Source organism: Paucibacter sp. KBW04 (genome assembly GCF_003852425.1).
GTDB lineage: Bacteria > Pseudomonadota > Gammaproteobacteria > Burkholderiales > Burkholderiaceae_C > Paucibacter_A.
Window position 1 is genome coordinate 232,063 of sequence record NZ_QAJN01000012.1, and the last position, 56,789, is coordinate 288,851.

Annotated in this window: 52 protein-coding genes (2 of these 52 only partly in view); 38 read left to right on the top strand and 14 right to left on the bottom strand. The window is 63.9% G+C overall.

Annotated elements, in window-relative coordinates:
• From glnL to dmpI, 4 genes are all read left to right on the top strand, one after another.
• Positions 1–927: the 3' portion of a nitrogen regulation protein NR(II) gene (gene glnL, locus DBR47_RS15855; RefSeq protein WP_124451760.1), read on the top strand. 204 nt of this gene lie to the left of the window's left edge; the window shows 927 of its 1,131 coding nt (coding positions 205–1,131); its start codon lies off the left edge, out of view; its stop codon occupies positions 925–927.
• Positions 928–953: 26 nt separating this feature from the next.
• Positions 954–2,447 carry a nitrogen regulation protein NR(I) gene (gene ntrC, locus DBR47_RS15860; RefSeq protein ID WP_124451762.1) on the top strand — a complete coding sequence of 498 codons (1,494 nt, stop codon included), beginning with the start codon at positions 954–956 and terminating at the stop codon, positions 2,445–2,447.
• A 142-nt stretch (positions 2,448–2,589) separates the two neighbouring features.
• Positions 2,590–3,876 (top strand): solute carrier family 23 protein, encoded by a 1,287-nt coding sequence (locus DBR47_RS15865; RefSeq protein WP_124451764.1) that lies wholly within the window; start codon positions 2,590–2,592, stop codon positions 3,874–3,876.
• 54 nt (positions 3,877–3,930) lie between these two features.
• Positions 3,931–4,155 carry a 4-oxalocrotonate tautomerase DmpI gene (dmpI, locus tag DBR47_RS15870; protein WP_124451766.1) on the top strand — a complete coding sequence of 75 codons (225 nt, stop codon included), beginning with the start codon at positions 3,931–3,933 and terminating at the stop codon, positions 4,153–4,155.
• Positions 4,156–4,231: 76 nt separating this feature from the next.
• Here the strand turns inward: dmpI and DBR47_RS15875 are convergent, their stop codons facing one another.
• Positions 4,232–5,206, bottom strand: coding sequence for an MBL fold metallo-hydrolase (locus DBR47_RS15875; RefSeq protein ID WP_124451768.1), 975 nt, complete (start codon positions 5,204–5,206; stop codon positions 4,232–4,234).
• Positions 5,207–5,263: 57 nt separating this feature from the next.
• On the opposite strand from DBR47_RS15875, the gene def reads away from it, so the two are divergent.
• Positions 5,264–5,800: a peptide deformylase gene (gene def, locus DBR47_RS15880; RefSeq protein WP_124451770.1), complete on the top strand. Its 537-nt coding sequence runs from the start codon at positions 5,264–5,266 to the stop codon at positions 5,798–5,800.
• Positions 5,801–5,883: 83 nt separating this feature from the next.
• Complete coding sequence (locus tag DBR47_RS15885) at positions 5,884–7,944, top strand: DUF6600 domain-containing protein (protein ID WP_124451772.1); 2,061 nt, start codon at positions 5,884–5,886, stop codon at positions 7,942–7,944.
• Positions 7,945–7,955: 11 nt separating this feature from the next.
• Here the strand turns inward: DBR47_RS15885 and DBR47_RS15890 are convergent, their stop codons facing one another.
• Positions 7,956–8,540: an arylesterase gene (locus DBR47_RS15890; protein ID WP_231512343.1), complete on the bottom strand. Its 585-nt coding sequence runs from the start codon at positions 8,538–8,540 to the stop codon at positions 7,956–7,958.
• 105 nt (positions 8,541–8,645) lie between these two features.
• Between DBR47_RS15890 and DBR47_RS15895 the strand changes: the two genes are divergently transcribed.
• Positions 8,646–9,359 (top strand): ABC transporter ATP-binding protein, encoded by a 714-nt coding sequence (locus tag DBR47_RS15895; RefSeq protein WP_124451776.1) that lies wholly within the window; start codon positions 8,646–8,648, stop codon positions 9,357–9,359.
• Here DBR47_RS15895 and DBR47_RS15900 read toward each other — a convergent pair.
• The 5 genes from DBR47_RS15900 to msrB all read right to left on the bottom strand — a co-directional run bounded on the left by DBR47_RS15900 (position 9,356) and on the right by msrB (position 12,384).
• The gene (locus DBR47_RS15900; RefSeq protein WP_197047101.1) at positions 9,356–9,922 is read right to left on the bottom strand and encodes a DUF2062 domain-containing protein; all 567 of its coding nucleotides are present in this window, start codon (positions 9,920–9,922) and stop codon (positions 9,356–9,358) included. The two genes, DBR47_RS15895 and DBR47_RS15900, sit on opposite strands and share 4 nt — an antisense overlap.
• Before the next feature lie 112 nt (positions 9,923–10,034).
• The gene (locus tag DBR47_RS15905; RefSeq protein WP_124451780.1) at positions 10,035–10,838 is read right to left on the bottom strand and encodes a peptidylprolyl isomerase; all 804 of its coding nucleotides are present in this window, start codon (positions 10,836–10,838) and stop codon (positions 10,035–10,037) included.
• A gap of 94 nt (positions 10,839–10,932) precedes the next feature.
• Positions 10,933–11,241, bottom strand: a complete 309-nt coding sequence (locus tag DBR47_RS15910) for a BolA family transcriptional regulator (RefSeq protein WP_124451783.1) — start codon at positions 11,239–11,241, stop codon at positions 10,933–10,935.
• Positions 11,238–11,918, bottom strand: a complete 681-nt coding sequence (locus DBR47_RS15915) for a septation protein A (RefSeq protein ID WP_124451785.1) — start codon at positions 11,916–11,918, stop codon at positions 11,238–11,240. The genes DBR47_RS15910 and DBR47_RS15915 overlap by 4 nt, the downstream gene beginning before the upstream one ends.
• A gap of 25 nt (positions 11,919–11,943) precedes the next feature.
• On the bottom strand, positions 11,944–12,384 hold the full coding sequence (msrB, locus tag DBR47_RS15920; protein WP_124451787.1) for a peptide-methionine (R)-S-oxide reductase MsrB: 441 nt from the start codon (positions 12,382–12,384) through the stop codon (positions 11,944–11,946).
• A gap of 297 nt (positions 12,385–12,681) precedes the next feature.
• Here msrB and DBR47_RS15925 point away from each other — a divergent pair, with 297 nt between their 5' ends.
• The 6 genes from DBR47_RS15925 to DBR47_RS15950 all read left to right on the top strand — a co-directional run bounded on the left by DBR47_RS15925 (position 12,682) and on the right by DBR47_RS15950 (position 19,555).
• On the top strand, positions 12,682–14,331 hold the full coding sequence (locus tag DBR47_RS15925; RefSeq protein ID WP_305037020.1) for a 3-(methylthio)propionyl-CoA ligase: 1,650 nt from the start codon (positions 12,682–12,684) through the stop codon (positions 14,329–14,331).
• Positions 14,332–14,468: 137 nt separating this feature from the next.
• On the top strand, positions 14,469–15,689 hold the full coding sequence (locus DBR47_RS15930) for a branched-chain amino acid ABC transporter substrate-binding protein (protein ID WP_370454928.1): 1,221 nt from the start codon (positions 14,469–14,471) through the stop codon (positions 15,687–15,689).
• A 114-nt stretch (positions 15,690–15,803) separates the two neighbouring features.
• A complete protein-coding gene (locus DBR47_RS15935) occupies positions 15,804–16,763 on the top strand; it encodes a branched-chain amino acid ABC transporter permease (RefSeq protein WP_231512344.1) in 960 nt (319 codons plus the stop codon).
• 4 nt (positions 16,764–16,767) lie between these two features.
• On the top strand, positions 16,768–18,066 hold the full coding sequence (locus DBR47_RS15940) for a branched-chain amino acid ABC transporter permease (protein ID WP_124451793.1): 1,299 nt from the start codon (positions 16,768–16,770) through the stop codon (positions 18,064–18,066).
• The gene (locus DBR47_RS15945) at positions 18,063–18,842 is read left to right on the top strand and encodes an ABC transporter ATP-binding protein (protein ID WP_124451795.1); all 780 of its coding nucleotides are present in this window, start codon (positions 18,063–18,065) and stop codon (positions 18,840–18,842) included. The genes DBR47_RS15940 and DBR47_RS15945 overlap by 4 nt, the downstream gene beginning before the upstream one ends.
• Positions 18,843–18,859: 17 nt before the next feature.
• On the top strand, positions 18,860–19,555 hold the full coding sequence (locus tag DBR47_RS15950; protein WP_124451990.1) for an ABC transporter ATP-binding protein: 696 nt from the start codon (positions 18,860–18,862) through the stop codon (positions 19,553–19,555).
• Positions 19,556–19,573: 18 nt separating this feature from the next.
• Here DBR47_RS15950 and DBR47_RS15955 read toward each other — a convergent pair whose 3' ends face one another.
• Positions 19,574–20,854 carry an alpha/beta hydrolase gene (locus DBR47_RS15955; protein WP_124451797.1) on the bottom strand — a complete coding sequence of 427 codons (1,281 nt, stop codon included), beginning with the start codon at positions 20,852–20,854 and terminating at the stop codon, positions 19,574–19,576.
• A 123-nt stretch (positions 20,855–20,977) separates the two neighbouring features.
• Here DBR47_RS15955 and DBR47_RS15960 point away from each other — a divergent pair, with 123 nt between their 5' ends.
• From DBR47_RS15960 to DBR47_RS15990, 7 genes are all read left to right on the top strand, one after another.
• Entirely contained in the window at positions 20,978–23,071 is a 2,094-nt protein-coding gene (locus DBR47_RS15960) for a 3-hydroxyacyl-CoA dehydrogenase NAD-binding domain-containing protein (RefSeq protein WP_124451799.1), read from the top strand.
• A 33-nt stretch (positions 23,072–23,104) separates the two neighbouring features.
• The gene (locus DBR47_RS15965) at positions 23,105–24,280 is read left to right on the top strand and encodes an acetyl-CoA C-acyltransferase (protein ID WP_124451801.1); all 1,176 of its coding nucleotides are present in this window, start codon (positions 23,105–23,107) and stop codon (positions 24,278–24,280) included.
• A gap of 85 nt (positions 24,281–24,365) precedes the next feature.
• On the top strand, positions 24,366–24,719 hold the full coding sequence (locus DBR47_RS15970; RefSeq protein WP_124451803.1) for a CZB domain-containing protein: 354 nt from the start codon (positions 24,366–24,368) through the stop codon (positions 24,717–24,719).
• Between the two features lie 69 nt (positions 24,720–24,788).
• Complete coding sequence (locus DBR47_RS15975; protein WP_124451805.1) at positions 24,789–26,585, top strand: acyl-CoA dehydrogenase; 1,797 nt, start codon at positions 24,789–24,791, stop codon at positions 26,583–26,585.
• A gap of 5 nt (positions 26,586–26,590) precedes the next feature.
• Positions 26,591–26,800: a hypothetical protein gene (locus DBR47_RS15980; RefSeq protein ID WP_231512336.1), complete on the top strand. Its 210-nt coding sequence runs from the start codon at positions 26,591–26,593 to the stop codon at positions 26,798–26,800.
• Positions 26,801–26,852: 52 nt separating this feature from the next.
• Positions 26,853–27,644, top strand: coding sequence for an SDR family oxidoreductase (locus tag DBR47_RS15985; protein WP_124451807.1), 792 nt, complete (start codon positions 26,853–26,855; stop codon positions 27,642–27,644).
• A 4-nt stretch (positions 27,645–27,648) separates the two neighbouring features.
• Complete coding sequence (locus DBR47_RS15990; protein WP_124451809.1) at positions 27,649–28,128, top strand: PaaI family thioesterase; 480 nt, start codon at positions 27,649–27,651, stop codon at positions 28,126–28,128.
• Between the two features lie 49 nt (positions 28,129–28,177).
• On the opposite strand, the gene DBR47_RS15995 is transcribed toward DBR47_RS15990, so the two are convergent.
• A complete protein-coding gene (locus DBR47_RS15995; RefSeq protein WP_124451811.1) occupies positions 28,178–29,536 on the bottom strand; it encodes a chloride channel protein in 1,359 nt (452 codons plus the stop codon).
• Positions 29,537–29,651: 115 nt separating this feature from the next.
• Between DBR47_RS15995 and DBR47_RS16000 the strand changes: the two genes are divergently transcribed.
• Positions 29,652–30,125 (top strand): MarR family winged helix-turn-helix transcriptional regulator, encoded by a 474-nt coding sequence (locus tag DBR47_RS16000; RefSeq protein WP_124451813.1) that lies wholly within the window; start codon positions 29,652–29,654, stop codon positions 30,123–30,125.
• A 37-nt stretch (positions 30,126–30,162) separates the two neighbouring features.
• Here DBR47_RS16000 and pal read toward each other — a convergent pair whose 3' ends face one another.
• Together pal and DBR47_RS25270 are read right to left on the bottom strand one after the other, a co-directional pair.
• Positions 30,163–30,561: a peptidoglycan-associated lipoprotein Pal gene (gene pal / locus DBR47_RS16005; protein ID WP_370454927.1), complete on the bottom strand. Its 399-nt coding sequence runs from the start codon at positions 30,559–30,561 to the stop codon at positions 30,163–30,165.
• A 494-nt stretch (positions 30,562–31,055) separates the two neighbouring features.
• Positions 31,056–32,612 (bottom strand): methyl-accepting chemotaxis protein, encoded by a 1,557-nt coding sequence (locus DBR47_RS25270; protein WP_124451817.1) that lies wholly within the window; start codon positions 32,610–32,612, stop codon positions 31,056–31,058.
• A 509-nt stretch (positions 32,613–33,121) separates the two neighbouring features.
• Here DBR47_RS25270 and DBR47_RS16015 point away from each other — a divergent pair.
• From DBR47_RS16015 to DBR47_RS16040, 6 genes are all read left to right on the top strand, one after another.
• Positions 33,122–34,666 carry a methyl-accepting chemotaxis protein gene (locus DBR47_RS16015; protein WP_124451819.1) on the top strand — a complete coding sequence of 515 codons (1,545 nt, stop codon included), beginning with the start codon at positions 33,122–33,124 and terminating at the stop codon, positions 34,664–34,666.
• Between the two features lie 118 nt (positions 34,667–34,784).
• Positions 34,785–35,822 carry an NADP-dependent oxidoreductase gene (locus DBR47_RS16020; protein WP_124451821.1) on the top strand — a complete coding sequence of 346 codons (1,038 nt, stop codon included), beginning with the start codon at positions 34,785–34,787 and terminating at the stop codon, positions 35,820–35,822.
• On the top strand, positions 35,822–36,298 hold the full coding sequence (locus DBR47_RS16025; RefSeq protein WP_124451823.1) for a GNAT family N-acetyltransferase: 477 nt from the start codon (positions 35,822–35,824) through the stop codon (positions 36,296–36,298). The genes DBR47_RS16020 and DBR47_RS16025 overlap by 1 nt, the downstream gene beginning before the upstream one ends.
• Positions 36,295–37,248 carry a glutathione S-transferase family protein gene (locus tag DBR47_RS16030; RefSeq protein ID WP_124451825.1) on the top strand — a complete coding sequence of 318 codons (954 nt, stop codon included), beginning with the start codon at positions 36,295–36,297 and terminating at the stop codon, positions 37,246–37,248. The genes DBR47_RS16025 and DBR47_RS16030 overlap by 4 nt, the downstream gene beginning before the upstream one ends.
• Positions 37,245–38,150 carry an SDR family oxidoreductase gene (locus DBR47_RS16035; protein WP_124451827.1) on the top strand — a complete coding sequence of 302 codons (906 nt, stop codon included), beginning with the start codon at positions 37,245–37,247 and terminating at the stop codon, positions 38,148–38,150. Before DBR47_RS16030 ends, DBR47_RS16035 begins: the two co-directional genes overlap by 4 nt.
• Before the next feature lie 52 nt (positions 38,151–38,202).
• Positions 38,203–39,486 (top strand): TIGR03862 family flavoprotein, encoded by a 1,284-nt coding sequence (locus DBR47_RS16040; protein ID WP_124451829.1) that lies wholly within the window; start codon positions 38,203–38,205, stop codon positions 39,484–39,486.
• 7 nt (positions 39,487–39,493) lie between these two features.
• Here DBR47_RS16040 and DBR47_RS16045 read toward each other — a convergent pair whose 3' ends face one another.
• Positions 39,494–40,675, bottom strand: a complete 1,182-nt coding sequence (locus tag DBR47_RS16045) for a hypothetical protein (RefSeq protein ID WP_124451831.1) — start codon at positions 40,673–40,675, stop codon at positions 39,494–39,496.
• A 3-nt stretch (positions 40,676–40,678) separates the two neighbouring features.
• A complete protein-coding gene (locus DBR47_RS16050; RefSeq protein ID WP_197047103.1) occupies positions 40,679–41,569 on the bottom strand; it encodes a hypothetical protein in 891 nt (296 codons plus the stop codon).
• Positions 41,570–41,711: 142 nt separating this feature from the next.
• On the opposite strand from DBR47_RS16050, the gene DBR47_RS16055 reads away from it, so the two are divergent.
• Positions 41,712–43,379: an isovaleryl-CoA dehydrogenase gene (locus DBR47_RS16055; RefSeq protein ID WP_124451833.1), complete on the top strand. Its 1,668-nt coding sequence runs from the start codon at positions 41,712–41,714 to the stop codon at positions 43,377–43,379.
• On the opposite strand, the gene DBR47_RS16060 is transcribed toward DBR47_RS16055, so the two are convergent.
• Positions 43,376–44,863 (bottom strand): RNB domain-containing ribonuclease, encoded by a 1,488-nt coding sequence (locus DBR47_RS16060; RefSeq protein WP_124451835.1) that lies wholly within the window; start codon positions 44,861–44,863, stop codon positions 43,376–43,378. The two genes, DBR47_RS16055 and DBR47_RS16060, sit on opposite strands and share 4 nt — an antisense overlap.
• 118 nt (positions 44,864–44,981) lie before the next feature.
• On the opposite strand from DBR47_RS16060, the gene DBR47_RS16065 reads away from it, so the two are divergent.
• From DBR47_RS16065 to pheT, 10 genes are all read left to right on the top strand, one after another.
• Complete coding sequence (locus DBR47_RS16065; RefSeq protein WP_124451996.1) at positions 44,982–47,333, top strand: Tex family protein; 2,352 nt, start codon at positions 44,982–44,984, stop codon at positions 47,331–47,333.
• Positions 47,334–47,527: 194 nt separating this feature from the next.
• Positions 47,528–49,747 carry a TonB-dependent siderophore receptor gene (locus DBR47_RS16070; protein WP_197047104.1) on the top strand — a complete coding sequence of 740 codons (2,220 nt, stop codon included), beginning with the start codon at positions 47,528–47,530 and terminating at the stop codon, positions 49,745–49,747.
• Positions 49,748–49,760: 13 nt separating this feature from the next.
• Positions 49,761–50,882: a phospholipase gene (locus DBR47_RS16075; protein ID WP_124451839.1), complete on the top strand. Its 1,122-nt coding sequence runs from the start codon at positions 49,761–49,763 to the stop codon at positions 50,880–50,882.
• Positions 50,883–50,985: 103 nt separating this feature from the next.
• Positions 50,986–51,327, top strand: coding sequence for a glycine zipper 2TM domain-containing protein (locus DBR47_RS25365; protein ID WP_124451841.1), 342 nt, complete (start codon positions 50,986–50,988; stop codon positions 51,325–51,327).
• A 274-nt stretch (positions 51,328–51,601) separates the two neighbouring features.
• Complete coding sequence (thrS, locus tag DBR47_RS16085; protein ID WP_124451843.1) at positions 51,602–53,509, top strand: threonine--tRNA ligase; 1,908 nt, start codon at positions 51,602–51,604, stop codon at positions 53,507–53,509.
• Between the two features lie 92 nt (positions 53,510–53,601).
• Positions 53,602–54,147, top strand: a complete 546-nt coding sequence (infC, locus tag DBR47_RS16090; RefSeq protein ID WP_082679750.1) for a translation initiation factor IF-3 — start codon at positions 53,602–53,604, stop codon at positions 54,145–54,147.
• 149 nt (positions 54,148–54,296) lie between these two features.
• The gene (gene rpmI / locus DBR47_RS16095; RefSeq protein WP_124451845.1) at positions 54,297–54,500 is read left to right on the top strand and encodes a 50S ribosomal protein L35; all 204 of its coding nucleotides are present in this window, start codon (positions 54,297–54,299) and stop codon (positions 54,498–54,500) included.
• Positions 54,501–54,525: 25 nt separating this feature from the next.
• Complete coding sequence (gene rplT / locus DBR47_RS16100; RefSeq protein ID WP_102766472.1) at positions 54,526–54,882, top strand: 50S ribosomal protein L20; 357 nt, start codon at positions 54,526–54,528, stop codon at positions 54,880–54,882.
• Between the two features lie 131 nt (positions 54,883–55,013).
• The gene (locus DBR47_RS16105; RefSeq protein WP_124451847.1) at positions 55,014–56,051 is read left to right on the top strand and encodes a phenylalanine--tRNA ligase subunit alpha; all 1,038 of its coding nucleotides are present in this window, start codon (positions 55,014–55,016) and stop codon (positions 56,049–56,051) included.
• A gap of 42 nt (positions 56,052–56,093) precedes the next feature.
• Positions 56,094–56,789, top strand: partial view of a phenylalanine--tRNA ligase subunit beta gene (gene pheT, locus DBR47_RS16110; protein ID WP_124451849.1) — the beginning only. Its footprint extends 1,719 nt past the window's final position; the window shows 696 of its 2,415 coding nt (coding positions 1–696); the start codon lies at positions 56,094–56,096; its stop codon lies off the right edge, out of view.

A 56,789-nucleotide genomic window follows, 5' to 3' on the forward strand; every position in this document is an offset into this window, starting at 1 on the left:
CAGGGCGTGGCCCGCAATGCCTATTCCAGCAGCCGTTTCGACGCCGTCTTGCGCCGCGGTGCCCGCCAGGCGGCGCCGGGTCAGCTGGCCGACGAACTCTCCGTCCATGTGATCGTCTCGCAGACCGAGTTCGAGGATTTGGTCTTGGTCGAGTTGATTGAGAACGCTCAGCAGACTCGCCAAGACCGCGAGGAGCGCACCTTCGATCAGGTGCAGGCCACCAAGGAGCTGACTCGCAATCTGGCGCACGAGATCAAGAACCCGCTGGGCGGCATCCGTGGCGCGGCGCAGCTGCTGGCCATGGAGCTGCAGCCCGATTTGCAGGAATACACCCAGGTCATCATCCACGAGGTGGATCGCCTGCAGTCCCTGGTCGATCGCCTGCTCGCGCCGCATCGCCATGCCCCCGTGGTGGGCGATGTGAACATCCATGAAATCTGCGAGCGGGTACGCAGCCTGATCCTGGTCGAGTACCCGCGTGGCCTCAAGATCGTGCGCGACTACGACACCTCCTTGCCCGACTTCCGTGGCGACCGCGAACAGCTGATTCAAGCGGTATTGAACATCGTGCAGAACGCCGCCCTGGCCTTGCTGCCGCAGATGCAAGAGCGTTCGCCGGGCGCGGATGATGGGGTGGCGGGGGAGGGTGGCGCCTGCATCACCCTGCGTACCCGGGTGGCCCGCCAGGTCACGATTGGCAAGCAGCGTTGGCGCTTGGCATTGGAATTGCATGTGGAAGACAACGGCCCCGGTGTACCGGCCGAGATTCGTGAGCGCATCTTCTTTCCCCTGGTCTCGGGGCGAGAGGGCGGCACCGGTCTTGGCCTGACGCTCGCGCAAACCATCGCCCAGCAACACCAGGGCATGATCGATTGCGAGAGCGAGCCGGGTCGGACCGATTTTCGAATGACCTTGCCATTGCCCTGACCTGAATCAGCCGCACAGGAAACTGCATGAAATCCATCTGGGTAGTTGACGACGACCACTCCATCCGCTTTGTGCTCGAAAAAGCGCTGAGCCGCGAGGGCCTGCCGGTACGCACCTTCAGCAATGCGCGTGATCTGCTCGCAGCCTTGGAAACCGAGAGCCCGCAGGTGCTGGTGTCCGACATCCGCATGCCGGGCGGCTCAGGGCTCGATCTGCTGGCCAAGGTCAAGACCAAGCTGCCGCATCTGCCCGTCATCATCATGACGGCTTACTCCGATCTGGACAGCGCCGTCTCGGCCTTCCAGGGCGGGGCCTTTGAGTACCTGCCCAAGCCTTTTGATCTGCCCCGCGCGGTCGAGTTGATCCGTCGCGCGCAAGAGGAAAGCCAGCGCGAGGCCGTGGCCGAGGAGGCCGCCGCCCAGCTGCCCGAGATGCTGGGCCAGGCCCCGGCCATGCAGGATGTGTTCCGAGCTATTGGTCGGCTGAGTCAGAGCAACGTCACGGTCTTGATCACCGGCGAATCCGGCTCCGGCAAGGAGTTGGTGGCGCGGGCTCTGCACAAGCACAGCCCGCGTGGCGACGCTGGCACGAACGGGCCTTTCGTGGCTATTAACACGGCGGCCATCCCCAAGGATTTGCTGGAATCCGAACTCTTCGGCCATGAGCGCGGCGCCTTCACCGGCGCCCAAGCCAGCCGCCGGGGCCGCTTCGAGCAGGCCGATGGCGGCACCTTGTTCCTGGATGAAATCGGCGATATGCCGCTGGATCTGCAAACGCGCTTGCTGCGGGTTTTGTCTGACGGTCAGTTCTACCGCGTCGGCGGCCACAGCCCCTTGCGCAGCAATGTGCGGGTCATCGCCGCCACCCACCAGAACCTGGAGGAGCGGGTGCGCCAGGGCGCATTCCGGGAAGACTTGTTCCACCGCCTCAACGTCATCCGCCTGCGCCTGCCCGCCTTGCGCGAGCGCAGCGAAGACGTGCCGGTGCTGGCCCGCTTTTTCCTGCAGCGTAGTGCCACCGAGTTGGGCGTGGAGCCCAAGCGCCTCAGCGACGCCGCCCTGGCGCGCCTGAGCAGCTTTGACTACCCCGGCAATGTGCGCCAGCTGGAGAACATCTGCCACTGGCTCAGCGTGATGGCCCCCAGCCAGCTGATCGAGGCCAAGGATCTGCCGCCCGAGCTGCTGGGCGTGCCGGCCGCTACTGCCGTCCCAGCGCTGGCGCCTTCCTCGCCTGCCCAGTTGCCTAGCGAAGGAGGTTCCGCCGCCGCCTTGCCCCTGATGCCAGCTGCAGCCACTGCCGGCACCGAAGCCTGGGTGGCCGAGATGGCCCGTGAGGCGCGCCGTCTGCTGGCTGCAGGGGAGACCGATGTCTGGGATGTGCTGACCCGCCGCTTCGAGGCCAGCCTAATCTTGACCGCCCTCGACATGACCCGTGGCCGCCGCATCGAGGCAGCGCAAAAACTGGGCATAGGCCGCAACACCATCACCCGCAAGATTCAGGAGTTGAATCTGGACGTGTGAGCAGCGGTCGAGCGTCCGAAGCTAAAAAAACTGCCCCCAGATCAGCGGCGATGCCTCAGAACGCCCATTTCCAGGGACTGTCCTGGGTTCGGGGGGCCGCCCACTCACTACACTCCTGCCCAACAGTTTCAGGAGTTTGAAGATGAGTTACTTTCCCAAATGGCGTGAGGTCTCGGCCGCTGATGGCCGTGCCGTGGCCACCGACGAGCGCCTGCCCTGGCCGCAAACCTTGGCCATGGGCTTGCAGCATGTGATCGCCATGTTTGGCGCGACCGTGCTGGCCCCGCTGCTGATGGGCTTTGACCCGAATGTGGCGATTCTGATGAGCGGCATCGGCACACTGATCTTTTTCGCCGTGGTGGGCGGCCGCGTGCCCAGCTATCTGGGCTCCAGCTTCGCCTTCATCGGCGTGGTCATCGCCGCCACCGGCTATGCCGGCAGCGGGCCCAACCCCAATATCGGCCTGGCCCTGGGCGGCATCATCGCCTGCGGCGCGGTTTATCTGGGCGTGGGCCTTCTGGTCAGCCTGCTGGGCACGCGCTGGATCGAGAGCCTGATGCCGCCGGTGGTGACCGGCGCGGTGGTGGCGGTGATCGGCCTCAACCTGGCCGGCATCCCCATCAAGAATATGGCGCCCACCGGCTTTGACGCCTGGATGCAGGGCCTGACCTTCATCAGCGTGGCCCTGGTGGCCGTTTACACCCGTGGCATGGCCCAGCGCCTGCTGATCCTGATCGGCCTTGTCGCCGCCACCCTGATTTACGCCTTGCTGACCAATGGCTTGGGTCTGGGCAAGCCGATTGATCTTTCGGGCGTGGCCGGGGCCGCCTGGTTCGGTCTGCCCAAATTCGCTGCGCCCCAGTTTGATGCAGGCGCCATGCTGCTGATCGTGCCGGTGGTCGTCATTCTGGTGGCCGAGAACCTGGGTCATATCAAGGCCGTCAGCGCCATGACCGGGCAGGACCTGGACCGCTATATGGGCCGCGCCTTTGTGGGCGACGGCCTGGCCACCATGGTCAGCGGTGCGGCCGGTGGCACCGGCGTGACCACCTATGCCGAGAACATCGGCGTGATGGCGGCCACCCGCATCTACTCCACCCTCATCTTTGTGATCGCTGCTTTATTGGGCGTGCTTTTGGGTTTCTCGCCCAAGTTTGGTGCCTTGATCCAAGCCATCCCGCTGGCGGTGATGGGCGGCGTCAGCATCGTCGTCTTCGGCCTGATCACCGTGGCCGGCGCCAAGATCTGGGTGGACAACAAGGTCGACTTCTCCGACAGCCGCAATCTGATGGTCGTCGCCATCACCTTGGTCTTGGGTACCGGCGACTACACGCTCAAATTCGGCGGCATGGCCCTGGGCGGTATCGGCACCGCGACCTTTGGCGCGATCTTGCTCTACGCTTTGTTGTCGATTGGGAAGAAACGCTGACCGCAACTCGGCCGGATCGAAATCTTCCCTCACCCACCCTCATCAGGAATCAAGATGCCTTACATCAGTTTTGAAGCCGGAGCCTTGAGCGCGGAGGTGAAGCGAGAGCTGATCCGCAGACTGACCGAAGTGTCGGCGGAGATCATGAATATTCCTAAGGACTACTTCTTCGTGTCCATTCATGAACTGCCCAATGAAAACGTGGCGATTGCCGGTAAAGATGTGAACGAGTTGAGGGCTGAACTCGCGGCGCGCAAAGCTTCGTCCTCGCCGAGCTAAGTTGAGCACAAAGGCGCGGACCTCAGGGCCGCCCTTTGCGCAAGGATAGAGCTTGCTTTGCGCTGCGAATGCGTTCTCAAGACTTCGGCGTCTGCGCGTCGGCCAGCTTGTCCAACCACACCCCCACGCCCTGGGCATTGAGCTCAATGTCCATCTGCAGCAAATCCAGTTGCGCGTCCGGGCTGAGCTTGGCGCCGCAGCCATGGGCATCCAGGCTGTCGAGGTAGAGCGTGCTCAAGCCTTGCTTGAGCAGGGCGTGGCGATCGGGCGAACGGGCCACGCGGTGAGCCAAGGCCACGGTGGCCTCCAGCAATCGCAAGAGCCCCAGGCTCAAGGCCTTGGGTGAACCCACGCGACCGAAGTGCGTCAGATACATGGACTCGGGCTCATAGCTCAGCAAGCGGGCGATGGAGGCGCGCAGCGCCTCGGGCTCGAACTGCACGGGTGTGCTGGTGGGCATCAGCCAAGCGCCCTTGTCGCTATCGAACTCGCGGTAGCTGAGGCCAAAGGTGTCGCCGGTGAACCAGCCCCGGCTGCGGGCGTCCCAGATGCAGTGGTGGTGGCGGGCGTGGCCGGGCGTGTCGAGCAGCAGCAAGGGTCGACCGCCCAGCTCAATCTGCATCTCATCATGGCTGGCCAGGGTGCGAGACTCGGCGACCGGCAAGAGCTGACCGTAGGAGCGCAGCATTTCTTCCTCGCCGTAGACGGCCAGCGCACCGGCCCACAGTGCGCTGGGGTCGATCATGTGACGCTGGCCGCGCGGGTGGACGAGCAGGCGGGCTTGGGGCAGCTGCTGCATCAAGAGGCCCACGCCGCCGGCATGATCCAGATGCACATGGGTGGGGATGACCCAGTCCACCGCGGCGGGCGACAAGCCCAGGGCCTGGAGTGCTGCCAGCAGGCGTGGCACGGCGTGATTGGTGCCGGTGTCGATGAAGGCGGCGCGGCCGTTTTCCACCAGCAGGTAGGCCGCATCGAAACGCGGGCGCTGAAAGCCGGTGTCGATGGCGTAAATGCCCTGGCCCAAATCCTCTACAAAGTCGGGTGTCATGCGGTCGGCCTCCTAGAATTGCCTCAACAACGATAACCCAAGGACGAAAGACAGCCCATGGCCGTGCACGAGATTTTGAAGATGGGCGACCCGCGTCTGCTGCGAGTGGCCAAGCCGGTGACGAACTTCGGCACGCCCGAGTTGCGCAGCCTGATTGCCGATATGTTTGACACCATGAAGGCCGCCAACGGTGCCGGCCTGGCCGCGCCGCAGATCGGTGTGGATTTGCAGCTGGTGATCTTTGGCTACCAGAGCAATGTGCGCTACCCCGATGCGCCGCCGGTGCCGCCCACGGTCTTGATCAATCCGGTCATCACACCCTTGAGCGACCAGATGGAAGAGGGCTGGGAGGGCTGCCTCTCGGTGCCGGGCCTGCGCGGCGTGGTGCAGCGTTTTGCCCGCCTGCGCTACAACGGCTTCGATGCCGAGGGCCAGGCTTTTGAGCGCGAGGCCGAGGGCTTCCATGCCCGCGTGGTTCAGCATGAGTGCGACCATCTGCAAGGCATGCTCTACCCCATGCGGGTCAAGGACTTCAGCCGCTTCGGCTACACCTCGGTGCTGTTCCCTGAGCTGGACCCGACGGACGACGATTGATGGGACAGGATTGAAATAGTTTGTAAGCCCTGTCCTCGACCCAGCCTGCTCAAACGTTCAGCAGCAAGAACAAGGAGCAAAGCATGTCGCGATCCATTGCTGCCAGTTGGCCCGGGACGGCCAATTCACAGGGAATCAATGTTTTTCAGCGCCTGTGCCTGGGCCTGCTGCTGGGCCTGGCCCTGCTGGCGGCCAAGCCGGCCAAGGCCGACCCGCCCACGCGCGCGGGCCGGGTGGCTGAGGTGGTGGGGGATGCTTGGCTCTTTGATGCCGAGAGCAAGGAATGGGTGCGATTGCTGCGCAACCAGACCGTGGCCGAGGGCGACCGCCTGCGCACGGACGAGCGCTCGCGGGTAAGCCTGCGCGTGGGCTCCACCAGCTTGTGGGTGGACGAGCGCAGCGATCTTGAATTCACCCAGCTCGATGAGGGCCGCGTGCTGCTGCAATTGGCCCGGGGCGATTTGGGCCTGCGCCTGCGTTCGCAAGAGGCCGTCAGCGAGTACAAGGTGCAGACCCGCGAGGGCATGAGCTTTGCCGAGCGCGAGGGCTTGTACCGTGTGGAGCAGTTGGATCGCGGCAGCAAGGTCTACGCCTTGCAGGGTCGGCTGCGCTTTGAATCGGGCCGGGGTGGCGATGTGCAGCCCGTCTGGCTGGAAAGCGGTGAGCAGGCCGAGCTGTGGTGGGCCAATGGCCCGCGCACCGAGAGGCAGCGCCTGGAAGGCGATAGCTTCTCCGATTGGGTGTTGGCGCAAAGCCGGGCCGAGGGCGATAGCCTGCCGGCCGTGGCCCAACGCTATGTCTCGCCCGAGATGACGGGTGTCGAGGACCTGGATCGCAATGGCCGCTGGGAGCAGTCGAGCGAGTTCGGCGCGGTCTGGATCCCCACGGTGGTGGTGGCCGACTGGGCGCCATACCGCTATGGCCGCTGGGTCTGGACCCGCCACTGGGGCTGGAGCTGGGTGGACGATGCGCCCTGGGGCTTCGCGCCTTTCCATTACGGCCGCTGGGTGCACTGGGGCAATCGCTGGTGCTGGGCACCGGGCCGTTATGCGGTGCGCCCGGTTTATGCCCCAGCCTTGGTGGCCTGGGTGGGTGGTGGCGGCTTGAGCGTCGGCGTGACGATTGGCAGCAACCGCCCACCACCGCCGCGCTACGGCTGGTACCCGCTGGCGCCGCGTGAAGTCTATGTGCCGGGCTATCGTCACAGCCCCGGCTACGAACACCGCCTCAACGGTGACCGTGACCCGGTGACGGTGCAGCGCCCCCATCGCAATCGCGAGGTGGTCGGTGCCGTCAGCTATCTGCCCGGCCAGGGCGGCCCGGCGCGGCCCATGCCCGTGGCCGACCTGGGTCCGGTGCGTGCCCTGCCCACGGCGCCGGCCCGCAATGAGTTGCAAAGCTATCTGCCCCAGCGCCCCAGCCGCGAGGCGAATACGCCGCAAACGGTCAATCGGCCAGGTGCAGACGGCAAGGGCCCCGCCATGCCCTGGCGAAGTGAAAACGCCAGCCGCCGTGAGCGCGAGCGGGAGCGCGACTTCGCCGGCCCTGAGCCCGTGCGCAATGCCGTCTTGCCCAGTCAGACGGGCCCGGCCGCGAATCCGAATCCAAATCCGAATCCGAACGCGGGCATGAACCCGGCTCGTCCTGCGGACCTGCCTTGGCGAGGCAATCGCGAGCAAGAGCCGCGCCAGAGCCCGCCGCAGAACCAGGCTGTTCAGCCTCAGCCCCAACCGCAGCAGCCGCCGCCGGTGATGAACAACGGGCTGCCGCAACGGCCTTCCGATTCACGCGATCGGGGCTGGGAGCGGAATGCCGAGCGGAACGCAGATCGGAATCAAGAACGCAATATCGAGAGGCGTGAGGAGCCGCCGGTGGATCGCAGTGGCCCGACACGCAATCCGGGGTTTGAACGTGCGATGGAGCGCCCGCCCGAACGTCAGATGGAGCGTCAGATGGATCGTCAAATCGAGCGCCCACCCGAACGCGCACGGGCCATGGACCTGCCCCAGCGTGCGCCCGAGGCTCGCCCGCCCAGCCCGCCGCCTGCGCCCCCAGCAGCTCAGCCGCAGGCCCAACAAGGCCCGAGCCGTAGCGAAGGCAATGGCCCGCCGCGCCGGGGCGCTGCGGAGCAGGACAAGCGCTGATTCAACTCAACTCAGCGCAGCAAGGGCTTGAGCGGGCCCCAGATGTTTTCAAGCATCAGCGGGTGCGCTTTGGCCAGGGGGTGGATGCGATCGCTTTGGAACCAGTCCAGGGCATCGGGGCGGTCGGCCACACCGCTGAGCAAGAACGGTAGCAAGGCCGTCTTCTCCGCCTTGGCCACCTCGCTGAACAGGGCTGCAAATTCGCGGCCGTAGCTAGCGCCGTAGTTCGGCGGCACCTGCATCCCCGCCAGCAAAACCTTGGCGCCCGCCGCTTTGGCCGCCCGCGTCATGGCCAACAGGTTCTCGCGCGTGCTGGCCAGGGGCAGGCCGCGCAAGGCGTCGTTGCCGCCCAGCTCGATGATGACGATGGCGGGCTGATGGGCCTTCAGCAAGGCGGGCAGGCGGGCGCGGCCGCCGGCCGTGGTGTCGCCGCTGATGCTGGCGTTCTGCACCGTGAAGCTGGACTTTTGATCCTTGAGTCTTTGCGCCAGCAGGGCCACCCAGCCCGTGCCGCGGGCCAGCCCGTACTCGGCCGAGAGGCTGTCGCCCAGCACCAGGATCTTGGCGCTGTTCGCACGCGCAAGACCTGGCACCATGAGGGCATTGGCCCACAGGCTAAAGTGCAGCAAGTTCTTGGCCAGGCTGCGCCGCCCCGGCGAGCCCAGAGTCTCGGCCTTTGTCGTCTTCATCAGGTCTCTTTCATGTCCCAAACACATCCAGCCGCCGCTGTTCCGGTGGTCGCCGTCGACAAGGTCTGCAAAAACGTGCAGGACGCCACCGGCGAGCTGAGCATTCTGCATGACATCTCTTTCACCCTGCGGGCGCAGGAGTCGGTCGCCATCGTCGGCGCCTCAGGCTCGGGCAAGAGCACCTTGCTGGCGATTTTGGCGGGGCTGGACATGCCCAGCAGCGGCACGGTGCGTTTGAGCGGGCAGGACATCTTTGCCCTCAGCGAAGACCAACGCGCGGCCTTGCGCGGCGCCCAACTGGGCTTTGTGTTCCAGAGTTTCCAACTGCTGCCCAATCTGACGGCGCTGGAGAACGTGATGCTGCCGCTGGAGTTGCGTGGCGAGCGTGAGGCGCGTGCCCTGGCGACACAGATGCTAGGCCGGGTGGGCCTGGCGCAGCGCCTGGGCCACTACCCGCGCGTGCTCTCGGGCGGCGAGCAGCAGCGGGTGGCGCTGGCACGGGCTTTTGTGCAGCGGCCCGCCTTGCTCTTGGCCGACGAGCCCACCGGCAGCCTGGACTTCGCCACCGGCGCGGCCGTGATGGCCTTGATGTTCGAGCTCAACCGCGAGGCCGGCACCACCCTGGTGCTGGTGACGCATGACACGCAAATCGCACAGCGCTGCGAGCGCCAGCTGCGCATCGAGGCCGGCCGGCTGGTGCAGAACGAGGAAAAGCAGGCTTCTTAAGCTTTGGCCCGGCGCGCGCGTTCGCGCAGCCGGCGCCAGCGCTCGCCGCGGATCACGGCCCACCAGGCGAAGTAGACCAGCAGATAGAGCAGGCTGCCCAGCACCAAGCCGGCCAGCGGCAGGCCGATCAGCAAGGGCGTCCCCAGGGCCTGCACCCACAGCCAGAGCGAGGACAGCCAGGTGTCGGGATGGGTCCAGTCCAGGGCCAGCATTTCGGGCGTTGCGATGGGGCCATCGTGGCCCGAGACGAGGCGGCCCAAAAAGATGGCCAGGCTCCAGATCGGCACCAGGGTGAAGGGATTGGTGACCCAGGTGGCGGCCACGGCCGCCGCCACATTGCCGCGGAAGGCAATCGCGGCCGCCGCAGCCAGGGGCATTTGCGTGGGCAGGGGGATCACCCCCACAGCCAGGCCTAAACCCGCACCCAGGGCGACCCGGCGTCTATGCGCCACCCACAGCCAGGGGCGTGGGCCCAGATAGTTGCCCAGCCAACGCAGGCCCGGCGTCTTGGCCAAGACATCGGGGTGGGGCAGGATGCGGCGAGCGAAACGGGTTGCGGGCACGGGCGAGCTTTGCTTGGAGTCGAATACAAAAGCGCCCGCGTAGCCATGAGGCGCACGCGGGCGGGGCTTTGGCTGGCGTGATGCCAGCCGCAGATTCTCGCTGAAAGAACGATTAGCGCGAGAACTTGTAGTCGGTCTTGGCCTTTTCGCGCAGCTCTTGCTGGAAGGCGCCAACCTTTTGTTGGTTCAGACGCTGGACGATTTGGGCCTTGACGTCATCGAAGGCGGGGAACTGCGCTTCGCGCGAGTCTTCCAGCTTGATGATGTGATAGCCGAACTGCGACTTCACCGGGTTCTGGGTCATCTCACCCTTCTTCAGCGCGGCCAGGGCCTTGGTGAACTCGGGCACATAGCTATTGCCATTGGCCCAGTCCAGATCGCCACCGTTGACGGCCGAGCCGGGATCCTTGGAGTTGGCCTTGGCCAGGTCCTCAAACTTGGCGCCGCCATTGATCTGCTTGATCAGGGCAATCGCGTCTTCTTCCTTTTCCACCAGGATGTGGCGGGCGCGGAATTCCTGGCCGCTGTTCTGGGCCTTGAACTTGTCGTACTCGGCTTTGGCTTCGGCATCGCTGACGGGGTTCTTCTTGGCGTAGTCGGCGAACAGCTCGCGGATCAGCAGGCTTTGGCGGGCCATTTCCATCTGCAGCTTGTAGTCGCTGGAGGCGGGGATGCCGCGCTTCTCGGCTTCTTGCATGAAGATTTCACGCAGCACGACTTCGTCCTTGACCTGAGCTTCCAGCTCGGGCGTGCGGGCCTGCTGGCCACCCTTGACCACCTGATTGATCAGCTGTTCAACACGTGCCTTGGGCACGGGCTTGCCATTCACGATGGCAACGTTTTGCGCGCTGGCCGACATGGGCAGGAGCGCAGCGGACAGGGCCGCGACGGAGGCGGCGAGCACAAACTTCTTCATGGGCATGAGCTTTTGGTGATGAAAAAACTGCGCCTGAGGGCGCAGAGATGGGGTCGGATGCGGTGATGGTCAAACGGTTTCTTGATGATCCGACTCAGCGTTCACCCGGTGCGCGGGCATCAATTGCCAGCGCGTGGATGCCCCGCTGCATCAGCTCACCGAGGGAATGATATACGAGCCGATGACGCGCCACGCGGTTAAGACCGGTAAAGCGTTCGCTGACGATGAGCAGGCTGTAATGCCCGCCCTCGCGCGCACCCGCATGACCGGCGTGCTGATGGCTGTCGTCCTGCAGCTGCAGCTCAGCAGGCGCCAGGGCCTGGCGCAGGCGCGACTCCATCTCGGCGACAGAGGCTTTGGGCGTGATGGCTGGGTTCAAAGGGATGGCGGAGGAGGCGTTCATGGCAGGGTCTTGCTCTCGGGAGATGGGGGCTTGCCTTCGTCGGCCTCGCCGGCTTCGTTCGCGGCGGGTGTCAGATGGCGGCTCAGGTAAACGCCCTGGCCCAGGGTGAAAAGAATGATCAGGCTGGTCACGCCGAAGACCTTGAAATTGGCCCAGTCCGCGGTGGAGAAGTTGTAGGCCACATAGAGATTGAGTACGCCCATGGCGGCGAAGAACAAGACCCAGGCGAGGTTCAGCTTTTTCCACACAAGAACCGGCAGTTCCAGATCCTTGCCCAGCATGGACTTCAAGAGGTTTTTGCCAAAGAAGGCCTGCGAGGCCCAGAACACCAGGGCCATGGCCCAGTACAGGCCGGTGGGCTTCCACTTGATGAAGGTCTCGTTGTGGAACCAGATGGTGGCGCCACCCAGGGTGACGACCAGGCCCAGGCTGATCCACAGCATCAGGTCAATCTTCTTGCCGCGCAGCTTGGTGATCAGGGCCTGCAGCAGGGTGGCGGCCATTACCACCAGGGTGGCCAGCAGCACCGGGCCTTCTTCCAAACCCACCTGACCGCCGGAAACCAAAAAGCCCAGGTGCTCGGTGGCAAAGGCCGCCGCCCAGGCCTTGTGGCTGTCCGCGTACTTGAAGGTGCCGAAGAAGAGGATCAGGGGCAGGAAGTCGAGCAAAAGCTTCATCGGCAAGGCCCCGAGGGGCGGTAACTTAGGTGGGGTCCGCGGCGGGATCTGAGGAGCGGAAGTCTATCGCGGCCGAGTTGATGCAGAAACGCTCACCCGTGGGTTCGGGGCCATCCGGGAAGACATGGCCCAGATGCGAGCCGCAGTGATTGCAGCGCACCTCGACACGCACCATGCCATGGCTTTCATCCACCACCCGCTCGACCACCTCGCTATTGACCGGGGCGTAGTAGCTGGGCCAGCCGCAGCCCGCGTCGAACTTGGTCTCGGCCTCAAACAAGGGCGTGCCGCAGCCTACGCAGAGATAACGGCCGTCCTGGAAATGGTCCCAGTACTTGCCGGTGAAGGCGCGCTCGGTGGCGGCATGGCGGGCGACCTGGTATTGCACAGGGTCCAGCTGCGCGCGCCATTCGGCATCGCTTTTCTGGACGGGGTAGTTGGGGTCGTCGATGGGCTTGTGACTCATGGGAAGTGAGGCCAAGGCTTTGGGCCTGGCCCGGCAGTTGGGGGAGGGAATGGGTTCGGGGTCAGTGTAGTCAGGCTGTCTCGGCCTTGCAGGCTTGCGGTTTTGGCCGCTGCGCCGGGTCGGCGCGGGCCAGCCTGAGCCCTTGCCGGCTAGCGCCGGTGAATACCCCTAGAGGACTTGCCCTGAGGGTGTAACGCGGGTGACTATGAGGGGCACAAACGTCGGCATAGACTCGGCGGCAACAAGGTTCGGGGCCCTAGGCCCGAGCACGAGAAAAGGAGACAGTTAATGGCGCGAATGGGTCAAATGATGGGTCAGATGATGGCGATGCCGCTGTTGATTTCGTCCTTGATCAAACATGCCGCCCGGCATGCAGGGGACACCGAAATCGTCAGCAAGCGAGTCGAAGGCGATCTGCATCGCTACACCTGGGCGGCGGCCGAAAAGCGCAGCCGTCAACTCGCCCAGGCCCTGGCCCGATTGGGCTGCCAGCCCGGCGACCGCGTCGGCACCCTGGCCTGGAACGGCTACCGGCATCTGGAAATCTATTACGGCAGCTCGGGCTCGGGCCTGGTCTGCCACACCATCAACCCGCGCCTCTTCCCCGAGCAGATCGCCTGGATCGCCAATGACGCCCAGGACACGGTGCTGTGCTTCGACCTCAATCTGCTGCCCCTGGTGGAAAAGCTGGCGCCCGGCCTGCCCAGCATCAAGCACTACATCGTGATGACGGACCGGGCCCACATGCCGGCCCAGACCAGCTTGTCCGGCCTGCTCTGCTACGACGAGTTGCTTGACGCTGAGGATGGCCGCTACACCTGGCCGGAGTTTGACGAGAACACCGCCTGCTCCCTGTGCTACACCTCGGGCACCACAGGCAACCCCAAGGGCGCCGTCTACAGCCATCGCTCGACCCTGCTGCACACCTATGCCTCGGCCCTGCCGGACGCGCTGGACTGCTCGGCCCGCGACGTGATCTTGCCGGTCGTGCCCATGTTCCACGTCAACGCCTGGGGCCTGCCCTATAGCTGTGCGCTGATAGGCTGCAAGCTGGTGATGCCGGGGCCGCATCTGGACGGCAAGTCGCTCTATGAATTGTTTGAAGGCGAGAAGGTGTCCTTCAGTGCCGGTGTGCCCACCGTATGGCTGGGCCTGCTCAATTATGTGAAGGCCAATAATCTCAAGTTCTCGACCTTCAAGCGCACCGTCATTGGCGGCTCGGCCTGCCCGCCGGCCATGATGAAGACCTTGCAAGAAGACTATGGCGTAGAGGTCATCCATGCCTGGGGCATGACCGAGCTCTCGCCCATAGGCACTTTGTCCAAGCTCAGCGCCAAGCAGTTGCAACTGCCCAAGGAGGCGCAGCAGCGTCTGCTGGAGAAGCAGGGCAAGGCGGTGTTCGGCATCGATATGGCGATTGCTGATGACGAAGGTAAGTCCCTGCCCTGGGACGGCCAGGCCTCCGGCAATCTGCTGGTGCGGGGCCACTGGGTGATCAATAGCTATTACGGCCAAAGCGCCTCGCCCCTGCAAAGCCTGGACGGCGAGCCCGGCTGGTTCCCGACTGGCGATGTGGCCAGCATCGACGGCGACGGCTTTATGCAGATCACCGACCGCAGCAAGGACGTGATCAAGTCTGGCGGCGAATGGATCAGCTCCATCGATCTGGAGAACATCGCCATGGCCCACCCGGCCGTGTTCGAGGCCGCCGTGATTGCTTGCGCCCATCCCAAATGGGATGAACGCCCCTTGCTGGTGGTGATCAAGAAGCCCGATGCCGAGCTGACGCGCGAGCAGCTGCTGGAGTTCTTCGAAGGGCGCATCGCCAAATGGCAGATCCCCGACGACGTGGTGTTTGTGAACGAGATTCCGCACACCGCCACCGGCAAGATCCAGAAGCTGCGTCTGCGCGATCAGTTCAAGACTCATCGCCTGCCCAGCGTTTGACCCTGGCGGGCGAGCAGGCCTGGCGTGCGTTCGCTGGGCCGGTCTGCAGCTGCCGCCGAGATTTTTTCGTCCCGAGTTTTGAGCTTTCCACGCCTATAAATCCACAGGAGACAACGATGGGTACAGCCAAACGTCTGATGAAGAACGCCGTTATTGCTTCGCTGCTGCTGAGCGGGGCCGCGGCCTTTGCGCAAAAGGGCGAGACGGTCAAGATCGCCTGGATCGATCCGCTCTCCGGTCTGATGGGCCCGGTGGGGCAGAACCAGGTGAAGAGCTTTCAGTTCTTTGCCGAGAAGTTCAATGCCAGCAATCCGGCGGGGGTGAAGTTCGAGATCATCGCCATCGACAACAAGCTGAGCCCGGCCGAATCGCTCAACGCGCTCAAGTCGGCCATCGACCAGGGCGTGCGCTATGTCACCCAGGGCAATGGTTCCAGCGTGGCCCTGGCCCTGGTGGACGCGATCAACAAACACAACGAACGCAACCCCGGCAAAGAGGTGCTCTACCTCAACCACGCCGCGGTAGACCCCGACCTGACCAATAGCAAGTGCAGCTACTGGCACTTCCGCATGGATGCCGACACCTCCATGAAGATGGAGGCCATCACCACCTTCTTGAAGGACCAGGCCGACGTCAAGAAGGTCTTCTTGCTGAACCAGAACTATGCCCACGGCCAGCAGGTGGCCAAATACGCCAAGGAAATGCTGTCGCGCAAGCGGCCCGATGTGCAGATCGTCGGCGAAGACCTCCACCCCCTGGCCCAGGTGCGTGACTTCGCTCCCTATGTGGCCAAGATCAAGGCCTCGGGCGCCGACACCGTCATCACCGGCAACTGGGGCTCCGACCTGTCCTTGCTGATCAAGGCGGCCAATGAGTCTGGCTACCACGGCAAATTCTTCACCTACTACGCCGGCGTGACCGGCACGCCCTCGGCGCTGGGTGCCAACGGCGCGGGCCGGGTCTACCAGGTCGCCTACAACCACTACAACATGGGTGGGCAGATGGGCAAGTGGATGAGCGAGTTCCAGACCAAGTTCAAGGACGACTTCTACACCGGCAGCGTGATTCATATCTACAGCCTTTTGGGCTCGGCCATGGCCAAGGCCAAGAGCACCGACCCGGTCAAGGTGGCCGCGGCCCTGGAAGGCCTGAAGGTGCAGAGCTTTGGCGGCGAGGTAGAGATGCGCAAGACCGACCACCAGCTGCAGCAGCCGCTCTACATCTCGGTCTGGCAGAAGGCCGATGCCAAGTACCCCTATTCGCCCGAGGGCACGGGCTACACCCTGGCGCCGGTCAAGACCTATGAGTCTTACGTTTCGTCCACACCGACCTCCTGCCAGATGAAGCGGCCGGGTTGATGGGCTGGGGCGGGCCTTGACCCGCCCCATCAGCGTTCAAAAGAGAAAAACAGACGCGTGGACCAACTCCTCATCAATCTGCTCAACGGCCTGTCCTCCGGGCTCTTGCTCTTCATGCTGAGCTCGGGCCTGACCCTGATCTTCAGCATGATGGGCGTGCTCAATTTCGCCCATGCCAGTTTTTATATGCTGGGCGCTTACCTGGCCTACAGCCTGGTGGGGGTCTTGGGCTTTTGGCCGGCGCTGATCTTGGCGCCCCTGCTGGTGGGCGCCTTGGGCGCCGGCTTCGAGCGCATGGCCTTGCGCCGCGTGCATAAGTTTGGCCATGTGCCCGAGTTGCTGATCACCTTCGGCCTGTCCTATGTGGTGCTGGAGTTGGTGCAGCTGATCTGGGGCCACACAGCGGTGCCCTTCAGCCCGCCGCCAGCCCTGCAGGGTTCGGCCTTCACCATCATCCAGAGCCCGCTCCGTGGGCTCTCCCTGGTGTGGGGTGCGGCGGGGCCGGATCTCTGCGCGGGCGCGGCCTGCTCGACCTTCCCGCTGACGCGCTTCTTCATGATGGGCGTGGCCCTGGCCATGCTCTTGGCCCTGTGGCTGCTGCTCACCCGCACCCGCATCGGCCTGGTGATACAGGCGGCCTTGACGCATCCCGAGATGGTCGAGGCCCTGGGTCATAACGTGCCGCGTGTGCTGATGCTGGTGTTCGGCAGCGGCTGCGCCTTGGCGGCCTTGGCCGGGGTGATTGGCGGCATCACCTTTGTGACCGAGCCGAATATGGCGGCCATCGTCGGCTCCATCATCTTTGTGGTCGTGGTGGTGGGCGGTGTGGGTTCGCTGGCCGGGGCGTTTGTGGGTTCTATTCTGATCGGGCTCTTGCAAACCCTGCCGCTGACGATTGATGGTTCCCTGGCCACCTTGCTCAATGGCTGGGGCCTGCACATCACTGATCAGACGCCGGGCTATCCGCTGCTGCGCCTGTCCATGGCCCAGGTGGCGCCGATCCTGCCCTATCTGCTGATGGTCTTGATCCTGATCTTCAGACCCAAGGGCTTGCTGGGAACGCGAGAAGACTAAGTCCATGCCAAGCCGTACTCCGAGCTTTCATTTCAAACCCCTCAATGTCGGCCGCTGGCTGGTTTGGGGTGTTTACGCCCTGATCCTGATCGTGGCGCCCCTGCTGTGGACCAGCAGCCTGGCGCAGACCATGTTGACGCAAATTGGCATCGCCATCATTGCCTGCCTGGCCTACAACATGCTCTTGGGCCAGGGCGGCATGCTCAGCTTTGGCCATGCCATCTACAGCGGCCTGGGCGGCTTTTTGGCCATGCACACCCTGAACGCCGTCAGCGGCGGCAGTTTGGCCCTGCCGGTCAGCCTCGTGCCCCTGGCCGGTGGCCTGGCGGGCTTGTGCTTTGCGGCGCTGTTCGGTTATGTCTCGACCAAAAAGGCCGGTACGCCGTTCGCGATGATCACCCTGGGTCTGGGCGAGCTGATCTGGTCCATGTCCCTGATGCTGCCCGAGTTCTTCGGCGGCGAGGGCGGAGTGACGGGCAATCGGGTCGTAGGCAAGGCGGTGCTGGGCATCACGTTCGGGCCGCAGATCCAGGTCTATTACCTGATCGCCTTCTACTGCTTTGTCTGCACCGCCCTGATGTTTGCCTTCACCCGCACGCCGCTGGGCCGCATGCTCAATGCCGTGCGTGACAACCCCGAGCGTGTCGCCTTCATCGGCTATGACACGCAATGGGTGCGCTATCTGGCCTTCATGATCTCCGGCCTGTTCGCGGGCATCGCCGGCGGCCTGGCGGCACTGAACTTCGAGATCGTCACCGCCGAAGTGGTGGGCGCGGCGCGCTCCGGCGCCTATCTGCTCTTCACCTTTCTGGGCGGAGCCACCTTCTTCTTCGGCCCCATCAACGGCGCGGTGCTGATGGTGGTGGCCCTGGTGCTCTTGTCCGAGTTGACCAAGGCCTGGCTACTCTATCTGGGCCTGATCTTTGTCTTCATGGTCATGTATGCGCCGGGCGGTTTTGCCAGCCTCATCATGATGAATCTGCGGGTGGCCGCCTTCGGCAAGCTGCGCAAACTCTTTCCCGCCTACCTGGCCCTGGGCGGCACGGCCCTGGCGGTGTTGGCGGGCGCGGCCGCCATGATTGAGATGCTCTACCACCGCCAGCTGAACGAGGCCTTGGGCCCCAAGCTGCGCTTTCTGGGCGTGGCCATGGACAGCAGCGGCTTTGATGCCTGGTTTGGCGCGGGGCTCTTGATGGCCGTGGGCCTGGGGCTGTTTGAGCTGACGCGCCGACAGTTCCTGCGCGAATGGGGCGAGACGCAGGAAGAGATCGAGAAAGAGATCAAGCGAAGGGAAACGCTGTGAGCGCAAAGCCAGAATCGCCCTACGCGCTTGAACTGCTGGACCTGCGCAAAACCTTTGGCAAGACCGAGATCATCCGTGGCGCCCAGCTGCAGGTGAGGGCAGGTGAGCGGGTTGCCATCATCGGGCCCAATGGCGCGGGCAAGTCCACGCTCTTCAATCTGATCAGTGGCCGTTTTGCCCCCAGCAGCGGTGACATCCGCCTGCACGGCGAGCGCATTGCCGGCCTGCCGCCCTACCAGATCAACCGCCGGGGGCTGTCGCGCAGCTTCCAGGTGTCCAATCTTTTTACCCGGCTCTCGGTGTTCGAGAACATTCGCTGCGCCGTGCTCTGGAGCATGGGCCATCGCTATGCCTTCTGGAAGTTCCTGGCCGATCTGGACGACGCGAACGAGCGCGCTGAAGCCGTGCTGGAGATGATCAAGCTGGATCGCCGCCGCGATGTGCTGGCCATGAATCTCACCTATGCCGAGGCGCGGGCGCTGGAGATCGGCATCACGATTGCTGGCGGCTCCAGCGTGATCTTGCTGGACGAACCCACGGCCGGCATGAGCAAGAGCGAGACGCAGCGCTTCATCCAACTGATCCGCGAGGTGACCGTGGGCAAGACCTTGCTGACCGTGGAGCACGATATGGGCGTGGTGTTCGGCCTGGCCGACAAGATTGCGGTGCTGGTCTACGGCGAGGTGATCGCCTTCGACACGCCCGAGGCGGTGCGTGCCAATGCCCGCGTGCAAGAAGCCTATCTGGGCTCGGTGCTGGCCGAGGTGCAGGTATGAGTAACCAGGCTGGCCGGCTGCTGAAGCTGGAGAACGTCCATGCCTTCTACGGCAAAAGCCATGTGCTGCATGGGGTGAGCATGGAGGTGCGGCCGGGCGAGATCGTCGCCTTGCTGGGTCGCAATGGCTCGGGCCGCTCGACCACGGTCAAGACCATCATGGGCCAGGTCGATGGCCAGGGGACGATCAAGTTTGGCGAGCGCGAATTGCTGGGCCGCAAGGCCTACGAGATCGCGCACTGGGGCCTGGGTTATGTGCCCGAGAACCGCGATATTTTTCCCAAGCTGACGGTGCAACAGAACCTCATCCTCGGCCAGAAGTCGGGCGCGAAAAATCCGCGTTGGGGCTTGGAGGATATGTACCGTATGTTCCCACGCCTGAAGGAGCGCCAGCACACCGAGGCCGGCGTGCTCTCGGGGGGGGAGCAGCAGATGCTGACCCTGTGCCGCAGCCTGATGGGCGACCCGGACCTGATCATGATCGACGAGCCCACCGAGGGCCTGGCGCCCATGATTGTGGAGCTGGTGGCCCAGTATCTGAAGACGCTCAAGGAGCGCGGCATCTCCGTCCTGCTGGTGGAGCAAAAGCTCGCCATCGCGCTGGAGATCTCCCAGCGCTGCTATGTGATGGGCCACGGCCGCATCGTGTTTGAGGGCACGCCGGAGGAACTGCGCGCCAACAGCTATATCCGCAAGGAGTGGTTGGAGGTTTAGTGGGCGTTTAGTTGGCGTTCAGGCCAACCACTTCAACAACTGCTCCGTCACCCTTGGGCTGTCCAGCAGCTCCATATGATTGGTCTTGTAGGCCAGCCAGCGCTGTGAGGCGGGGAAGTGCAGATTGCGGCTCGGGTCTTCGTGCTGACCCAGGGCGCTGTTCAAGGTCACCAGGCCGTCGCCGATCAGGCGCTCGCTCAGGGAGCCGCTGCGGCTGGCGGTGGTGGCGGCGATGGTGTAGCAGTCCACGCCCTCGGGCAGGGGCAGGGGCTGGCGCTGATCGGGCCGGGGATGAAAACGGTCATAGCCCTGCCAATCGGCGTCCAGGACATTGCCGTGGCGCAGATCGGTGATGCCGGCGCTGCGCAGCTGGCCCAGCTTGGCCAGCGGCGCGGTGAAGCTGCTGCTGCCCAGCAACACGTCTAACCAGTGGCCGGCTCGTTCCAGCGGTGCGCCGTGATGCGGCGTGCCTAAAAACACGACGCGGCTCACGCGCTCGGGCCACGCCATGCCCTGGCTTTGCGCGCTGTGCACGGCGCTGCGTATCAGCAGGCCGCCCATGCTGTGGGCCAGCACGCGGATTTCTTCCAAAGGCCTGGGCCAGCCGCCCAGCAATTGCTCCAGCGCGGCGGCCAGGCGGTGGCCGTTTTGCGAGATGTGCAGGCCGCTGTTGTAGCGCAGATAGACGGGGTTGAGCCGGCCTGCGGCGCATAGCGCGGCGACGTGGCCGCCGTGCTTGATCTCGGGGCTGTCGGCGGCGTCGATATGGCCCGGCGCCGCGTCGCCCATCCAGGCCCGCTCGTTCATGCACAGGCCGTGCATCAGCAGCAAGATGCGCGGCCCCACCTGATGGGCCGAGGGCCAGCGCCCGCTTTGCAAGACCTGGGCTTGCCAGCGCAAACTCATGCCGCTGGCCAGGGGGTTTTTGCTCTCCAGCAGATGGTCACCCATGATGCCGTTGAGGGCGGCCAGCACCGCCTCGCGCTCCGGCGTGGGCGCATGCTCGCGGCCCAATTCGTCGTTCAAGCTCTTGGCCAGCCAGGGCTCCAGGCCGGACAGGGCCCTGTCCAGGCCGCGGCCCAGCATCTCGGTCGCGCCGTAAATGCTGCGGTAGACCAGGCCGGTGATGCCGCCGGTTCGGCCCTTGGCGGGGCCGGGCAGGCCCAAGCGATCCCAGACGGATTGGTGCACGCCTTCCACCACCCGGGTCAGGCCGGCGGTGGCCTGGACGGCCAACTGGCTCAGCGCGCGCGCATCGCTGGGCTGCAGATGGCGTGTGCGCTTATGGCTTTTGCTCATGCCCCATTGTCACGGCTGGGACAGAGATGTGCAGAGTTTGCTGCCTAAAATCGAACGAGCGTTCTATTTCAGCGCCCATCCCCGAGGCGGCGCTTTTTCTTGAGACAAGAGAGGACCCAAGGCATGACAGCGATTTACGAAGTCCGCGGCAATGTGGCCGTGATCAGCTTGAGCAACCCGCCGGTCAACGGCCTGGGGTACGAGACTCGCAAAGCCGCCGCAGCCGGCATAGCCCAGGCTGAGAACGATGCAGCCGTCAAGGCGGTGGTGATCACCGGTGCCGGCAAGGCCTTCTCGGGCGGCGCCGACATCAAGGAATTCGGCAGCCCCTTGGCTCTGGCCGAGCCCAACCTGTTGAGCCTGATCGGTGTGGTCGAGGCTTGCAGCAAGCCCGTGGTGGCCGCGATTCACAGCGTCTGCATGGGCGGTGGCTTGGAGTTGGCCCTGGGCTGCCACTACCGCCTGGTCTCGCCGGGCGCCAAGATCGCGCTGCCCGAGGTCAAGCTGGGTCTGCTGCCCGGTGCCGGTGGCACGCAGCGCTTGCCACGCGCTCTGGGGGTGGAGCCCGCGCTGAATATGATCGTCAGCGGTGAGCCGGTGAATGCCGAGCTGCTGGCCCAGGTGCCCGGCCAAAAGCTGTTTGACCGTGTGGTGACGGGCAACTTGCTGGAGGAGGCCATCGCCTTTGCCGCCGAGGTGGCCGACAAGCGACCACTGCCGCGTGTGCGCGATCTGAAAGCACGCCACGCCAACCCGGAAGCTTTCTTCCAATTCGCTCGCAACACCGTGGGCGCGATGAGCAAAAACTTCCCCGCGCCCTTGCGCTGCCTGGAAGCGGTGGCGGCCTCGGTGAACATGAAGTTTGAGGACGGCATCCGCGCCGAGCGCGAGGGCTTTGCCGCCCTGATGGTGACGCCCGAGTCCAAGGCCTTGCGCCACGCCTTTTTCGCCGAGCGTGCCGCCAGCAAGATTGCCGATGTGCCCGATAGCACGCCTGCCCGCAATATCGCCAAGGTGGCAGTCATCGGCGCCGGCACCATGGGTGGCGGCATCAGCATGAACTTCCTCAATGCCGGCATCCCCGTCACCATTCTGGAGACCAAGCAAGAAGCCCTGGACCGGGGTGTGGCCACCATCAAGAAGAACTACGAGGCGCAAGTCAAAAAGGGCAAGCTCAAACAAGACAAGTACGAGCAGCGTATGGCCTTGCTGAGCACCACATTGAGCTATGCCGAGATTGGCGACGCCGATCTGGTGATCGAGGCGGTGTTCGAGGAAATCGGCGTCAAGGAGGCGGTGTTCAAGCAGCTGGACGCGGTGATGAAGCCCGGCGCCATCCTGGCTTCCAATACCTCGACCCTGGATGTGAACAAGATCGCGAACTTCACGAAACGTCCGCAGGACGTGGTGGGCATGCATTTCTTCAGCCCGGCCAATGTGATGAAGCTTTTGGAAGTGGTGCGCGGCGCCGCCACGGCCAAGGATGTGCTGGCCACCGTGATGCAGCTGGCCAAGAAGATCCGCAAGACGGCCGTGGTCTCGGGCGTGTGCGATGGCTTCATCGGCAACCGCATGATCGAGCAATACAGCCGCCAGGCCGGCTTCTTGCTGGACGAGGGCTGCAGCCCCGCCCAGGTGGACCGCGCCGCCGAGAAGTTCGGCTTCGCCATGGGCCCTTTCCGCATGGGCGATCTGGCCGGCAATGACATCGGCTGGGCGATCCGCAAGCGCCGCTATCAAGAGAAACCGGGTCTGCGCTATTCCAAGAGCGCCGACCTGCTGTGTGCGATGGGCCGCTACGGCCAGAAGACGGGCGCCGGCTGGTACGACTACGCGCCGGGCAAGCGCGACGCGATGCCTTCCGAGGTGGTAGGCCAGATGCTGGATAAGCATCGTGCGGCTCTGGGTATCACGCCGCGCCAGATCAGCGATGAAGAGATCGTCCACCGCCTGGTGTTCTCCCTGGTCAACGAGGCCGCCCATCTGCTGGAAGAGGGCATCGCCCAGCGCGCCTCGGATGTGGACATGGTCTACCTGACCGGCTACGGCTTCCCGCTCTGGCGCGGCGGCCCCATGTGCTATGCCGACACGCTGGGCCTCTTCAATGTGGTGCAGGCCATGAAGCGCTTTGCCAAGAACCCGCTGGACGATGCGGCCTTCTGGCAGCCCGCGCCCCTGCTGGCGCGTCTGGCCGCCGAAGGCAAGAGCTTTTCTTGAACTGCTGCCCTATTCAAGTGAGAACACCGAATCATGAGTAAAGCCGTCATTGTTTCCACCGCCCGCACCCCCTTGGCCAAGAGCTGGAAGGGTGCTTTCAATCTGACCCACGGCGCCACCCTGGGCGGCCATGCGGTCAAGGCCGCCGTCGAGCGGGCCGGCATCGCTGGTGCCGAGGTCGAGGACGTCTTGATGGGCTGCGCCACGCCCGAGGGCGCCACCGGCAGCAATATCGCCCGCCAGATCGCCTTGCGCGCCGGCCTGCCGGTCACGGTCAGCGGCGTCACCATCAACCGCTTTTGCTCCAGTGGCCTGCAGACCATCGCCATGGCCGCCCAGCGCATCATCGCGGGCGAGGGCGAGGTCCTTGTCGCCGGTGGGGTGGAGAGCATCTCCTGCGTGCAGAACGAGGCCAACCGCCACATGATCACCGACCCGGCCCTGCTCAAGGCCAAGCCGGAGATTTACTGGAATATGTTGCAGACCGCCGAGCAGGTGGCCAAGCGCTACAAGATCAGCCGCGAGCGCATGGATCAGTACGGCGCTCAGAGCCAGCAGCGCGCCTGCGCCGCTCAGGCGGCTGGTTACTTTGCCGCCGAGATCGAGCCCATCACCGTCACCATGGGCGTGGCGGACAAGGTCCTGGGCCTGACCACGCGTGAAGTCAAGGTCAGCGTGGACGAAGGCCTGCGCGAAGGCACGACGGTGGAAGGCATCAGCGGCCTGCGCTCGGCCCTGCCGGGCGGCCTGATCAGCGCCGGCAATGCCAGCCAGTTTTCGGATGGCGCCGGCGCCTGCGTGCTGACCAGCGAGAGTTATGCCGAGGCCCATGGCCTCAAGCCCCTGGGCCGCTTCCTGGGCTTTGCCGTGGCCGGTTGCGAACCCGATGAAATGGGCATAGGCCCCGTCTTCGCCGTGCCCAAGGTCTTGAAGCGCCTAGGGCTCAAAGTCTCGGACATCGACCTCTGGGAATTGAACGAAGCCTTTGCCGTGCAGGTGCTGTACTGCGCCGACACCCTGGGCATCCCGATGGAGCGGCTCAATGTCAACGGCGGCGCGATTGCCGTGGGCCACCCCTACGGTGTGTCGGGCCAGCGCTTGACCGGGCATGCTTTGATTGAGGGCAAGCGTCGCGGCGCCAAGCGGGTCTGCGTCACCATGTGCATTGGCGGTGGCATGGGCGCGGCGGGCGTGTTTGAAGTGCTGTGAAAAATCAATCGCTTGTCCTCTGCCAAAGCCTAGACTGTTAGTTACCGGGCAGTCCGCCCGGTGAAACTGCCAAGAAGGAGCTCGTATGGATTTGGACAATGCGATCAAAGTTCACGGGGAATGGAAGCTCAAGCTGAGGACGGCAATCAGTGCGAAGGAGCAGTTGGATGCTCCGTCCATCGCGGCCGACAACGTCTGCCCCTTCGGCAAGTGGTTGCATGGCCCGGCGCGCAACCAGTATGGTCATCTGAAGAGTTATGCCACCTGCCTGGAGCGCCACAAGCTCTTCCATCTGGAGGCAGGCAAGGTGGCTACGGCCATCAATGCCGGCAAGTACCAAGAAGCCACGGCCATGCTGGATGGCGGCACGCCCTACGCTTCGGCCTCCAGCGCTGTGGGCGGGGCCATTCTGGGCTTGCGCAAAGAAGCCAATCTCTGAGCGGGCTCCTAGGCCGTGGCGCGCATGGTGGCCCGTTCAATCATTCAATGATGTGATGAAAGGGACGCCATGCGACAGACCCTGGACTTTTTTCTGAACGACTGGCTGCGCGTGCAAACGCTCACCCAGCGTGAGCGTTTTGCCGAGCACAGCGCGGAGACCTTTGCCGCCGTGCTCGACACCTGCGAGAAGATCGCCGCCGACAAGTTCGCCCCATTCAATCGCATCAGCGATGTGGAGGAGCCGCGTTTTGATGGTGAGCGGGTCCATCTGCCTGCCAGCACGCAGGCGGCGGTCAAGGCCTATGCCGAATCGGGCATGCTGGCCGCCGCGCAGGACTATGCCGTCGGTGGCATGCAATTGCCCTGCGTGATCGAGATGGCGGCCAATGCCTTCTTCAGCAAGGCCAGCGTTTCGATGGGCGCTTATGCCATGCTCACCAGCGGCAATGCCAATCTTTTGATGGCCCACGGCACGCCGCAGCAGCGCGAGGTGTTTGCCAAGAACGAGTTCGCTGGCCGCTGGTTCGGCACCATGTGTTTGAGCGAGCCGCAAGCCGGCTCCAGCCTCTCTGACATCGCCACCCGAGCCCTCGCCGACGGGGCAGACTTTGAGTCAGACCCACTGGGCCCGCGCTATCGCCTGACGGGCAACAAGATGTGGATCTCGGCCGGCGAGCATGAGCTGAGCGAGAACATCATCCATCTGGTGCTGGCCAAGATCCCCGATGCGCAGGGCAAGCTCGTCCCCGGCGCGCGCGGCATCTCGCTCTTCATCGTGCCCAAGCATTGCGTCGATGCCAATGGCCGCCTGACGGGGCAGCGCAACGATGTGAGCCTGGCCGGGCTCAACCACAAGCTGGGCTTTCGCGGCACCACCAACTGCTTGCTGAATTTTGGTGAAAAAGGCGGCGCCATCGGTTACCGCGTGGGCGCGCCGGGCGAGGGCCTGGCCTGCATGTTCCATATGATGAACGAGGCCCGCATCGGCGTCGGCCTGGGCGCGGTGATGCTCGGCTATGCCGGTTATGAGGCCAGCCTGGCCTACGCGCGCCAGCGCCCGCAAGGTCGCGCCATGGGCCCCAGTGGCAAGGATGCCAGCAGCCCGCAGCGGCCCATCATCGAGCACGCCGACGTCAAGCGCATGCTCTTGGCGCAGAAGAGCTATGTGGAAGGCGGCCTGGCCCTGGCCTTGTTCTGCGCCAGCCTGGTGGACGAACAACACACGGGCGAGGCAGCGGCCGCAGCTCAGGCCAAGCTCTTGCTGGAGGTGCTGACTCCCATTGTCAAGAGCTGGCCCAGCGAGTGGTGTGTGGAGGCCAACTCCCTGGCCATCCAGGTCCTGGGTGGCTACGGCTATACCCGTGACTTCCCCGTCGAGCAGTACTGGCGCGACAACCGCCTGAACATGATTCACGAGGGCACGCATGGTATTCAGGGCCTGGACCTGCTGGGCCGCAAGGTCACGATGCAAGGCGGCCAGGCCTTGCTGGCCCTGGCCGGCCGCATCAACACGACGGTGGAGCGAGCCCAGCAAGACGAGCGCTGGATGGGCCTGGGCCATGAGTTGGCCGCGGCCCTGGTGCAGCTGGGCGGCGCCACCAAGAAGGCTTGGTCCAGCGGCAATCCCGAGGCGGCGCTGGCCAACGCCACGCCCTATCTGCAGGCTTTTGGCCATGTGGTGCTGGCTTGGATCTGGTTGGATGTACTCTTGAGCCTGGGTGGCCGCGAAGACGACTTCGCCCAGGGCAAGCAAGCGGCAGCGCGTTATTTCTACGCCTACGAGCTTCCCAAGATCAATGCCTGGCTGGCCGTGGTCGCGCGCTGCGAGCCTCTGTGCCGCGAGACAAAGGACGAATGGTTTTAACCGTGATGAATCCCAAGACCCTGGTCTGGATCGAGCGCTTGGTGTGGATCTTCATCTACATCGGCGCGCTGCTGGCCGTCCTGGGTCTGTTCGTGATTCGCCAGCGTCTGGACGATGAGCTGGGCACTAGCCTGGGCACCGGCTTGCTGCTGATCGGCGGCGCTAGTGTGGGCCTGGGCGTGTTCCTGATCTGGCTGCGTTCGCGCCTGAGCTGAGCCTGTTCGGCTTTCCCTTTTGTTCAAGAATTTCACCTCTGGAGCCATGCTCATGAGCACTTCCGTGCAATCTCTGTTCGACCTTAGCGGCCAGGTGGCCTTGATCACCGGCGGCTCGCGCGGCCTGGGCCTGCAGATCGCCGAGAGCCTGGGCGAGGCCGGCGCCAAGATCATGTTGACCTCGCGCAAGGCGGCCGATCTGGAGGAGGCCGTCGCCCATCTGCAAGCACGCGGCATCGATGCCCGCTGGATCGCCGCCGACGCGGCCGATGAGGCCCAAGCCCAGCGCGTGGTCAGCGAGACCCTGGAGCGCCTGGGCCCCATCGACATCCTGGTCAATAACGCCGGCGCCACCTGGGGCGCGCCGGCCGAGGATCACCCGATCGAGGCCTGGGACAAGGTGATGAATCTGAATGTGCGCAGCCTCTTCGTCTTTGCCCAGGCGGTGGCCAAGCAAAGCATGATTCCGCGCGGCCGAGGCCGCATCATCAACGTCGCGTCGATTGCGGGCCTGGGCGGCAACCCCAGCGCCATGAAGACGATTGCCTACAACACCAGCAAGGGCGCGGTGGTCAACTTCACCCGCGCCCTGGCGGGCGAGTGGGGCGAGTTCGGCATCACGGTGAATGCCTTGGCGCCGGGCTTCTTCCCCAGCAAGATGACCAAGGGCCTGCTGGCAGCTCTGGGCGAAGGCACGCTGGCCGCCGCCGCGCCGCTGCGCCGCATCGGCGATGATGAGGACTTGAAGGGCGCGGCCCTGCTGTTCGCCTCACGCGCCGGTAAGCACATCACCGGCCAGATTCTGGCGGTGGACGGCGGCGTCAGCGCCATCCACGGAGCTTGAGTGAATGAGTCAAAGAGAAGTACAGAACACGCCAGCCCCGCTGGCCTTTCCCGTCCATATCCCCTTTGTTGAAGACTTAGGCCTGAGCCTGTATCGCATGGCCGGCGGCGAGGCCGAGCTGCGCCTGGACCTGCAGACCAAGCATCTCAATTCCTGGGCCGTGGCCCATGGCGGTCTGATGATGACCATGCTGGACGTGGCCATGGCGCATGCCGCGCGCAGCGTGCACATCGGCGAGGGTGGCAATCTGAATGCCGGCCCCGGCGTGGTCACCATCGAGATGAAGACCTCTTTCATGCGGCCCGGCGAAGGCGAACTGCGCGCCGTGGGCAAGCTGCTGCACGGCACGGCCACCCTGGCCTTTTGTGAGGGCTCGGTGTTCGGCCCCGAGGGCCAGCTCTGCGCCCATGCCACCGCCACCTTCAAATACATCCGTGCTTTGCCCGGTGCCGGGCGGGCCATCAAGCCCCTGCAAAAGCGCTGAAGGTCTCAAGCGTCCAAGGCCGCGCGAACTTGGCTTCAAGCAAGCGTGCTCAAGGATGTGCTTTGTGCTGATCTTGGCTGGGTGTTGCCTCGGTTTCCCTGGGCAAGCGGGCTAATTGCATCAAGGCCAGCGTGGGGTAGAGGGGCGGGCTTAGAACTTTTGATACGGCGCTGGCAAGCAAGGCGCAAGCCATCAGGCTGAGTACCATGGCATGCCCGTCGACCATCTCCATCACGATGATGAAGGAAGTCAGGGGCGCTCGCGTGGTTGCGGCCAAGAAGCCGGTCATGCCCAGCGCGATCAAGGTCGGTGCATGCGGGTAGCCGGTGAGCAGGGCGATGTCATTGCCCAGGGCGGCCCCGATGGCCAGGGCCGGCGCGAAGATGCCACCCGGTACACCGGACCAAGCCGTTAGCCAGGTCGCCACAAACTTGAACAGCAGATAGAGCGCGGGCATGCTTTCATGCCCCTCCAACATGGCCCTGGTTGAGCTGTAGCCGCTGCCGTAGGTGGCACCAGAAGACACCCAGCCGATGAGGGCAATGGCCAAGCCGCAAGCCGCGGCAAACACGACCGGCCGCCGCCGCCGCAAGCGGCTGAACCGGTCGCGACCGTCATTGGCTAGTGAGCGAATCATCAAGCGGGCAAACAGGCCGCCGGCTGCTCCGCTCAACAAGGCGACCAAAAGGCCCGGCCAGATCAATTGGGTATCCACGCTCACCGCGTGGATGACACCGAAGTAGGTCGCGTTGCCGCTGATGGATACCGCGATCAGGCCAGCCAGCACGATGCCGGTGACCAAGAGCCCGCTGCTGCGCTGCTCCGGCGAGCGGGACAACTCTTCGATGGCGAACATCACGCCGGCCAGGGGCGTGTTGAACGCGGCGGCAATGCCAGCAGCGCCGCCCGTCACCAGCAGCCCGTGAGCCGTGACCTTGCTGTTCTTTGGCAGCCAAGGAGAAAAGCTCAGCATGACACCGGCTGCCACCTGCACCGAAGGACCCTCCCGGCCCAGCGACAGGCCCGCCAGCAATCCCCAGCTGCTCAAGACAATCTTGGCCAGGCTGAGCTTCAGGGAGACGAACAGCCCGCGCTGCTCGGGTGCGACCTCGGGCTCCAAGGCAGCCATCACTTGAGGTATCCCGGAGCCGGAAGCACCCGGCACGAAACGGCGAGTCAGCCAGACGATCAGCGCCGCACTCAGCGGCATCCACAGCAGCGGCAACCAGGGGTGGGCCGTGCTCCAGTGAAAGAAGGTCGCCAAGGCATGTTCTGTGATCCAGGTAAATGCCAGGACGGTCAGCCCAGCGGCGACCGAAGCGATGATGACCAAGGCCCTGGTTCGCCATAAACCCAGATCAGCGAACTCATGGCGGAATGCACTGGCGATGTGGTGTTCGTGTTTCATGAGAAGGCGAGTCGGTGGCAGCGGGGCGCTGAACTGCTGGCCCTATGATTGGACAATGGTTTCAAGCAGAAAGACTTCGAGCAAAAAAAGCGCAGCCCAGGCCGAGCCTGCGCCCATGAGCCAAGGGCTTGAAGAAGCGAATGTTCGCGTGCTGCGGCGGTTCCGGGTGGTCTTCAATGCGGTCAAATCGCATTTTCGGAATGTCGAGAAAACAGCGGGTGTTGGCGGGGCACAGCTCTGGGCACTCAGTGTCGTGCGGGACCAGCCATTTCTGGGAGTCAATGATCTGGCGAGGGCGATGGATGTGCATCAGTCGACAGCCAGCAATTTGGTCAAGTCTTTGATCGCGCAGGACTTGATTGTTGTGACCAAGACGGGCCAGGACAAGCGTTCGGTACAGCTGCAGCTGACACTCGCGGGTCAGCAGGTTTTGTCACGCGCGCCCGGGCCTTTCGTCGGTGTATTGCCGCAGGCCCTGGCCAGCCTGGACGCGCAAACCTTGCTTCGCCTGGATCAAGACCTGGGGGAGTTGATCACCGTGTTGGGCGTGGATGAGGAGGCGGCCGGCCTGCCTCTGGGGCAAGACTGATTGGGCTGGCCGCCCGCCCGCGACTTTTGCTTGCTGGTTATTTGTTGGGGTAGCTGAGATCCACGCGGCGATTCTCTGCCCACGCCGCTTCATCGTGCCCGCTGGCCTTGGGGCGCTCCTTGCCCCAGCTGACGGCTTCAAGTTGCGAGTTCTTGGCGCCATACACCTTCAAGGTTGCCAGGACGGCCTCCGCACGTTTCTGACCCAAGGCCAGGTTGTACTTTGTCCCGCCTCGCTCGTCGGTATTGCCTTCAACCTTGACGGCCACGGCGGGGTGATTCGCCAGAAAACTGCCATGCCGTTCAAGCAGGGGGCGGTACTCGTTCTTGACCGAGAAATTGTCGTAGTCGAAATAGACAGACTTCTGCTTAGACAAAGGATTGCTCGGGTCCAGATAGGCCGGCAAAGTGACCGTCGCAATCTTGGATTCAGGCACAGCCTGGCTGGTCTGCGGTGCTGGCTTTGCCTGGCTTGCAGTTGGGCTGACCGGCGCGGCTGTAGCTGGGGTCACGGGCGTGCTACTGCATCCCCCCAAAGCAAGCAAGGCAGCGGACAGACTCAGACTCAGCATTTTGAAATTCATCGATGGGCTCCAATTACTCCAAGAAGGACAAGGGCAGGGACTAGAACTTGGGCCAGGTACCTGAAAAATCTGCTTGCACCCGATGCGAGCATTGGATTACACATTTCTACAAATGTAAATTCATTGAGCAGGACTTTTCAAAAGTTAACCGGCTGGATTGCTTGGGTTTGCGCTCAGTCTTGTCAGCTATTGCTAAAGAAAAAGGGGCGCAGATGCGCCCCAGGAAGTGGTTGCAATCAATCCCAAAGAACAGCTGGATTTACAGGAATTTTGATGTGTATTTGTGGAAATCTATTTTTTCAAGTTCTTTGGAGGCGGCTCAGGCAGGCTTGGCCTGATATGCAATATCAACGCCCGATCTTGAAGAAAGCCACCGCGCTGACCAGTTGTTGAGCTTGCTGACGCAAGCTCTCGGCGGCGGCGGCACTTTCTTCCACCAGAGCGGCGTTTTGCTGGGTGACCTTGTCCATCTGGGTGATGGCTTCACCGATCTGTGACACGCCCGAGCTTTGCTCGATGCTGGCCGAGCTGATCTCGCCCACGATATCGGTCACGCGCCTGATGGCGCCGACGATCTCCTGCATGGTCTTGCCGGCTTCGTCCACCAGGCCCGTGCCTTGCTCCACCCGCTCCACGCTGGCGGCGATCAAGGTCTTGATCTCCTTGGCGGCCTCGGCGCTGCGCTGGGCCAGGCTGCGCACTTCCGACGCCACCACCGCGAAGCCGCGGCCTTGCTCACCGGCGCGGGCCGCTTCGACCGCCGCATTCAAGGCCAGGATATTGGTCTGGAAGGCGATGCCGTCGATGACGGTGATGATGTCGGTGATCTGCTTGGAGCTGTCGTTGATGCCGCGCATGGTCTCGACCACCTGGCTCACCACCGCACCGCCCTGGGTCGCAACATTGGAGGCATTCATGGCCAGCTGATTGGCTTGCTGCGAGTTGTCGGCATTGTTGCGCACGGTGGAGCCCAGCTCGTCCATGGTGGCGGCGGTTTGTTCCAAGGCGCTGGCCTGTTCCTCGGTGCGTTGGCTCAGGTCGGAGTTGCCTTGGGCAATCTGCGCGCTGGCCGTGGCCACGCTCTCGGCATTGCTGCGCACATTGCCGACGATGCCGGCCAGGGTCTGGCGCATCTCTTCCAGCGTTTGTGCCAGTTGGGCGGTTTCATCGCGGCCCACCACCTCAATGGCCTGGCTCATATCGCCTTCGCTCATGCGCTTGGCGCCTTCCACCGCGCGACTCAGGCTGCTGGTCACATTGCGGCTGATCCAAAGCCCCAGGCCCACACCCAGGCTCAGGCTCACAAGGATCAAGGCGATGGCCCAGTTGCGGCTGCTGCTGTAAGTCTCCGCATTGGCTGCGACCAATCTTTGGGTGTTGGCCTCCTTGAAGCGAGCAATAGCCGTCATCTGATCGTCCACCTTGTTCACCGCTGGTGAGAAGTTCGTCAGAAGAAAGCTTGTGACTTCTTGGCTCTCGCCAATCTTGCTGGCGCTGATTTTCTCAATGAGCTTGGCGAGCACGGTTTCGTACTCTGTCCAAAAGCCCGCCAATTTGGCAATTTCAGCCTTGCCCTTTTCCGAAAGAAAGTACTTGCCTGCAAGGGCCATATTTGATTTGGTCAGTTCAAGATTTGCTTTCGTCGCGGTCAAGGCCTTGGAGCGTGTCTCAGCATCCGGAGCGAGGATGGCGGTGCGAACCTCACGGCTGATGTAGATCAGATTGATGTTGGCTTCCTTGATGGCTGAAAGCCCAGGCAACTCCCGCTCAAAAACCTGTTTGGCGCCTTCATTGATGCTGGCCGTGGTTCTCATGCCAATCATGCCAATGGCCACGCCGAAAAGTGCCACTGCGATGAAGCCGGCAATCAGCTTCGTGGAAATTTTGTAGTCAGAGAGATTCATACATTGGACTCCGAATCACTAGAAAGACCAGAAGGGGAGGAGGCGCAGGCAGAGGATTCGGCAGCGGCTGGGGAGGCTGCGAGGAATCTGGGTCAGGCGCTGTGCGCGCGGGCTCAAACGCTGCGCGTTGGGCGGGAGGGGATAGCCATCGAAACAAGCAGTCCTTGCAAAAGATTGCACCCTGGCCTTGCTCAAACAAGGTTTTCAGGGCAGCTCCCTCCGACCACTCGTCGATGTGGACATGAGTTCCAACGCACCGCCTCCTTGCTGGGCAGGGGCGGCATCTGACTCAGGTCTCCAGGCCATGAAAGCCCATGGCTTGTACATGGTTTTCGCCAGCCTAATGCCTTTCTTGATGCCTGGTTTTGATTTAAGTGCTCAATTCGTGGCCTTTTTCGCCGAACTAGAAAAGCTTGCACTTCGGTGCCTTTCAGATCCATCGTTTTTTTGATGCGGCGCTGCACAATCGGCGCCGGTCCATGCGTTTTGTTGTTAGTGAGAGGTCCTCAATGGGTCACACATCCACGTTCGGAATTGCCAAGCGTCTGTATGCCGCCTCCCTGCTCCTGGTCGTCTGCCTGGTGGTGGTGGCGGTGGTCAGTTGGAATTCGCTCTCGGCTGTCGCGGCTAACGGAGACTCGGTGAACGAGTTGCGGGTGCCGCAGCTGATGCGCATCGCGTCTGCTCAGCTCAATCTGACCCGGGTTTCTTTGCAGGTGCGCCACGCCATCTTGGTGCGGACGCCGCAAGACCTGGAAGCCACGCTGCAATACATCGACCACAAGCACCAAGAAATTGATGAGACGCTGGCGGCCTTTAACAAGGCGGCAAATGAGCCAGAGGCCAAGGAGGCCGGGCGCAAGTTGGAGGAGATCTTCAAGGAGTTTTGGCGGGTCGGGAATGAGAACATCGCCCTGATCAAGGCCGACAAGAAGATCGAAGCCTTTGACTATCTTGTGAACACCACGATCCCGGTGCGGAACCGAGCGCTGGACATCATGGAGGCCGAGGTCAAGCGTGAGAACGCGATGCTGAGCCATGAGATTGGGGTGGTCACCGGTGACGCCAAGTCGGTACGCAGCCTGGTCGTGGGCCTGGTGCTGGTGCTGGCCCTGGGGCTGCTGACCTTCTCCTGGTACATCGCCCGGCTCTTGCAGCGGCGCGTGGGCCAGTCCCAGGCCGTGGTGGAGCGGGTGCGTGACGGCAATCTGAGTGTGGACATCGTGGACCGCGAGAACGACGAGTTCTCGCCCCTGCTGGCGGCCATGCAGGAGATGCAAAAGTCGCTCACCCGGGTGGTGGGCACCGTGCGCAGCAATGCCGAGAGCGTGGCCACGGCCAGCGCCCAGATTGCTCAGGGCAATCAAGACCTTTCGCAACGCACCGAGAGCCAAGCCGGCGCGCTGGAGCAAACCGCCTCATCGATGAGCCAGCTGGGCACCACCGTGACCCAGAACGCCGAGAGCGCCGCCCAGGCCAATCAGCTGGCCATGAGTGCCTCCACCGTGGCCCAGCAGGGCGGCGATGTGGTGGGTGAGGTGGTGGGCACGATGAAGGACATCAACGACAGCTCCAAGAAGATCGCCGACATCATCTCGGTGATCGACGGCATCGCCTTCCAGACCAATATCCTGGCCCTGAATGCGGCGGTGGAAGCGGCACGGGCCGGCGAGCAAGGCCGCGGCTTTGCCGTCGTGGCCGGCGAGGTCCGCAGCCTGGCCCAGCGCAGCGCCGAGGCGGCGCGCGAGATCAAGACCCTGATCATGGCCAGTGTGGAGCGGGTGGACCGCGGCACCCAGCTGGTGGACAAGGCCGGTAGCACCATGCTGGAGGTGGTCAGCGCCATCCGCCGGGTGAGCGATATCGTCAGCGAGATTGCCTCGGCCAGTGCCGAGCAGAGCCGGGGCGTGGCCGTGGTGGGCTCGGCCCTGACGCAGATGGACCAGAGCACCCAGCAGAACGCCGCCTTGGTGGAGCAAAGCGCCGCTGCCGCCGAAAGCCTGCGCGGCCAGGCCTCCCAACTGGTGGAAGCCGTCGCGGTTTTCAGGCTTTAAACGCGGCTGCGCGCTGGCGCAGCCTTCGGGGGCCCTGCTTTGTCGCCCATGGGACTGGGGCTGTGAATTTGGCATGATTCAATTCAGCACAAATTTGCATTCCGCAGGAGCCCTTCCCATGAGCCAAAACAAGACCCTCAATCGCCAGATCCTCCTGGCCTCACGCCCCCAGGGCGAGCCCACGACTCAGAACTTCACCCTGCGTGAGCAGGCGCTGCCCACGGCCGATGAGTTGGCCGAGGGTCAGGTCTTGATCCGAAATCATTTCCTGAGCCTGGACCCGTATATGCGCGGCCGCATGAATGACGGCAAGAGCTATGCCCAGCCCCAGCCCTTGAATGAGGTGATGATTGGCGCAACCGCCGGTGAGGTCATCGCCTCCAAGAACGCCCACTTTGTTGTCGGCGACAAGGTGTGGGGCATGGGCGGTTGGCAGGAATATTTTGTGGTGGATGCCGCCCAGCGCGGCGTGCTGCAAAAGGTGGACACCACCCACATCCCCCTGTCGGCCTACCTCGGCGCCGTGGGCATGCCCGGCGTGACGGCCTGGTACGGCTTGATCAAAATCATCAATCCCAAGGCCGGTGAGACCGTGGTGGTCAGCGCCGCCAGCGGCGCGGTGGGCAGCGTGGTGGGCCAGCTGGCCAAGGCGCGCGGTGCGCGCGCCGTGGGCCTGGCCGGTGGTGCGGACAAATGCCGTTATGTGGTCGAGGAGCTGGGCTTTGATGCCTGCATCGACTACAAGCAGCACGCCGATCTGCGCTCGCTCTCGGCCGCGCTCAAGGCCGCTTGCCCGAATGGCATCGACGGGCATTTTGAAAACGTGGGCGGCATGATTCTGGACGCGGTGATGCTGCGCGCCAATGCCTTCAGCCGTGTGGCCATGTGCGGCATGATCTCCGGCTACAACGGCGAGCCCATCCCCCTGGCCGCGCCCCAGCTGATCCTGACCAATCGCATGAAGGTGGAGGGCTTCATCGTCAGCGAGCATATGGAAGTCTGGCCCGAGGCCTTGAAGGAGCTGGGCGGCCTGGTCGCCACCGGCAAGCTCAAGTTCCGGGAGTCGGTGGCCCAAGGCATTGCCGCTGCGCCCGAAGCATTCTTGGGCCTGCTCAAGGGCAAGAATTTCGGCAAGCAGCTGGTCAAGCTGGTTTGATGGGCGAGCTGCTTTGGCATTGCGCGCCCCTGCATGAGCTGAACGCCGTCCAGCTCTACCAAGCCCTGGCCCTGCGGGCTCGGGTGTTTGTGCTGGAGCAGCAATGCGTTTATCTGGACCCAGACGGCGTCGATCTGCACAGCTGGCATTTGCTGGGCAGTGAGCCTGGCAGCGGCGACTTGCAAGCCTATGCCCGCCTGCTGCCGCCTCTGGCCAAGGGCACTAGCCATGTTTTGCCCGAGATCGGTCGGGTCGTGACGGCCCCCGAGGCGCGCGGCGCGGGCCAGGGCCGGCGCCTGATGCAAGAGGCCGTGCAGGCCTGCGGGCGCCTGTGGCCGGGGCAAGACCTGGCCCTCAGCGCCCAAGCCCATCTGCAAGGCTTTTACGCCAGCCTGGGCTTTGAGCCGGTCTCTGCCGTCTACGACGAGGACGGCATTGATCACATCGATATGCAGAGAAAGGCCGACCCGCGATGAAAACCCCCCATCCCCACCTGATCTTGCACCACTACCCCGGCTCGCCGTTCTCCGAGAAGCTGCGCCTGATCCTGGGCAGCAAGGGTTTGAGTTGGCTCAGCGTGACGGTGCCGGTGATGCTGCCCAAGCCCGATGTGCAGGCCTTGACCGGCGGCTATCGACGCACACCTTTTCTGCAGCTGGCGGGCGATGTCGTTTGCGACACGGCCCTGATCTGCGAGCTGCTGGAGGCTGTCCAGCCCGAGCCGAGCTTGTTCCCGGCCGCCATTGCAGGCCAGGCCCGTATGCAGGCGCAATGGGCCGATCGCGAGCTGTTCTGGGCGGCTGTGCCCTACACCATGCAGCCGGCCGGGGCGGCCGCCATCTTTGCCGGGGCGCCGCCGGAGTTTTTGGCCGCTTTTGCGGCCGACCGCGCGGCCATGCTGGGCGGCATGAAGCGACCCTCGGTGGCGGACGCCACGGCAGCTCTGCGCACGCAGCTGCAGTGGCTGGAATCCCAGCTCGCCGATGGCCGCCGCTTCTTGCTGGGCGAAGTCTCCAGCGTGGCTGATTTCTCGGTGGCGCAAAGCCTCTGGTACATCCGCCGAGCCCCACCGGTGGCCGGTGTTCTGGCGCCCTACAGCCGCTTGAACGACTGGTTCGAGCGCGTGGCCGCTTTCGGCCATGGCCGCAGCGAGAAGCTGAGCAGCGAGGCCGCGCTGGCCATCGCTCGCGAGCAGGGGCCGCAGCTGCCGGTGGCGGTACAGCCCGGCCTGGGTTTTGAGGCCGGTCAGACCGTGCAGGTGGCCGCCAGCGATTACGCCAGCGACGCGGTGCGTGGCGAGTTGGTGGGTCTGACGGAGGAACGCATCAGCCTGGCGCGCTTGGACGAGCGGGCCGGACGGGTGCATGTGCATTTCCCGCGCATGGGTTACAGCCTGCGCAAGGACACTGGAGACGCAAAATCATGAGCAAAAGCCATCAGGGCAAGACCGCCGTCATCACCGGCGCGGGTTCGGGCTTCGGCCTGGAAGTGGCGCGGCTGGCGGCGGCGCGCGGCATGAATCTGGTGCTCTGCGATGTGCAGGCCGATGCCTTGGAAAAAGCCGCGGCCGAGTTCGATGGTTTGCCAGTGCTGGCCCAGCGGGTCGATGTGTCCAAGGCGGCCGAGATGGAGGCGCTGGCCGCCGCCGTGAAGCAGCGCTTTGGTGCCCCGCACTTTGTCTTCAACAATGCCGGCGTGGGCTCGGGCGGCCTGGTGTGGGAAAACACCTTGGCCGATTGGGAATGGGTGCTGGGCGTTAATCTGATGGGGGTGGTGCATGGCGTGCGTCTGTTCACCCCCATGATGCTGGAGGCGGCCGCCGCCGACCCGGCTTACCAGGGCCATATCGTCAACACCGCCTCCATGGCCGGCATGGTCAATGCGCCGAATATGGGCGTGTACAACGTCTCCAAACACGCGGTCGTGGCCTTGAGCGAGACGCTCTATCAAGACCTGGCCCTGGTGACGCAGCAGGTCCATGCCGCTGTGCTCTGCCCCTTCTTTGTGCCCACGGGTATTGCGCAAAGCCATCGCAACCGGCCGGGTGAGCTGGCCGCAGCCAAGCCGACCAAGAGCCAGCTGGTGTCTCAGGCCATGAGCGACAAGGCCGTGTCCGCTGGCAAGGTGACGGCGGCTGAGGTGGCGGCCATGGTGTTCGCCGCTGTGGACTCGGGCCAGTTCTATATTTTCAGCCACCCCAAATCCCTGGCTGGAGTGCAGGTTCGCATGGAAGATGTGATGCAGCTGCGCAACCCCAGCGACCCCTTCAAGGACAAGCCGGAGCTAGGCGCGCAGATCGCCGCCTTGCTGAAGTCGGCAGGAGGCTAGGGCGGCGGAATCTGGCACACTCCCTGCCCCCGCTCTCTTTACTGCCCTGCACATGCCTTCCACTTCCCCTCGCTCCAACAAACACGCCCTGGTCATCGGTGGCGGTCCAGCGGGGCTGATGGCGGCCGAGCGCCTGCGCGCGGCCGGCCTGGAGGTCGAGGTCTGCGATGCCATGCCTTCGGTAGGCCGCAAGTTCCTGCTGGCCGGCAAGGGCGGTTTGAACCTGACCCATTCCGAAGACAAGGCCGATTTCATTCAACGTTATGCCGAGCGCAACGCGGAAGTGGCGCGCTGGTTGGACACCCTGGACGCCGAGGGCCTGCGCGCCTGGGCGGCCGAGCTGGGTGTGGAGACTTTTGTGGGCAGCTCGGGCCGGGTCTTCCCCTCGTCCATGAAGGCCGCGCCCCTGCTGCGCGCCTGGCTGCACCGCTTGCGTGAGGCGGGCGTGCGCTTTTCCATGCGCCAGCGCTGGCTGGGCTGGGCGGCCGATGGTCAGCTGAAGTTCGAGGGCGAGCAGGGGCAGGAGCGTTTGCTCAAACCTGATGTGCTGGTGCTGGCCTTGGGCGGCGCCTCCTGGCCGCAGCTGGGCTCCAACGGCGCTTGGCTGCCTTTGCTGGCTGCACGCGGTGTGAACATCGCCCCCTTACAAGCCGCCAACTGCGGTTTTGATCTGGGCCCGCGCCGCGCAGGCGCTGAGGTGCCGGGTTGGAGCCCCCTGTTTGCCGAGAAATTCGCCGGCCTGCCCATCAAGCCGGTGGCCCTGCATTTCGTCAGCAGCAAGAGTGGCCGCCAGTTCGCCCGCCAGGGTGAGTTTGTGGTGACGGCCAGCGGCATCGAAGGCTCCTTGGTCTACGCCGCCGCCCATCTGCTGCGTGAAGAGATCAATGAACAAGGCGAGGCCCTGGTTCATCTGGACCTGCTGCCCGATCGCACGGAGGACTTCGTCGCCGCCGAGGTCTCGCGCCCGCGCGGGCCCCGCTCGCTCTCTACCCATCTGAAAAGCCGCTTGGGCATCGAAGGCCTGAAGGCCGGCCTGCTGCACGAGGTGCTGAGCAAGGAGGAGTACAAGGACGAGGCCTTGCTGGCTCGCACCCTCAAGCGCCTGCCCCTGCGCCTGAAAGCCGCCCGTCCCGTGGCCGAGGCCATCAGCACGGCGGGTGGCGTGCGTCTGGAGGAACTGGACACCGGGCTGATGCTGAAGGCCTTGCCGGGTGTGTTCTGCGCCGGTGAGATGCTGGACTGGGAGGCGCCCACCGGCGGCTATCTGCTGACGGCCAGCATGGCCAGCGGCGCGGTGGCGGGCGAGGGCGCGGCGCGCTGGGCCTTGAGCCAATAAACCGGGCTCAAGGCTTGGGCGGGAGGAGTTCGATCAGCTTTTGCTGGGCCGTGTTGACGTCTTTGCTGTACTCCTCGATATAGCGCTGGCGTTCCTCGCTGGCCCACTCGGCGTTGGAGAAGCTGCCGGGTGCATAGCTGGTGCTGGTGTAAACCAGGCCGGGCCAGCGCGGCATCATGGCGCGGTCGGGGAAGCGGTCGGCCAGCAGCAAAAAGCCCTGCACATCGCGCAGCTTGATTGGAAAAGCGGGCTGCGAATCCTGCAAGAGCTTGCCAAACAGGCGCAGGCGGAAGTCCTGGTTGCCGGCCTCGACTTCCTCGTTGAACTGCAGCAGGGCAAACATTTGGCCCTTGGCATCTTCCACCCGGGCGCTCACCACATAACGCCCCGCCTGATTGATCTTGGCGCCGATCAAAAAATCCAGTGAGCCCTGCGCCAGCTGCTCGCGCACCGTGCCCGTCCATTGCGCGGGAATCAGGGGCTGGTAGACGATGTCAAAGCTCAGCTGACCCAGGCGCCCGTTCTGGTTGTACTGCACCTGCACCCGCAGGGTGCCGGCAAAGTCGGCAAAGCCCTGGCTCGCCGGGTTGAAGGAGGCGCGCAGCACGCCGTCGCCTCCGGCCACAAAGTTCAGGGCCACCTGGGGCCGGCCCTGAGCCTGGCGTGGGTCGGGCAGGTCAAAGGCCAGGGCGCGGGTCGCCAGCAAGGGCAGGGTCTGGCCACTGTTGTCGAGCGCGGCGAAGCTGAAGTTCACCGTCTCATTGCCGCTCATGAAGATGCGGTCCTGCGTGCTGACGATACGCACCCCGTCCACGCCCTTGCCGTCGGGCGTGCGCATGGGCGACTCCGAGACGACGGGGGCAAAGGGCTGGCGCTGGTCGGGGTGCTCGCTGATGGGGCGGGACTCGGGCGGGTAGCGGGTGGACTGCTTGTAGTGATCCAGGCTTTGCTGGGCACGCTCCAAGCGCTGCTGCCAGAGTTGGCGCTGGGCTTGGGCGTCTTGCCTGGCTTCCAATTTGAGCGGGCTGGTGTTGGTGGGCGTTGGCACCGAAGCCGGCGCGGAGGCGGCGCTGGCCTGCAGCTTCACCCCTGCCTCAGCTGGGGCCGGGCTGCGCAAGGCCAGAAAGACCAGGCAGGCCACAGCCACCAGCCCCAGCAGCAGAGCTGCCCATTCGCGTTTGCTCTTCAAACCTTAGTTGGCGTTGGTGACCATATCCGCCCGCACCTTGCTGACCACGCCGCCCCAATTGCCGTTGGTGTAGTGGTTGTAGGCTTCCGCATCGTCGCGGAAAACGACGGAGTGATTGCTCCACTTGGCCTTGCCACCTTCGACGGCGGCCGTGCCCAGGGTCAGGTCATTGCACAGCCAGTCGCTGGGGTTGCAGTAGCTGCCGCCCGAGCTGCCCGAGACGCCGCCCGAGGAATGGTAGGCCACGGCTTCGTCGTCCTGGCCCGGCAGGATGAAGGAGTAGGCCGTGCCCTTGGCACCGGCGTACATATAAAACATCTTGGCGCGGGTGTTGTTGTGGTCGTACATGGCGCGCGCGGTGGTGGTCTTGAGGTCGGCCACCAAGGGCTCAGACGTTGTCCAGCTGCCGGCATCCGAGAGTTCGCTGCCGCCGGCCGCACCGGCCGCCACATTGACCCATTTGATATTCCAGCCGGTCTGGGTCGTGCCATCGCTATTCGCGCATTGGCCGTCGCTGCCGGGGCTGGCGTTCTTCTTGTAGCGGGTGCTGCCGCCGTACATGGACAAGGTGTAGCCCATCATCAGATTGCCGGCGCTGTGGACCGCGACGTAGCACCAGTTGGGCCCCGTGCAATAGCAGTCCAGGGCATTGCGCACCAGATAGTTCTGGTCGGAGATGTGGTGGTAGCCATCCCAGTTGACGGCTTTCTTGTTGATGCCCGCGGCCGTGGTGGCCGGGCCCCAGTAAGTGAAGTCGGCATAGTTGCCGGCCACGCCGCCGCCAGTGCGGCCATTGATCCACAGCGAGTAATTGGTGGCCCAGGCGGCCGAGGCCGCAAGCAGGGCGAGGACGAGGGCGCCACCCAGGGCGCGACGAGGGGTGAGGAAGGCCATGTGCTGTCTCCGGCTCGGTTTTTGTCGAGGCAGCATAGGCAGCCCCACCGCTTGGCCCCATTCATGCAAACCCTTGCTGACCTAGGGGAAGGTCCTGTCCATCGGGGACGCGGGCTCTAGACTCAGGCCAAAGGAGGCCCGCATGAAGGAACACAAGCCCTGGCAAACCCATGAGTTGATGAACCAGGTGGATGAGCTGAGCGACTACCGTCCACTCGCCACCGACCCAGCGCTGCGCGAAGCCTTGCAGCGCGGCGGTGGCAGCGCCTTCGAGCCGCGCTTGTCGGCCTATGCCGATCGCCTGGGGACGGCCGTGAGCTATGCCCTGGCGGCCCAGGCCAATCGCCATACGCCCGAGCTGCAGAGTTTTGATGCGCGGGGGCGCCGCATCGACCGCGTGGACTTCCATCCCAGCTGGCATCGCTTGATGGCCATGGTTCGAGCCGAAGACCTGATCGCCATGCCCTTCCGTGAGGGCCAGAGCGGCCGCTGGTCGGCCTGGGCGGCGGGCTTTTATCTGCATGGCCAGGTGGAGGCCGGCACGCTGTGCCCGGCCACCATGACGCAAGCCGCCATCCCGGTGCTGCAGAAGGAGCCGGCCTTGTGGGCGCAGCTGAAAGATCAACTTCTTTCTACCGAGTATGACGAACGCGACCTGCCCTTGGCGCAGAAGCGCTCCATCTGGGTCGGCATGGGCATGACGGAGAAGCAGGGCGGCTCCGATGTGCGGGCCAACACCACCCTGGCCACGCCGGTGGGCGCTGGCGGTCGCGGGGCCGAGTACGCCTTGCGCGGCCACAAATGGTTTTTCTCCGCACCCATGTGCGACGCCCATCTGGTGGTGGCCAAGACGGCGGATGGCAGCCCCAGCTGCTTCTTCGTGCCGCGCTGGCGGCCCGACGGAACAAAGAACGCCGTGCAGATTCAGCGCTTGAAAAGCAAGGTCGGCAATCGCAGCAATTCCAGCTCCGAGGTCGAGTTTCAGGACGCCTACGGCCTGCTGATGGGCGAGCCCGGCCGTGGCATTCCCACCATCATCGAGATGGCCGGCTACACCCGACTCAACTGCGTGGTGGGCAGCGCCGCCATGCTGCGCCAGGCCCTGGTGCAGGCGCTGCACTATGCCCGCCATCGCCAGGCTTTTGGCCGTTTGCTGATAGAGCAGCCCCTGATGCGCACGGTGCTCTGCGATCTGGCGCTGGAGAGCGAGGCCGCCGTCGTCTTGATGATGCGCCTGGCCCAGGCCTTTGAGCATCAAGCCGAACCCAGCCAGCGCGCCTGGATGCGCATCCTCACCCCGGCCGCCAAGTTCTGGGTTTGCAAGCGCGCTGTTGAGCTGACGGGCGAGGCCATGGAGGTGCTGGGCGGCAATGGCTATGTGGACGAGGGCGTGATGGCCCGGCTCTTCCGCGAGGCACCGGTCAACTCCATCTGGGAGGGCTCGGGCAATGTGATGTGCTTGGATGTGCTGCGTGCCATCGCCCGCGAGCCCCAGGCCTTCGAGACCTTGCTGGATGAGTTGGCCCAGGGTCTGGGCGATGAGGCCTGCTTGCTGGCCGCCTTGGCCCAGCTGCGTGCCTTGCTCAGCCTGCCACCCGCCGAGCTGGAAGGCCTGGGCCGCCAGCTGGCCGCCCGCCTGGTGCTGCTGGCGCAAGCCGCCTTGCTGCGTCAGCATGCGCCGGGCTTTGTGGCCGAGGCTTTCGTAGCGACCCGCTTTTCGGCCTCAATGCCCTGGGGCGCGGTCAGCGGCCTGGCCGATTCACGTGGCCAGCAGGTGGAAGCGATTTTGCAAAGAGCCTTTCCCGCCTAGCCCTGCATGTAGGCAAAGTCGATAAAGCCTTTTTCGATATTGCAGCCTACCAAGCGCACATTCAGGCGCTGGCCCAGGCGCATCTCGGGGGCGTGGCCGACCAACATGCCTTCCACCGGCGGGTTCAGCACGCGAACCCAGGTGCCGGCCTCGCCGCGCCCGGTGACCAGGGCCGCGAAGATCTCGCCGATGCGGGGTTCCAGAAATAGCGCGGCCTCGGACTTGCGCATGCGCCTCTCCACCTTGCGGGCTGCGTCCTCTTGCCGGGTGCAGTGCAGGGCCAGGTCTTCTAACTCGGCCGGGCTATAGGGCCCGGGCTGGCCAGCCAGGCAGGCCTTGATCATGCGTTGGCTGATCAGGTCGGGGTAGCGCCGGTTGGGCGCGGTGGAGTGGGTGTATTCGCGCTCGGCCAAGCCGAAGTGGCCGATGGGCGCGCTGCCCGGCCGCTCCACCACATACTCACCCGCGCCCATCAGCTTGACGATCACCAGGGATAAATCAGGAAAGCGCAGCGGGTCGGCGCGCCTGCGCCGCGCCAGAAAGCCTTCCAGCGCCTGCGCGTCTGGGGAGTTAGGCAATTGCTCGCCGTATTTGTGCGCTTCTTCGACGATGCGGGCCCAGCGCTCGGGCGAGCGCACCACCCGGCGCAGCGAGGCGCCGCCATGTGCGGCCAAGAAGCGGGCGCAGCAGCCGTTGGTAGCGATCATGAATTCTTCGATCAGCTGACGGGCGCGGTTTTGCTCCTGCTGCTGCAAGTCCAGTACTTTCTCGCCCTCGAAGATGACCCGCGGCTGCAGGGTTTCAAACTCCAGCGAGCCCTGGGCATGGCGGCGCGCGCGCAGGGTTTGCGCCATCGCGTCTTGCAGGCGCAGCTGCTCGTCCATGCCCGGCCAGGCAAGGGCGGCGGCGGGCAGCTCGGCCTCGCCCAGCAGCCAGGCGGAGGTGGCGTCATAAGCCAGCTTGGCCTGGTTGCGCACCCAGGCGCGGCCGATGCTGGAATGCTGCAGTTCGCCCTGGGCGTCGATCAGCATCTCGGTCACCAGGGCCAGGCGGTCTTGCTGCGGGTTGAGCGAGCTGAGATCGGTGGACAGGCGCTCGGGCAGCATGGGGAAGATGCGCGCAGAGGTGTAGACCGAGCAGGTATTGAGCTGGGCATGTTGATCGATGGCCGAGCCCGGCGGCACCCGCACATCCACATCGGCCACGGCCACGAAGAGACGCAGGCCGCCGCCGCGCTGGCGCTGGCAGGTGGTGAGTTGGTCCAGGTCCAGGGAGTCGTCGTTGTCGATTGAGCACCAGGGCAGGGCGCGCAAATCGCGAATTGCCGCCGGCCCGGCCGTGGCCTGGGGCGGCAGATCGGCCGGCAGGCCGGCCAGCTCCTTCTGGACCGCGGGCGGGAACTCGGGCTCCAGCCCCCGCTCCAGCATGGCTTGGCTGGCCAGGGCGGCCAGATCATGACGCTTGAATCGGTGTTGATTTCGCATGGGCCAATGTAGAGCCAAAGCGTGGCTCTGAACAGGCGCTGCCGAGCAAGCCTGTTGGCGGCCTGTGGCAAACTCCGCCGCTTCCGGTTTTCAAGTGATCCCCGACGATCCCGACGCTTTGGACAAGATCCTGCTTCAAATTGCCGCCGAGCTGAATGTTCGCCCGGCCCAGGTCAACGCCGCTGTTGAACTGCTCGATGGGGGCGCCACCGTCCCCTTCATCGCCCGCTACCGCAAAGAGGTCACCGATGGCCTGGATGACGCCCAGCTGCGTGATCTGGAGGCCCGCCTGGGCTATCTGCGCGAGCTGGAAGACCGCCGTGCCGCGGTGCTCAAGAGCATCGAGGAGCTGGGCAAGCTCACCCCTGAGCTGCGCGCCCTGATAGCGGCTGCGCCCACCAAGCAGGAGCTGGAAGACCTCTACCTGCCTTACAAGCAAAAGCGCCGCACCAAGGGCATGATCGCCCGCGAAGCCGGCCTGGAGCCCCTGGCCGACAAGCTGTTTGCCGACCCGACGCTGGACCCGCAGGCTGAAGCCCAGGCTTTCATCAACGCGGAAGCCGGTTTCGCCGACGCCTTCGCGGTGCTGGACGGTGTGCGCGATCTGCTCTCCGAGCGCTGGGCCGAGGACGCCTTGCTGATCGGCAAGCTGCGCGAATGGCTGTGGGAGGAGGGCCTGTTCCGCTCCAAGCTGATGGAAGGCAAGGACGAGAACAATCCCGATATCGCCAAGTTCCGCGACTATTTCGACTACGACGAGCCGATCAAGACCGTGCCCTCGCACCGTGCCCTGGCCGTGTTCCGTGGCCGCACGCAGGAATTCCTGGACGCCAAGCTGGTGCTGGACGAAGAGCTGGTGGCCGGCCAACCGGGCCTGGCCGAAGGCCGCATCGCCCGCCATCTGGGCTGGAGCCACGCCAAGCGCGCCAGCGATGAGCTGATTCGCAAGACCGTGGCCTGGACCTGGAAGGTCAAGCTCAGCATGAGCTTGGAGCGCGATCTGTTCTCGCGCCTGCGCGAAGAGGCCGAGCGCGTGGCCATCAAGGTGTTTGCTGAGAACCTGCGCGATCTGCTCTTGGCTGCACCGGCCGGCAAGCGGGTGGTGATGGGTCTGGACCCCGGCATCCGCACCGGCGTCAAGGTGGCGGTGGTCAGCGATACCGGCCGGGTGCTGGACACCTGCGCCGTCTTCCCGCACGAGCCGCGCAAGGACTGGGAAGGTTCCATTCACACCCTGGGGCGGCTCTGCGCCACCCACGGCGTCAACCTGATCGCCATCGGCAATGGCACGGCCAGCCGCGAGACCGACAAGCTGGCCGCCGATCTGATCAAGCGCATCCAGCAGCTGGCCCCCGGCACCGAGATTCAGAAGGTCGTGGTCAGCGAGGCCGGTGCCTCGATCTACTCGGCCTCGGAGTTCGCCTCCAAGGAGCTGCCGGATCTGGATGTGACTTTGCGCGGCGCGGTCTCCATCGCCCGCCGTCTGCAAGACCCGCTGGCCGAGCTGGTCAAGATCGACCCCAAGAGCATAGGCGTCGGCCAGTACCAGCACGATGTGAATCAGAGCGAGATGGCCAAGACCCTGGACGCGGTGGTGGAAGACTGCGTGAACTCGGTGGGCGTGGACCTCAACACGGCGTCTGCGCCCCTGCTCTCGCGGGTGTCGGGTCTGAGTGCCACCGTGGCCGCCTCCATCGTGCGCTGGCGCGATGCCAATGGCGCTTTCAAAAACCGCAAGCAGCTGATGGATGTGACGGGCCTGGGCCCCAAGACATTCGAGCAGGCGGCGGGCTTTTTGCGCATCCGCGATGGCGAGAACCCCTTGGACTTCTCCGGCGTCCACCCCGAGACTTACCCCGTGGTCGAGCGTATCCTGGCCGCCGTCAAGCGGCCGGCGGCCGAGGTGATGGGCAAGAGCGATGTGATCCGCACGCTCAAACCCGAGGCCTTTGCCGACGACAAGTTCGGCGCCATCACCGTCAAGGACATCCTGGCCGAGCTGGAAAAGCCAGGCCGCGATCCCCGCCCCGACTTCAAGGTCGCCCGCTTCAGCGAAGGTGTGGACGATATCAAGGACCTGGTCGAAGGCATGGTGCTGGAGGGCACGGTCTCCAACGTCGCCCAGTTCGGCGCTTTTGTGGACCTGGGCGTGCACCAGGACGGCCTGATCCACGTCAGCCAGCTGGCGAACAAGTTCGTCAGTGACGCCCGCGAGGTGGTCAAGACCGGTGACATCGTCAAGGTGCGGGTGCTGGAGGTGGACCTCTCGCGCAAGCGCATCTCGCTGACCATGAAGCTGGATGCGCCGCTACAAAAGAGCGGCAGCAAGCCCGACAACAGCTACCGGCCCGCCGCGCGCAATGAGCGTACGGGCGGCGGCGCGGGCGATCGTCGCACGGCCGCACCCGCCGCGCCGGCCGGTGGCAGCGCCATGGCCGCGGCCTTTGCGAAGTTGCAAACCAAGCGTTGATGCGGTCTTGAGTTCCCGGCCCGGGCGCGTTGACCTTGCTTGCGATTCCGCGCTCGGGCTGGCGAATGAGTACCTGAAATCCACCATTGGTCGCATTGGGGCAGACAGCGCTTGAGCTTGCACTTATGGTGCGCGCTGGTTTTGATTTCAAACGAAGCAGCGAAGCCCCCACCGCTGAACCCTTGGAGTATTTCTTGAAGCTCTCGTCAGTTGCCGCCGCCTGCGCCGCCCTTGCCTTCTCCTTGCATGCCCCCAGTTCGCAGGCCCAGGAGGGCCCACCCGGAAGTGAGGCACAGCCCCGTCCTGGAACCAAGCTGGAGCGCGTCGAGATCAAGAGTCAGAGCAGCGATGTGGATCTGCGACGCCGCGCCCCGGTGGCCAAGCAGATTTATGGCCGTGAAGAGATCGCCAAGTTCGGTGACAGCAATGTGGCCGATGTGCTCAAGCGCCTGCCCGGCGTGACGGTGGCCGGTGGTGCGCCGCGCATGCGTGGCCTGGGTGCCGGCTACACCCTGATTCTGATCAACGGCGACCCGGCGCCTCCGGGCTTCGCCTTGGACCAGCTGGACCCGGCCCAGGTCGAACGCATTGAGGTCAGCAAGGGCCCTACGGCCGACCAGAGCGCCCAAGCGGTGGCCGGCTCCATCAACATCATCCTGAAGGACGCACCGCGCGTCAGCCAGCGCGATCTGCGTCTGGGCACCGGCTATAGCGCCGTGCGGCCCACGCCTTCAGCCACCTTCACCTATGGTGAGCGCAAAGGCAATGTGTCTTTGTCCTTGCCAATCTCGGTATTCGAGTGGCGCGGGCAAAACAACTTCAGCACCGATCGGACGCTGGGCAGCTCTCCGCTGGTCTACAGCCGACAAGGCGAGCAGGCCAACTGGGGCCATGGCTTCAACACCGCGCCGCGCCTGAATTGGAAAATCAGCGATGAAGAGAGTTTGTCAGTGCAGGCCTTTGTGCAAAAAGGCTACTGGAACAACCGCCAAACCTTTGACAAGCAGCCGGCGCAGCTGGTCTCGCCCTTCGCCGACGACGACTCCTTGAATCACGGCACCTGGCAGAACCTGCGCGGCAATGCGCAGTGGATCGATCGCTTCAGCGACTCCCAGCGCATCGAGCTCAAGCTGGCGCTGCAGGACTCCAAGGGCACTTACGACAATCTGAGCTACCGCGAGCTGGTAGCCGGTGCCGGCCCGCAGCCCTTCCGCAACACGGTGGGCAATAGCCATGACCGGAGCGTGATCCAGGGCGGCAAGTACGGCCAGCTGCTGGGTGATGAGCACAGCCTCACTGTGGGCTGGGAGCTGGAGTGGCGCAAGCGTGATGAACTGCGCACCCAGACCCAGAACGGCGAGGTCTTGCAACCCAAGTACGACAACCAGCTCTTCTCGGCCGGCATCGAGCGTCAGGCCTTGTTTGTGCAGGACGAGTGGGAGTTGTCGCCCCAGTGGTCGACCTATCTGGGTCTGCGCGGTGAGCGCATCAAGTCCAGCAGCCGCGGCAGTGAATATCAGTTCAGCAATGTGAGCACGGTGGTGACGCCGCTCTGGCATCTGAACTACAAGCTGGACCCCAAGGGCCGCGACATGATCCGCGCCAGCGTGACGCGCAGCTACAAGGCCCCCGATCTGAATGCGCTGCTGGCCCGCCCGTTGACCAATACCGTCAAGCCGGTGTTCGGGGCGGATGGCATCACGCCTTTGCCGAACGACGAACTCAACCCCGACCGCGCCGGCAATCCGAACCTGAAGCCTGAGTTGGCCACCGGCCTGGACATCGCGTTTGAAAAATACCTGAGCGGTGGCGGCTTGGTCAGCGTGGGCGCCTTCTACCGTGGGGTGACGGATTTGATTCGCAACAGCGTGTCGCTGGAGACGGTGGACTGGTCGCCGCTGCAGCGCTATGTCTCGCGTCCGGTGAACTTCTCCAAGGCCCAGACCATGGGCCTGGAGCTGGAAGTGAAGGGCCGCGCTGGCGAGTTGATGCCCACGCTTTTTGACCCCAAGCTGGCCCTGAATCTGCGCGGCAATCTGAGCATCTACCATTCCAATGTCGATGCACTGCCCATGGCTAATAACCGCCTGGACGGCCAGCAGCCTTGGTCGGCTAATGTGGGCTTTGACTACCGCCTGAGCAGCTTGCCGCTGAGCACGGGCATGTCCTTGGCCTACACGCCGGGCTATGTGACTCAGCAGACGCTGACGCAGTCGCTGGACCAGTCCAATAGTCGCTCGCTCGATGTCTATGCACAATGGGTGTTCAACAAGTCCGCCTCACTGCGTTTCTCGGCCAGCAATCTGGCGCCGCTGGATACCCGCTCCCTGACCCTGGTCAGCGACGGCAGCAGCACCAATGTTTTGCGCGAGTCACGCACCCAGTTTGGCCTGGCCTTGGAACTCAAGCTTTGATCTGATCGGGTCCATGACGACAAGCGCTCCTGCACTGCTGATTTACGCCGGTCCGCGCGCCAAGGCGCGCTTGTTGGAGCGCGGCCTGCGCCCGGAAGATGTGCAGGTGGTGCCTGCTGCGGCCGGCGGCCCCAAGGGTTTGATTCTTGGGCCGCTGGACAAATTCATCTTCGGCGATTGGCTGGCCCGCAGCGAGCAGCCGGTTCATCTGATGGGCGCCTCCATCGGCGCCTGGCGCATGGCCACGGCTTGCTTGACCCGCAACGCCGCCGAGGTGGAGCGCGAGTTCGAGAACTTGGCGCAGGGCTATGTGCACCAAAGCTATGACGAGGAGTCGCCCGCAGGCAGCTCGGCCAAGAGGAAAAACAAGATGCCCTCGGCCGCCACCGTCAGCAAGGGCTTTGCCGCCAAGCTCGATGAGGTCTTCGGCGGCCGTGAGGCCCTGGCCCTGAGCCACCCGCGCTTTCGTCTGCATGTGCTGGCCTCGCGCGGTCGGCGCTTGTTGGCCAGGGAAGGGCGTTGGCGCACGCCGCTGGGCTATACGGCGGCTTTTGCGGCCAATCTGCTGTCTCGCCAAGCCATGGGGAGTTGGCTGGAGCGGGTGAGTTTTTCAGACCCCCGCACGCCCCTGCCTCTGCCCCTGAACGACTTCCGCAGCCACCAAGTCGAGCTCAATGCCAGCAACTTTCAGCCCAGCATTCTGGCCAGCTGCTCCATTCCCTTTTGGTTGCAGGCGGTGCACGACATCCCCGGCGCACCGCGCGGCGCTTACTGGGACGGGGGCATCACCGACTACCACCTGCATCTGAACTACGGCGCCATGGCCAGTGAGGGCCTGGTGCTGTATCCGCATTTCCAGCGCCAGGTCGTGCCCGGCTGGCTGGACAAGGCCTTGAAGCGCCGCCACGGTGCCACACCTTTTCTCGACAACGTCGTGTTGCTGGCCCCCAATCCTGCCTGGATTGCCACACTGCCCGGCGCCAAGCTGCCGGATCGCTCCGACTTCCAGCACTTCGGTGACGATGCCGCAGGCCGCGCCAAGCAATGGCTGCGCGCGATTGCCGAGAGCGAACGCCTGCGCGACGAGTTCGCCCAGGCCTGCGAAGCCCCGTCTTTGCAAAGCTTCATCTTGTAAAAGAAAGAAAGCATGGGCCTGGCACGGCCAACCTGCGGGCCTGCCGTCGCGTTGAGCAAGGGTTCCAGCCGGAACTCAGCTTTTGACGGAGTGGCATCACATCATGTTGTCTTTCACCAACTCACCCGAGGCGCCTTCGCAGGCGCGCAAGATCCTCACTCGCGGGGCTCGACTGCTGGTCGTGCTGATGGCGGCCAGCAGCCTCAGCGCCTGCATCTGCTACCCGCCGCGCGGCGGTGGTGGTCATCACTACGACGGCCGTGGCTATGGCCATGGGCAGGGTGGCCGCTATGGTTACGGCCCCACCTCGGGTGGCGGCGCCGTGGTCGGTGGCGTCGTGGGTGGCGTGATCGGCCATGCGGTGGAGCCCGGCGTGGGCACGGCCATCGGCGTGGTGGGCGGCGCCATCGTCGGCAATGAGATTGAACGATCGGGCCGGCGCTGAGGATTTGTCACAACGCCTGCCGAATTTCAATGGCTACAATCGAGGCACGATCAACGAACAAGGGCGAGAAAGGCATCATGGTTATGACACCGCGAACTACGACCACCTCTACACAGGTTTAGTCGGCCGCGGCTTGTCACGTCTTTCTCAGCTGTCTTTTCTCAGGCAGCCCCCAGCAAAAAGCGCGGCACAGTGGCCGCGCTTTTTCATTTCTGGGTTTGCATTGAGGCCAATAGCGCCCGGGCAGTCCCACAGAATTTCGGAGTATTGAAGAATGATCTCGATTCAATTGCCTGACGGCTCCAAGCGCGAGTTCCCGCAAGCCGTCACGGTGGCCGAGGTGGCTGCCTCTATCGGTGCCGGTTTGGCCAAGGCCGCGCTGGCGGGGCGTGTCGACGGCCAAATGGTGGACACCAGCCATCTGATCGCCGCCGATGCCCAGCTGGCCATCATCACGGACAAGGATGCCGACGGCCTGGAGGTGATCCGCCACTCCACCGCCCACTTGCTGGCTTATGCCGTCAAGGAATTGTTCCCCGAGGCCCAAGTCACCATCGGCCCGGTGATCGAGCACGGCTTCTATTACGACTTCGCCTACAAGCGTCCCTTCACGCCGGAAGACCTGGCCGCTATCGAATCCAAGATGAGCGAGCTGGCCAAGAAGGACGAAAAAATCACTCGCTCGGTGCTGCCGCGCGACGAAGCTGTCAGCTATTTCAAGGGGCTTGGCGAGGCCTACAAGGCCGAGATCATCGAGAGCATTCCGGCCGATCAGGATGTCTCGCTCTACGCCGAAGGCAAGTTCACCGATTTGTGTCGTGGCCCTCACGTGCCCTCTACGGGCAAGCTCAAGCATTTCAAGCTGATGAAGGTGGCCGGCGCTTACTGGCGCGGTGACCATCGCAACGAGATGCTTCAGCGCATCTACGGCACGGCTTGGGCCAGCAAGGACGACTTGCAAAAGTATTTGCTGATGCTGGAAGAGGCGGAAAAGCGCGACCACCGCAAGCTGGGTCGTGAGCTGGACCTGTTCCATATCGACGAGCACGCACCGGGCGTGGTGTTCTGGCACCCCAAGGGCTGGACGGTCTGGCAAGAGGTGGAGCAGTACATGCGCCGCGTCTACCGCGACAACGGCTATCAGGAAGTCAAGGGCCCGCAGCTGCTGGACAAGTCGCTGTGGGAGGCCTCGGGCCACTGGGACAAGTACAAGGACGCGATGTTCACGACAGAGTCGGAAAAGCGCGACTACGCGCTCAAGCCGATGAACTGCCCCGGTCACATCCTGATCTTCAAGCATGGCATCAAGAGCTATCGCGATCTGCCTCTGCGCTTCGGTGAGTTTGGTCAATGCCATCGCAACGAGCCCACAGGCGGCCTGCACGGCATCATGCGTGTGCGTGGTTTCACGCAAGACGACGGCCACATCTTCTGCACGGAAGATCAGATCCTGCCCGAGTGCGTCAACTACACGGCTCTGCTGCAGAAGGTCTACAAGGACTTCGGCTTCACCGACATCATCTACAAGGTGGCCACGCGACCCGAGGCTCGCATCGGCTCGGACGAAGTCTGGGACAAGGCCGAGTTCGCGCTTATGGAATCGCTGCGTGCCTCGGGCGTGGAATTCGTCATCGCCCCGGGTGACGGCGCCTTCTATGGCCCCAAGATCGAGTACACGCTGAAAGACGCCCTGGGCCGCCAGTGGCAGTGCGGCACCATGCAGGTGGACTTCTCCATGCCCGGTCGCCTGGGCGCGGAGTTCGTCGACGAAGACGGCCAGCGCAAAACACCGGTGATGCTGCACCGCGCCATCGTGGGCAGCCTGGAGCGTTTCATCGGAATTTTGATTGAGCAGCATGCGGGCGCTCTGCCGGCCTGGCTGGCGCCGACCCAGGTTGTGGTGGCCAATATCACGGATGCGCAGGCGGATTACGTCGCTGAAATCGTGAAATCGCTGGAGAAACAAGGGCTTAGAGTCCAGGCCGATTTGCGCAACGAGAAGATCACGTATAAAATCCGCGAGCATTCTTTGCAAAAGGTTCCGTTCATCCTGGTCGTAGGCGACAAGGAAAAGGCAAATGGAACCGTTGCGGTGCGCGCCCGTGGCAACCAAGATTTGGGTGTGATGGCTCTGGCAGACTTCCTCGTGAAGGCCGCAGCCGACGTCGCTCAAAAGACCTGATTGGCCTGATAAAGGCCGGGTTCTTGTCACCCGAGGCGCGCTTTTGTTTTGTTTGGGCCCCGCGCCTCGGGGCTCGTTGAAAGGTATCCACCATCGCTACTTTTGCTGACCGTCGTGCTGTTCCTGAGCGCAAGCATCGGCTGAACCGTGAAATCATGGCTCCCGAGGTTCGTCTGAACGGCCCTGAGAATGAGCCGCTCGGAATTGTGAGCATCCAGGAAGCGCTGCGCATGGCGGGCGAGCTGGACGTGGACGTTGTCGAAATCTCCGCCACCGCCACACCTCCGGTGTGCCGCCTGATGGACTACGGCAAGTTCAAGTACATCGAACAAAAGCGCGCTGCCGAGGCCAAGTCCAAGCAGAAGGTCATTGAAATCAAGGAAGTCAAGTTCCGCCCGGGTACGGACGAAGGCGACTACCAGATCAAGATGCGCAATCTGCGCCGCTTCATCGCCGAGGATGGTGATAAAGGCAAGGTGACCCTGCGTTACCGCGGCCGCGAAATCACCCACCAAGACATCGGTATGCGTCTGCTGGAGCGTATCCGTGATGAGTTGGCGGATGTGGCCGTGGTGGAGAATATGCCGCGCCTGGAAGGCCGTCAGATGATCATGGTCCTCGCTCCTAAAAAGCGTTGATCGCGGGCTGAGCCCCCAGAGGGAAATCTCAAAGGCTCAAAAAATTTGGCCCGCTGATTTGGTCATCGGCGGGCTTATTAGTCTCCAGAGGCTGGCAAGTGTTGAGAGGCCCTCAACCGCCCCTGGGACATCTTAAAAGGAGCACTCACATGCCCAAAATGAAGACCAAGAGCAGCGCGAAGAAGCGTTTCCGCGTTCGTCCGGGTGGTACCGTCAAGCGCGGTCAGGCGTTCAAGCGCCACATCCTGACCAAGAAGTCGACCAAGAACAAGCGCCATCTGCGCGGTTCGGCTGCCGTGCACGAAACCAACATGGGTCACATCGCTCAGATGTTGCCCGGTGCTGGCCTGTAAACCACTTAACTAAAGGAGATTTAATATGCCTCGCGTTAAACGTGGTGTTACCGCTCGTGCCCGTCACAAGAAGGTCCTGGCTCTGGCCAAGGGCTTCCGTGGTCGTCGTAAGAATGTCTTCCGCATCGCCAAACAGGCGGTGATGAAGGCAGGCCAATACGCCTACCGTGACCGTCGCGCCAAGAAGCGTGTGTTCCGTGCCCTGTGGATTGCTCGTATCAACGCAGCAAGCCGCGGTCTGGGCCTGACATACAGCAAGTTTGTGGCTGGCCTGAAGAAGGCTCAGATCGACATCGACCGCAAGGTCCTGGCTGATCTGGCTGTTAACGATCCTGCTGGTTTTGCCAGCATCTTCGCCAAGGTCAAGGCCGCTCTGGCTTAATGTGAGGAACCGCTCTTGGCGGTTCTTCGCAGCCTCAGGCTCTTGTGGCCTGAGGTGAGCACCCTCAAGGCCGACGCTGCATGCTCGGCCTTTTTTTATTTCCGCCCGAACGAAGAATTTTTGGCTTCAAGATGACTGATCTCGAACAACTGCTGCAGACGGCCCAGAGCGAATTCGCGGCCGCCGCCACGCCCGCCGATCTTGAAAACGCCAAGGCGCGTTTTCTGGGCAAAGCCGGTCGTGTGACCGAGCTGCTCAAGGGCCTGGCCGCCCTGCCCGTGGATGAGAAGAAGGCGCGCGGCGCCGAGATCAATGTCTTGAAGACTGGCATCGAGGCCGCCCTGACGGCCCGCCGCCAAGCCCTGGCCGATGCGGAGCTGGCTTTGCAGCTCAAGGCCGAGGCCCTGGATGTGACGCTGCCCGGCCGCCAGCGCGGCACCGGCGGCTTGCATCCCATCACCCGCGCGATGGAGCGCATCGAGGCCATCTTTGGCTCCATGGGATTCGATGTGGCCGACGGCCCGGAGATCGAGAACGACTGGTTCAATTTCACCGCGCTGAACACACCGGCCGATCACCCGGCACGCTCCATGCACGACACCTTCTACGTGGAAGGGGGGCATGTCTTGCGCACCCACACCAGCCCCATGCAAATCCGCTATGCGGTTCAGCATGTGAAGCGCCACAAGGCGCTGATTGACGCCGGCCAGCCCATGCCGGAGATTCGCGTCATCGCCCCTGGCCGCACCTACCGTGTGGACAGCGATGCCACCCACTCGCCCATGTTCCACCAGGTCGAAGGCCTGTGGGTGGGCGAGAACATCAGCTTCAAGGATTTGAAGTCGGTGTACGGCAACTTCCTGCAGCAGTTCTTTGAGTCGGATGAGCTGGAGTTGCGCTTCCGCCCCAGCTACTTCCCCTTCACCGAGCCCAGCGCCGAGATCGACATGATGTTCGCCACCGGCCCGCTGAAAGGTCGCTGGTTGGAAGTGTCCGGCTCCGGCCAGGTTCATCCCCAGGTGATTCGCAATATGGGTCTGGACCCCGAGCGTTATATCGGTTTTGCCTTCGGCTCCGGCATCGACCGTCTGGCCATGCTGCGCTACGGCGTGAGCGATCTGCGTCAGTTCTTTGACGGTGATTTGCGCTTCTTGTCGCAGTTCAAGTGAACGACAAGCAAATCAAAGTCTGAGAACTCAAGAGAACACATCATGCAATTTCCTGAATCCTGGCTGCGGGCCTTTTGCAACCCCGCGCTGAACACCCAAGAGCTGGCCGATCTGCTGACCATGTCGGGCCTCGAAGTGGAAGAGCTGCGCCCGGTGGCGCCGCCTTTCCATGGCATCGTCGTGGCTGAAATCCTGTCGGCCGAGCAGCACCCTAACGCCGACAAGCTGCGCATCTGCCAGGTCAATGCCGGTGCTGCGGAACCGCTGCAAATCGTCTGCGGCGCGCCCAATGCGCGTGCTGGCATCAAGGTGCCCTTGGCCACCGTGGGTGCCGAACTGCCCCCTGGCGAAGATGGCAAGGCCTTCAAGATCGGCGTGGGCAAGCTGCGCGGCGTTGAGAGCTTTGGCATGTTGTGCTCTGCCCGTGAACTCAAGCTGAGCGAAGAGCATGGCGGCCTGCTGGAACTGGCGGCGGACGCTCCCGTTGGCCAGAACATCCGCGAGCATTTGCAGCTCGACGACACCTTGTTCACCCTCAAGCTGACGCCCAATCTCGCGCATGCGCTGAGCGTCTACGGCATTGCCCGCGAGGTCTCGGCCTTGACCGGCGCGCCCCTGCAAACGCCTGACTTTGCGCCCGTGGCCGTGAGTCACCAGGACAAGCTGCCGGTGCGCATCGAGGCTGCCGATCTGTGCGGTCGCTTCTCCGGTCGCATCGTGCGCGGCGTCAATACGCAG

Coding starts and splice junctions, on each gene's coding strand:
- ntrC (WP_124451762.1), top strand. CDS start 954: ATGAAATCCATCTGGGTAGTTGACGACGACCACTCCATCCGCTTTGTG.
- DBR47_RS15865 (WP_124451764.1), top strand. CDS start 2,590: ATGAGTTACTTTCCCAAATGGCGTGAGGTCTCGGCCGCTGATGGCCGT.
- dmpI (WP_124451766.1), top strand. CDS start 3,931: ATGCCTTACATCAGTTTTGAAGCCGGAGCCTTGAGCGCGGAGGTGAAG.
- DBR47_RS15875 (WP_124451768.1), bottom strand. CDS start 5,206: ATGACACCCGACTTTGTAGAGGATTTGGGCCAGGGCATTTACGCCATC.
- def (WP_124451770.1), top strand. CDS start 5,264: ATGGCCGTGCACGAGATTTTGAAGATGGGCGACCCGCGTCTGCTGCGA.
- DBR47_RS15885 (WP_124451772.1), top strand. CDS start 5,884: ATGTCGCGATCCATTGCTGCCAGTTGGCCCGGGACGGCCAATTCACAG.
- DBR47_RS15890 (WP_231512343.1), bottom strand. CDS start 8,540: ATGGTGCCAGGTCTTGCGCGTGCGAACAGCGCCAAGATCCTGGTGCTG.
- DBR47_RS15895 (WP_124451776.1), top strand. CDS start 8,646: ATGTCCCAAACACATCCAGCCGCCGCTGTTCCGGTGGTCGCCGTCGAC.
- DBR47_RS15905 (WP_124451780.1), bottom strand. CDS start 10,838: ATGAAGAAGTTTGTGCTCGCCGCCTCCGTCGCGGCCCTGTCCGCTGCG.
- DBR47_RS15910 (WP_124451783.1), bottom strand. CDS start 11,241: ATGAACGCCTCCTCCGCCATCCCTTTGAACCCAGCCATCACGCCCAAA.
- DBR47_RS15915 (WP_124451785.1), bottom strand. CDS start 11,918: ATGAAGCTTTTGCTCGACTTCCTGCCCCTGATCCTCTTCTTCGGCACC.
- msrB (WP_124451787.1), bottom strand. CDS start 12,384: ATGAGTCACAAGCCCATCGACGACCCCAACTACCCCGTCCAGAAAAGC.
- DBR47_RS15925 (WP_305037020.1), top strand. CDS start 12,682: ATGGGTCAAATGATGGGTCAGATGATGGCGATGCCGCTGTTGATTTCG.
- DBR47_RS15930 (WP_370454928.1), top strand. CDS start 14,469: ATGAAGAACGCCGTTATTGCTTCGCTGCTGCTGAGCGGGGCCGCGGCC.
- DBR47_RS15935 (WP_231512344.1), top strand. CDS start 15,804: ATGCTGAGCTCGGGCCTGACCCTGATCTTCAGCATGATGGGCGTGCTC.
- DBR47_RS15940 (WP_124451793.1), top strand. CDS start 16,768: ATGCCAAGCCGTACTCCGAGCTTTCATTTCAAACCCCTCAATGTCGGC.
- DBR47_RS15955 (WP_124451797.1), bottom strand. CDS start 20,854: ATGAGCAAAAGCCATAAGCGCACACGCCATCTGCAGCCCAGCGATGCG.
- DBR47_RS15960 (WP_124451799.1), top strand. CDS start 20,978: ATGACAGCGATTTACGAAGTCCGCGGCAATGTGGCCGTGATCAGCTTG.
- DBR47_RS15965 (WP_124451801.1), top strand. CDS start 23,105: ATGAGTAAAGCCGTCATTGTTTCCACCGCCCGCACCCCCTTGGCCAAG.
- DBR47_RS15970 (WP_124451803.1), top strand. CDS start 24,366: ATGGATTTGGACAATGCGATCAAAGTTCACGGGGAATGGAAGCTCAAG.
- DBR47_RS15975 (WP_124451805.1), top strand. CDS start 24,789: ATGCGACAGACCCTGGACTTTTTTCTGAACGACTGGCTGCGCGTGCAA.
- DBR47_RS15980 (WP_231512336.1), top strand. CDS start 26,591: ATGAATCCCAAGACCCTGGTCTGGATCGAGCGCTTGGTGTGGATCTTC.
- DBR47_RS15985 (WP_124451807.1), top strand. CDS start 26,853: ATGAGCACTTCCGTGCAATCTCTGTTCGACCTTAGCGGCCAGGTGGCC.
- DBR47_RS15990 (WP_124451809.1), top strand. CDS start 27,649: ATGAGTCAAAGAGAAGTACAGAACACGCCAGCCCCGCTGGCCTTTCCC.
- DBR47_RS15995 (WP_124451811.1), bottom strand. CDS start 29,536: ATGAAACACGAACACCACATCGCCAGTGCATTCCGCCATGAGTTCGCT.
- DBR47_RS16000 (WP_124451813.1), top strand. CDS start 29,652: ATGAGCCAAGGGCTTGAAGAAGCGAATGTTCGCGTGCTGCGGCGGTTC.
- DBR47_RS25270 (WP_124451817.1), bottom strand. CDS start 32,612: ATGAATCTCTCTGACTACAAAATTTCCACGAAGCTGATTGCCGGCTTC.
- DBR47_RS16015 (WP_124451819.1), top strand. CDS start 33,122: ATGGGTCACACATCCACGTTCGGAATTGCCAAGCGTCTGTATGCCGCC.
- DBR47_RS16020 (WP_124451821.1), top strand. CDS start 34,785: ATGAGCCAAAACAAGACCCTCAATCGCCAGATCCTCCTGGCCTCACGC.
- DBR47_RS16025 (WP_124451823.1), top strand. CDS start 35,822: ATGGGCGAGCTGCTTTGGCATTGCGCGCCCCTGCATGAGCTGAACGCC.
- DBR47_RS16030 (WP_124451825.1), top strand. CDS start 36,295: ATGAAAACCCCCCATCCCCACCTGATCTTGCACCACTACCCCGGCTCG.
- DBR47_RS16035 (WP_124451827.1), top strand. CDS start 37,245: ATGAGCAAAAGCCATCAGGGCAAGACCGCCGTCATCACCGGCGCGGGT.
- DBR47_RS16040 (WP_124451829.1), top strand. CDS start 38,203: ATGCCTTCCACTTCCCCTCGCTCCAACAAACACGCCCTGGTCATCGGT.
- DBR47_RS16050 (WP_197047103.1), bottom strand. CDS start 41,569: ATGGCCTTCCTCACCCCTCGTCGCGCCCTGGGTGGCGCCCTCGTCCTC.
- DBR47_RS16055 (WP_124451833.1), top strand. CDS start 41,712: ATGAAGGAACACAAGCCCTGGCAAACCCATGAGTTGATGAACCAGGTG.
- DBR47_RS16060 (WP_124451835.1), bottom strand. CDS start 44,863: ATGCGAAATCAACACCGATTCAAGCGTCATGATCTGGCCGCCCTGGCC.
- DBR47_RS16075 (WP_124451839.1), top strand. CDS start 49,761: ATGACGACAAGCGCTCCTGCACTGCTGATTTACGCCGGTCCGCGCGCC.
- DBR47_RS25365 (WP_124451841.1), top strand. CDS start 50,986: ATGTTGTCTTTCACCAACTCACCCGAGGCGCCTTCGCAGGCGCGCAAG.
- thrS (WP_124451843.1), top strand. CDS start 51,602: ATGATCTCGATTCAATTGCCTGACGGCTCCAAGCGCGAGTTCCCGCAA.
- rpmI (WP_124451845.1), top strand. CDS start 54,297: ATGCCCAAAATGAAGACCAAGAGCAGCGCGAAGAAGCGTTTCCGCGTT.
- rplT (WP_102766472.1), top strand. CDS start 54,526: ATGCCTCGCGTTAAACGTGGTGTTACCGCTCGTGCCCGTCACAAGAAG.
- DBR47_RS16105 (WP_124451847.1), top strand. CDS start 55,014: ATGACTGATCTCGAACAACTGCTGCAGACGGCCCAGAGCGAATTCGCG.